General features: G+C 44.7%; 46 protein-coding genes, 3 tRNA genes, 3 rRNA genes and 1 other annotated feature (2 of these 53 cut by a window edge). Of the genes, 35 read left to right on the top strand and 17 right to left on the bottom strand.

Annotated elements, in window-relative coordinates; genetic code table 11:
- A protein-coding gene (locus tag CCZ37_RS03065; protein WP_047690207.1) for a 3-deoxy-7-phosphoheptulonate synthase crosses the window boundary here: on the top strand, window positions 1-248 show its 3' portion. Its footprint begins 832 nt before the window's first position; the window shows 248 of its 1080 coding nt (coding positions 833-1080); its start codon lies beyond the left edge, outside the window; it ends in the stop codon at window positions 246-248.
- Window positions 249-259: 11 nt separating this feature from the next.
- Window positions 260-1387, top strand: coding sequence for a bifunctional chorismate mutase/prephenate dehydrogenase (gene tyrA, locus CCZ37_RS03070; protein WP_094499723.1), 1128 nt, complete (start codon window positions 260-262; stop codon window positions 1385-1387).
- 45 nt (window positions 1388-1432) lie between these two features.
- Here the strand turns inward: tyrA and CCZ37_RS03075 are convergent, their stop codons facing one another.
- Window positions 1433-1810 carry a PilZ domain-containing protein gene (locus tag CCZ37_RS03075; RefSeq protein ID WP_094499724.1) on the bottom strand — a complete coding sequence of 126 codons (378 nt, stop codon included), beginning with the start codon at window positions 1808-1810 and terminating at the stop codon, window positions 1433-1435.
- 190 nt (window positions 1811-2000) lie between these two features.
- Entirely contained in the window at window positions 2001-3668 is a 1668-nt protein-coding gene (gene ettA / locus CCZ37_RS03080) for an energy-dependent translational throttle protein EttA (RefSeq protein WP_010319161.1), read from the bottom strand.
- Window positions 3669-3929: 261 nt separating this feature from the next.
- On the opposite strand from ettA, the gene CCZ37_RS03085 reads away from it, so the two are divergent.
- Window positions 3930-5879 (top strand): transglycosylase SLT domain-containing protein, encoded by a 1950-nt coding sequence (locus CCZ37_RS03085; RefSeq protein WP_094499725.1) that lies wholly within the window; start codon window positions 3930-3932, stop codon window positions 5877-5879.
- Between the two features lie 58 nt (window positions 5880-5937).
- A complete protein-coding gene (gene trpR / locus CCZ37_RS03090; protein ID WP_010319163.1) occupies window positions 5938-6237 on the top strand; it encodes a trp operon repressor in 300 nt (99 codons plus the stop codon).
- Between the two features lie 24 nt (window positions 6238-6261).
- On the opposite strand, the gene yjjX is transcribed toward trpR, so the two are convergent.
- From yjjX to bamD, 6 genes are all read right to left on the bottom strand, one after another.
- Window positions 6262-6789, bottom strand: a complete 528-nt coding sequence (yjjX, locus tag CCZ37_RS03095) for an inosine/xanthosine triphosphatase (RefSeq protein ID WP_094499726.1) — start codon at window positions 6787-6789, stop codon at window positions 6262-6264.
- Window positions 6761-9115 carry a putative bifunctional diguanylate cyclase/phosphodiesterase gene (locus CCZ37_RS03100; protein WP_094499727.1) on the bottom strand — a complete coding sequence of 785 codons (2355 nt, stop codon included), beginning with the start codon at window positions 9113-9115 and terminating at the stop codon, window positions 6761-6763. The genes yjjX and CCZ37_RS03100 overlap by 29 nt, the downstream gene beginning before the upstream one ends.
- Window positions 9099-10145 carry a polyamine ABC transporter substrate-binding protein gene (locus CCZ37_RS03105; RefSeq protein WP_094499728.1) on the bottom strand — a complete coding sequence of 349 codons (1047 nt, stop codon included), beginning with the start codon at window positions 10143-10145 and terminating at the stop codon, window positions 9099-9101. The genes CCZ37_RS03100 and CCZ37_RS03105 overlap by 17 nt, the downstream gene beginning before the upstream one ends.
- A 215-nt stretch (window positions 10146-10360) precedes the next feature.
- On the bottom strand, window positions 10361-11539 hold the full coding sequence (gene pheA / locus CCZ37_RS03110; protein ID WP_010319331.1) for a prephenate dehydratase: 1179 nt from the start codon (window positions 11537-11539) through the stop codon (window positions 10361-10363).
- An 11-nt stretch (window positions 11540-11550) separates the two neighbouring features.
- Window positions 11551-11675, bottom strand: a sequence feature (Phe leader region).
- Between the two features lie 109 nt (window positions 11676-11784).
- Window positions 11785-12111: a ribosome hibernation-promoting factor, HPF/YfiA family gene (hpf, locus tag CCZ37_RS03115; RefSeq protein WP_010319330.1), complete on the bottom strand. Its 327-nt coding sequence runs from the start codon at window positions 12109-12111 to the stop codon at window positions 11785-11787.
- 447 nt (window positions 12112-12558) lie between these two features.
- Window positions 12559-13284, bottom strand: a complete 726-nt coding sequence (gene bamD, locus CCZ37_RS03120; protein WP_010319329.1) for an outer membrane protein assembly factor BamD — start codon at window positions 13282-13284, stop codon at window positions 12559-12561.
- A 155-nt stretch (window positions 13285-13439) separates the two neighbouring features.
- Between bamD and rluD the strand changes: the two genes are divergently transcribed.
- The 9 genes from rluD (at window position 13440) to CCZ37_RS03170 (ending at window position 23744) form a co-directional block, all read left to right on the top strand.
- Window positions 13440-14414: a 23S rRNA pseudouridine(1911/1915/1917) synthase RluD gene (gene rluD / locus CCZ37_RS03125; RefSeq protein WP_010319328.1), complete on the top strand. Its 975-nt coding sequence runs from the start codon at window positions 13440-13442 to the stop codon at window positions 14412-14414.
- Window positions 14414-15139: a peptidoglycan editing factor PgeF gene (gene pgeF / locus CCZ37_RS03130; protein ID WP_094499729.1), complete on the top strand. Its 726-nt coding sequence runs from the start codon at window positions 14414-14416 to the stop codon at window positions 15137-15139. Before rluD ends, pgeF begins: the two co-directional genes overlap by 1 nt.
- 107 nt (window positions 15140-15246) lie before the next feature.
- Window positions 15247-17823 (top strand): ATP-dependent chaperone ClpB, encoded by a 2577-nt coding sequence (clpB, locus tag CCZ37_RS03135; RefSeq protein ID WP_094499730.1) that lies wholly within the window; start codon window positions 15247-15249, stop codon window positions 17821-17823.
- Between the two features lie 551 nt (window positions 17824-18374).
- Window positions 18375-19933, top strand: a 16S ribosomal RNA gene (locus CCZ37_RS03145).
- Between the two features lie 65 nt (window positions 19934-19998).
- Window positions 19999-20075: transfer RNA gene (locus tag CCZ37_RS03150), tRNA-Ile, on the top strand.
- Between the two features lie 44 nt (window positions 20076-20119).
- Window positions 20120-20195: transfer RNA gene (locus CCZ37_RS03155), tRNA-Ala, on the top strand.
- A gap of 298 nt (window positions 20196-20493) precedes the next feature.
- Window positions 20494-23385 (top strand): 23S ribosomal RNA (locus CCZ37_RS03160).
- An 87-nt stretch (window positions 23386-23472) separates the two neighbouring features.
- A 5S ribosomal RNA gene (rrf, locus tag CCZ37_RS03165) occupies window positions 23473-23588 on the top strand.
- Together the 16S, 23S and 5S rRNA genes with 3 tRNA genes alongside form the textbook arrangement of a ribosomal RNA operon.
- Window positions 23589-23667: 79 nt before the next feature.
- A tRNA-Asp gene (locus CCZ37_RS03170) sits at window positions 23668-23744 on the top strand.
- 307 nt (window positions 23745-24051) lie between these two features.
- Here CCZ37_RS03170 and CCZ37_RS03175 read toward each other — a convergent pair.
- The 3 genes from CCZ37_RS03175 to rdgC form a co-directional block, all read right to left on the bottom strand.
- Window positions 24052-24306: a YfhL family 4Fe-4S dicluster ferredoxin gene (locus tag CCZ37_RS03175; protein ID WP_010320439.1), complete on the bottom strand. Its 255-nt coding sequence runs from the start codon at window positions 24304-24306 to the stop codon at window positions 24052-24054.
- A gap of 2 nt (window positions 24307-24308) precedes the next feature.
- The gene (gene trhP, locus CCZ37_RS03180) at window positions 24309-25709 is read right to left on the bottom strand and encodes a prephenate-dependent tRNA uridine(34) hydroxylase TrhP (RefSeq protein ID WP_010320438.1); all 1401 of its coding nucleotides are present in this window, start codon (window positions 25707-25709) and stop codon (window positions 24309-24311) included.
- 162 nt (window positions 25710-25871) lie between these two features.
- Complete coding sequence (gene rdgC / locus CCZ37_RS03185) at window positions 25872-26786, bottom strand: recombination-associated protein RdgC (protein ID WP_010320437.1); 915 nt, start codon at window positions 26784-26786, stop codon at window positions 25872-25874.
- A gap of 190 nt (window positions 26787-26976) precedes the next feature.
- Here rdgC and phoB point away from each other — a divergent pair, with 190 nt between their 5' ends.
- The 3 genes from phoB to CCZ37_RS03200 are packed head-to-tail and all read left to right on the top strand — an operon-like array spanning window position 26977 to window position 29944.
- Complete coding sequence (gene phoB, locus CCZ37_RS03190; protein ID WP_010320435.1) at window positions 26977-27666, top strand: phosphate regulon transcriptional regulator PhoB; 690 nt, start codon at window positions 26977-26979, stop codon at window positions 27664-27666.
- Window positions 27667-27686: 20 nt separating this feature from the next.
- The gene (gene phoR, locus CCZ37_RS03195; RefSeq protein ID WP_094499731.1) at window positions 27687-28988 is read left to right on the top strand and encodes a phosphate regulon sensor histidine kinase PhoR; all 1302 of its coding nucleotides are present in this window, start codon (window positions 27687-27689) and stop codon (window positions 28986-28988) included.
- Complete coding sequence (locus CCZ37_RS03200) at window positions 28985-29944, top strand: PstS family phosphate ABC transporter substrate-binding protein (RefSeq protein WP_010320433.1); 960 nt, start codon at window positions 28985-28987, stop codon at window positions 29942-29944. Before phoR ends, CCZ37_RS03200 begins: the two co-directional genes overlap by 4 nt.
- A 45-nt stretch (window positions 29945-29989) precedes the next feature.
- Here CCZ37_RS03200 and ppx read toward each other — a convergent pair whose 3' ends face one another.
- Both ppx and ppk1 read right to left on the bottom strand, forming a co-directional pair.
- On the bottom strand, window positions 29990-31495 hold the full coding sequence (gene ppx, locus CCZ37_RS03205; RefSeq protein WP_010320432.1) for an exopolyphosphatase: 1506 nt from the start codon (window positions 31493-31495) through the stop codon (window positions 29990-29992).
- Window positions 31476-33575, bottom strand: a complete 2100-nt coding sequence (ppk1, locus tag CCZ37_RS03210; protein WP_094499732.1) for a polyphosphate kinase 1 — start codon at window positions 33573-33575, stop codon at window positions 31476-31478. Before ppk1 ends, ppx begins: the two co-directional genes overlap by 20 nt.
- A 246-nt stretch (window positions 33576-33821) precedes the next feature.
- Here ppk1 and CCZ37_RS03215 point away from each other — a divergent pair, with 246 nt between their 5' ends.
- Genes CCZ37_RS03215 through phoU form a run of 4 tightly spaced genes read left to right on the top strand, consistent with a single transcriptional unit; the run spans window position 33822 to window position 39265 of the window.
- Window positions 33822-36023, top strand: a complete 2202-nt coding sequence (locus tag CCZ37_RS03215) for an ABC transporter permease subunit (protein WP_010320430.1) — start codon at window positions 33822-33824, stop codon at window positions 36021-36023.
- A 39-nt stretch (window positions 36024-36062) separates the two neighbouring features.
- Window positions 36063-37709 carry a phosphate ABC transporter permease PstA gene (gene pstA / locus CCZ37_RS03220; RefSeq protein WP_094499733.1) on the top strand — a complete coding sequence of 549 codons (1647 nt, stop codon included), beginning with the start codon at window positions 36063-36065 and terminating at the stop codon, window positions 37707-37709.
- A gap of 2 nt (window positions 37710-37711) precedes the next feature.
- Entirely contained in the window at window positions 37712-38530 is an 819-nt protein-coding gene (gene pstB, locus CCZ37_RS03225; RefSeq protein ID WP_010320428.1) for a phosphate ABC transporter ATP-binding protein PstB, read from the top strand.
- Window positions 38531-38566: 36 nt separating this feature from the next.
- Window positions 38567-39265 (top strand): phosphate signaling complex protein PhoU, encoded by a 699-nt coding sequence (gene phoU / locus CCZ37_RS03230; protein WP_010320427.1) that lies wholly within the window; start codon window positions 38567-38569, stop codon window positions 39263-39265.
- A gap of 66 nt (window positions 39266-39331) precedes the next feature.
- On the opposite strand, the gene CCZ37_RS03235 is transcribed toward phoU, so the two are convergent.
- A complete protein-coding gene (locus tag CCZ37_RS03235) occupies window positions 39332-40168 on the bottom strand; it encodes a copper homeostasis protein CutC (RefSeq protein WP_013857514.1) in 837 nt (278 codons plus the stop codon).
- A 157-nt stretch (window positions 40169-40325) separates the two neighbouring features.
- Complete coding sequence (locus CCZ37_RS03240) at window positions 40326-40937, bottom strand: peroxiredoxin C (RefSeq protein WP_010320425.1); 612 nt, start codon at window positions 40935-40937, stop codon at window positions 40326-40328.
- Between the two features lie 197 nt (window positions 40938-41134).
- Here CCZ37_RS03240 and CCZ37_RS03245 point away from each other — a divergent pair, with 197 nt between their 5' ends.
- The 3 genes from CCZ37_RS03245 (at window position 41135) to aceA (ending at window position 45737) form a co-directional block, all read left to right on the top strand.
- Complete coding sequence (locus tag CCZ37_RS03245; protein WP_010320424.1) at window positions 41135-42037, top strand: hydrogen peroxide-inducible genes activator; 903 nt, start codon at window positions 41135-41137, stop codon at window positions 42035-42037.
- Window positions 42038-42628: 591 nt separating this feature from the next.
- Entirely contained in the window at window positions 42629-44263 is a 1635-nt protein-coding gene (aceB, locus tag CCZ37_RS03250; RefSeq protein ID WP_094499734.1) for a malate synthase A, read from the top strand.
- Window positions 44264-44426: 163 nt separating this feature from the next.
- A complete protein-coding gene (aceA, locus tag CCZ37_RS03255) occupies window positions 44427-45737 on the top strand; it encodes an isocitrate lyase (protein ID WP_010320421.1) in 1311 nt (436 codons plus the stop codon).
- Window positions 45738-45829: 92 nt separating this feature from the next.
- Here the strand turns inward: aceA and CCZ37_RS03260 are convergent, their stop codons facing one another.
- A complete protein-coding gene (locus CCZ37_RS03260) occupies window positions 45830-46276 on the bottom strand; it encodes a CBS domain-containing protein (protein ID WP_010320420.1) in 447 nt (148 codons plus the stop codon).
- A 228-nt stretch (window positions 46277-46504) separates the two neighbouring features.
- On the opposite strand from CCZ37_RS03260, the gene queA reads away from it, so the two are divergent.
- The 5 genes from queA (at window position 46505) to secF (ending at window position 52094) form a co-directional block, all read left to right on the top strand.
- On the top strand, window positions 46505-47557 hold the full coding sequence (gene queA, locus CCZ37_RS03265) for a tRNA preQ1(34) S-adenosylmethionine ribosyltransferase-isomerase QueA (protein WP_094499735.1): 1053 nt from the start codon (window positions 46505-46507) through the stop codon (window positions 47555-47557).
- A gap of 128 nt (window positions 47558-47685) precedes the next feature.
- Window positions 47686-48816, top strand: coding sequence for a tRNA guanosine(34) transglycosylase Tgt (tgt, locus tag CCZ37_RS03270; protein WP_094499736.1), 1131 nt, complete (start codon window positions 47686-47688; stop codon window positions 48814-48816).
- Between the two features lie 107 nt (window positions 48817-48923).
- A complete protein-coding gene (gene yajC, locus CCZ37_RS03275) occupies window positions 48924-49256 on the top strand; it encodes a preprotein translocase subunit YajC (protein ID WP_013857505.1) in 333 nt (110 codons plus the stop codon).
- Between the two features lie 19 nt (window positions 49257-49275).
- Entirely contained in the window at window positions 49276-51132 is a 1857-nt protein-coding gene (secD, locus tag CCZ37_RS03280) for a protein translocase subunit SecD (protein WP_010320416.1), read from the top strand.
- 14 nt (window positions 51133-51146) lie between these two features.
- The gene (gene secF / locus CCZ37_RS03285; protein WP_094124962.1) at window positions 51147-52094 is read left to right on the top strand and encodes a protein translocase subunit SecF; all 948 of its coding nucleotides are present in this window, start codon (window positions 51147-51149) and stop codon (window positions 52092-52094) included.
- Between the two features lie 174 nt (window positions 52095-52268).
- Here secF and suhB read toward each other — a convergent pair whose 3' ends face one another.
- Entirely contained in the window at window positions 52269-53072 is an 804-nt protein-coding gene (suhB, locus tag CCZ37_RS03290; RefSeq protein ID WP_013857502.1) for an inositol-1-monophosphatase, read from the bottom strand.
- A gap of 177 nt (window positions 53073-53249) precedes the next feature.
- Between suhB and trmJ the strand changes: the two genes are divergently transcribed.
- From trmJ to hscA, 7 genes are all read left to right on the top strand, one after another.
- Entirely contained in the window at window positions 53250-53978 is a 729-nt protein-coding gene (gene trmJ / locus CCZ37_RS03295) for a tRNA (cytosine(32)/uridine(32)-2'-O)-methyltransferase TrmJ (protein WP_094499737.1), read from the top strand.
- Window positions 53979-54093: 115 nt separating this feature from the next.
- Window positions 54094-54615: a Fe-S cluster assembly transcriptional regulator IscR gene (iscR, locus tag CCZ37_RS03300; protein ID WP_026027698.1), complete on the top strand. Its 522-nt coding sequence runs from the start codon at window positions 54094-54096 to the stop codon at window positions 54613-54615.
- Between the two features lie 26 nt (window positions 54616-54641).
- Window positions 54642-55856 carry an IscS subfamily cysteine desulfurase gene (locus tag CCZ37_RS03305; protein ID WP_094499738.1) on the top strand — a complete coding sequence of 405 codons (1215 nt, stop codon included), beginning with the start codon at window positions 54642-54644 and terminating at the stop codon, window positions 55854-55856.
- 56 nt (window positions 55857-55912) lie between these two features.
- A complete protein-coding gene (iscU, locus tag CCZ37_RS03310) occupies window positions 55913-56296 on the top strand; it encodes a Fe-S cluster assembly scaffold IscU (RefSeq protein WP_010320409.1) in 384 nt (127 codons plus the stop codon).
- Between the two features lie 62 nt (window positions 56297-56358).
- Window positions 56359-56682, top strand: coding sequence for an iron-sulfur cluster assembly protein IscA (gene iscA / locus CCZ37_RS03315; protein WP_010320408.1), 324 nt, complete (start codon window positions 56359-56361; stop codon window positions 56680-56682).
- Window positions 56683-56748: 66 nt separating this feature from the next.
- Window positions 56749-57264 carry a co-chaperone HscB gene (gene hscB / locus CCZ37_RS03320; protein ID WP_094499739.1) on the top strand — a complete coding sequence of 172 codons (516 nt, stop codon included), beginning with the start codon at window positions 56749-56751 and terminating at the stop codon, window positions 57262-57264.
- 21 nt (window positions 57265-57285) lie between these two features.
- Window positions 57286-57671 carry the 5' portion of a Fe-S protein assembly chaperone HscA gene (gene hscA, locus CCZ37_RS03325; RefSeq protein ID WP_094499740.1) on the top strand. Its footprint extends 1468 nt past the window's final position, so only the first 386 of its 1854 coding nucleotides appear in the window; it begins with the start codon at window positions 57286-57288; the stop codon falls past the right edge of the window.

Consider the following 57671-nt stretch of genomic DNA (forward strand, 5'->3'; position numbering starts at 1 on the left):
GTCAGCCGTTAGTCGCTGAAGATGTGATTCATCAAATTCGTGAAGGAAATCAGTCTATTATTGGTTTGATGATTGAAAGTCACCTCAATGAAGGTAATCAATCTTCTGACCTTCCTCGCAACGAAATGGAATACGGTGTATCGATTACGGATGCCTGTATTAATTGGCCATCAACTGAGGCACTATTACGACATGCTCATCAAGAGCTCGTTCCGTTCTTAGAAAATCGCCTAAAAAAAGGTGAATAAAGGGAAGTGCCATGGCTGTTGAACTTAACGAATTACGTGATCAAATTGATGCTGTCGATAAACAAATGGTCGAGCTGCTTGCACGCCGATTAGCTTTGGTTGAAAAGGTGGGGGAAGTCAAGAGCCGACATGGTCTACCGATTTATGCTCCTGATCGAGAAGCGGCGATGCTGGCTTCTCGCCGCGCTGAAGCGGAAAGAAAAGGCGTACCCCCGCAACTGATTGAAGATATTTTGCGCCGTACTATGCGTGAATCTTATGCCAGTGAAAAGGATTCTGGCTTTAAGTGCTTAAACCCAGAGCTGCGCTCTGTGGTGATTATTGGCGGTCATGGTCAACTTGGCGGCTTATTTGGCCGTATGTTCAAACTGTCGGGCTATCAGGTGAAAGTATTAGGCAGTAAAGATTGGCACCAAGCCGATGAGATACTGCATGATGCTGGTTTGGTTGTGGTGACGGTTCCTATTCATTTAACGGTCGGTGTGATTGAAAAACTCGCTCATTTGCCTGCCGATTGTATTTTGTGCGACCTCACATCGATTAAATCTAAGCCGCTACAGGCGATGCTTAAAACACACTCTGGCCCAGTGGTTGGGTTACACCCAATGTTTGGCCCAGATGTCCCTAGCATGGCCAAGCAAGTGATCGTCTATTGCGATGGGCGAGGAGAAGAGAGTTATCAGTGGTTGCTAAAACAGTTTTCGATATGGGGAGCGAGTTTGTGCCAGATTGATGCCGCAGAACACGATCACGGCATGACCTTGATCCAAGCATTGCGTCACTTCACTTCGTTTGTATACGGTTTACATCTTTCTAAAGAAAATCCGAATATCCAAAAATTACTGCAGCTGAGTTCACCGATTTATCGTTTAGAACTGGCGATGGTTGGACGGCTTTTTGGTCAAGACCCTCACTTGTATGGCGATATCATTTTCTCATCGGAAGAGAACGTTGAGATGATAAAACGTTTTCATGCCTGTTTTGGCGAAGCGTTAACCTTACTTGACGGGCGTGAGAAGCAAGCTTTTGTGGAAAACTTTAGCAAAGTGAGCGAATGGTTTGGCAGTTATTCACAACAATTTATGCTTGAAAGTCAAAACTTGTTAAAACAAGCGAACGATGCCATTCATCGTGCTTAAGGCTGTCTGAACGGCGAGTGCGGTGGTTGTGAATATGGCCGCCGCTCATTCTTCCGGTTCATCCCCTAAATCAGACAAGTATTCCAGCTCGCGATGGAGCAAGCTTTCATCTCCCATATTCAATTCAACTAAACGTTTCAAATGACCAATACTTTCAATATCAATGTGATCGATGCTGATACGAATAATGTTGTTTTGAATGTGGATCAGCTTGGCGACCAGATTAATAGTGATATCGCTGTCTGGAAGTGTGAAATGAACTTGTGCCATTTCATTGAGCACCAATTTGTCCGCGTCAGGGCATGAGAGCAATAACCCATGCAGCGATAAATCTTGAATCGTCGTGGTGACGGTATGTTTACCTTGCAATAAGGTGGCAGGCATCTGATAGATGATGCGTGAAAAGCGACGTCTTTCAATCATGGTACTCTCTCTTGTTGAGCGTTGACCTGTGCCAGCTTCGGCTCTGTATCGATCATTGAAAAATTATACCCATTAAGTTTAGACCTAATTGAAGGCAGTGTCGCGGATCCAGCATTTTGTTGTGTGATGGGTGATGTACAAGTAACAAAAAGGCCGCAATAGATTGCGGCCAGAGACTTCAAATACAGAGTTATTTGGTCATACGCTTGTATTTAATGCGGTGTGGTTCTGCTGCTTGAGCGCCCAACGTCTGTTTTAACCACTCAGTGTATTCGCTGTAGTTGCCTTCATAGAATTTCACTTCACCTTCATCACGGTAGTCCAGAATGTGGGTCGCGATACGGTCTAGGAACCAGCGGTCGTGCGAGATAACCATGGCGCAACCAGGGAACTCCAGCAGCGCCTCTTCCAATGCGCGTAGCGTTTCAACATCCAGATCGTTGGTTGGTTCGTCGAGTAATAGGACGTTACCGCCAGCTTTAAGCAATTTGGCTAAATGAACACGGTTGCGCTCACCGCCCGATAGCTGACCGAGCACTTTTTGTTGATCGACGCCTTTGAAGTTAAAGCGAGAGCAGTAAGCACGCGCAGGAATTTCAAAATTGTTGATCTTGATAATATCCGCCCCTTCAGAGATCTCTTGGAAGACGGTATTTTTGTCGTTCATGCTGTCACGGAACTGATCAACCGAAGCTAGTTTCACGGTTGCACCCAATTCAATTTCACCAGAATCTGGTTGCTCTACGCCACTTAGCATTTTAAACAGCGTTGATTTACCCGCACCGTTAGCACCGATGATGCCGACAATCGCTCCTTTCGGCATGCTAAATGATAAATTATCAATCAGTACACGATCACCAAACGATTTGGTTAAGTTGCGAACTTCCAATACTTTGTCACCTAAACGTTCGCCCGGCGGGATGAAGAGTTCGTTGGTTTCATTACGTTTTTGATGTTCAGTATTATTAAGTTCTTCAAAGCGTGCCATACGTGCTTTGGATTTTGCTTGGCGGCCTTTCGGGTTTTTACGAACCCATTCCAGCTCTTTTTCAATCGTTTTTTGGCGAGCACTCTCTTGAGATGATTCTTGCTTTAAGCGTTCATCTTTCTGTTCGAGCCACGAGGTGTAGTTACCTTGCCAAGGAATGCCTTCGCCGCGGTCAAGTTCTAAAATCCAACCCGCAGCATTATCAAGGAAGTAACGGTCGTGGGTGATGGCGACGACTGTGCCTGAATAGTCGACAAGGAAGTGCTCTAGCCAAGCAACAGATTCCGCGTCTAAGTGGTTGGTTGGTTCGTCAAGCAGTAGCATGTCTGGCTTTTCAAGTAGCAAACGGCAGATCGCCACACGGCGGCGCTCACCACCAGACAAAACGGCGATTTTAGCATCCCATTCTGGTAGACGAAGTGCATTGGCCGCACGCTCTAAAGCGTTCTCTAAATTATGGCCATCTTTAGCTTGAATCAGAGCCTCGAGCTCACCTTGCTCTTTGGCTAACGCATCAAAATCGGCGTCGGGTTCTGCATATGCCGCATAAACAGCATCGAGGCGAGTTAGTGCGCCAGCCACATCAGAAACGGCTTCTTCAACCACTTCACGCACGGTTTTTGATTCATCGAGTACTGGTTCTTGAGGCAAGTAGCCGACTTTCAATCCTGCTTGCGGGCGTGCTTCTCCATCAATATCAGTATCGATGCCAGCCATGATACGTAACAGGGTGGATTTACCTGAACCATTGAGACCTAAAACACCGATTTTAGCTCCAGGGAAAAAGCTCAGAGAGATGTCTTTGAGAATTTGACGCTTAGGCGGGACAATTTTACTCACCCGCGACATGGTATATACGTATTCAGCCATTGCCGATTGTTCCTAATCTTAGTAACAGAAGAAAGTGGTCATTTTATACCAAAGCGATCGCATTTGTTACTAGGTACCTAATTTTTAGAGCTTAGATGGTGTTTTTCATCGATAAAAAAGTAACGAAACATTAAGTTACTAAGTTCATATGTCGCACTTTTATGAATTTAATATTATTTACATCTATGGCCTTTACTTTTTTATCTAGAATCAGCGTAATGAAACGGAAATCACCTTGCTTTGGATAGGACGAGAGCACACATGACGCTCATGCATTTTATAAGACCGCAGCGATTGTTATCATCAATATTAGCCTTGAGCTCCTTGGTGTGCGGCACCGCGTTTTCAGGCGCAATAGAGGATTTGGATAGTCAACGAGAGCTGTACGATCAAGCGCAGAGGTGGCTTGATGAAGATAAAGTTGATGAAGCTAAAAAAATCAGAAATAAGATCAAAAACTATCCATTGACGCCTTATCTGGATTATCGATCTCTGCTGGTCGATATTGGTAATAAACCGCCATTAGCGGTTCAGGTTTTTATCGATACACATCAAGATTTCCCCTTTTCAAACCGCATTCGAGCACCGTATTTAGATGCGTTGGCGGCGAAAGGGAAATGGGCCACCTTGCTTGATTTTCAAAAAACGGAGCCGAATGATGAGTCTTATCGTTGCCACTATTACAACGCGCACTACCAAACAGGCCATAGAGAGATTGCGTTCAAAGGCGCGCAAAAACTATGGCTCAGTGGCAGTAGCATTTCCGATGCTTGCGATCCACTTTTTACTGCATTGAGTGAACATGGTGGGTTAAGTGATGATTTGCTACTCAAGCGAATGTTACTGGCGTTTGAGGGGCGTAATTTGACGCTAATGAAATTCTTACAGAAAAAGTTAACCAAGCCAAAATCGCAAGTAATGGCGCAAGCGATGATTGCGCTCTATAACTCGCCAGATAATGTACTGGCTTTTGCCCAGCAACACTCCAATGGTGATTTTAATCAGCAGTCAATTCAATTTGCTCTAGAAAAACTAGCACGCCAAGATGCGAAGTTTGCACAAAGCGTGTATCAAACTCTTTTCGATCAGAAAATACTGGCGGATGCTTATCAGCGTCCTATTGCAGAATATATAGCCAGAATATTACTTGATACCGAGGAGCAAGCACTCGCAAACTGGCGAGATAATGTGATAGCACAAAGCTCAAACAGTCTCTTACTTGAGCTGAGGATCCGCAAGGCACTGACCGCAGGTCATTGGGATGAAGTGAAATTCTGGACAGAACAGCTCCCCGCCGATGAAAAAGCCAGCTTACGCTGGCAGTATTGGCTTGGGCGGGCGGATATTGCGTTGGGGGATGACGCCAAAGGATTACAACGTTTAAGTGCGATGGTAGGACAACGTAATTTTTACAGTGTAGCGGCCGCCAATATGGTGAAACAGTCTGTTAATTATCCGAGTTCATCAATTACTTTAAACCCCAAGCTACTGACAGCGCATAAAAAAACGTTATTACGAATCCAAGAGCTGATTGAACGAGATAAAATCGCGGCTGCAAAAAGTGAATGGAAATGGCTACTAGAGCGCGTCGGTACAAAAGAAAAAGAGATGCTAGCGGCCTACGCGGATTCTCAGCACTGGTATAGTTTGACCGTAACGGCCTCGATCGCGGCTCAGATGTGGGACAATATACAATTGCGTTTTCCGTTAGCCCATCAATGGTGGTTTAATTTTTATGGCGAAAAACATGGTATTGATCCGATTATGTTGATGTCACTTGCTCGCCAAGAAAGCGGAATGGATGTCGAGGCTCAATCACCCGTAGGTGCTCGTGGCATCATGCAAGTTATGCCGAGTACGGCTAAGTACACAGCTAAAAAATATCAGTTGGCCTATAACGATGAGCAAGAGTTATATGAGGTGGGCAAAAATATCGAAATAGGCAGCCATTACTTAAATGGCTTATTAAAACAATACGGAGACAACCGTATTTTGGCATTGGCTGCTTATAATGCGGGGCCAAATCGTGTCAATCAGTGGCGAGAGAAGACACAAGGCAAGTTAGATGCCTACGCTTTTATTGAAGCGATCCCTTTTCGAGAAACACGTGGGTATGTGCAAAATATTTTGATGTTTGAGACTTACTACCGAGATTTGATGGGCATTGAAGGTGAATTTCTCAACCAAGATGAGCTCAATACAAAATATTAATTCCAATACAAAGTGAAAGTTCTACAATAGCGGAACGTATCACTTAGCGAGTACATTCATGCCACACCAACCTGAGTACACTGATTGGCAGCAGTTAATGGAATTGGTTAAATCTGCCACAGAGCAAGAGCAGCACACCATGCTACTCACCATGATGATGACCCCAGATGAGCGAGATGCGCTCGTGGCGCGTGCGAACATCTTATGTGAGCTACTTAAAGGGGAGTTATCACAGCGGCAGATTAGCCAATTGCTCGGAGTGGGAATTGCGACCATTACGCGCGGCTCAAATGAGCTCAAAAGTAAATCAGAACAAGAAAAGTCGCAATTAGCTGCTTTGCTACTCAAGGTGTCTTAGTGACCCCTTGAGTTTGCCAGCTTTTTACAAATTAGCAGGAAAATGCTCTGGGTTGATAAAAGGGATTAGTGCGAGAATCAACGCTTGATGGTAGACCGAGCTGCGAGTGAGCTGGTTATGAGTAAGCACGCTTATTGCCCCACCTTTCTGTTTGATATTTTGGCAGTCAAACAGTTTATCCATTACATCGCCTAGCTCATTTTCATGGCTTAACAGCTTCAATACTTGAGGTGGTAGCATTAAGCTGGCTGAGCGAGATTCTCCTCTATGAGTGGTAGATTCAATCACCATCCATGCAAAAGTCACGGTATTCTCAATGCCAGCTTCTAATCCAACGTAGTAATCTGCCGTAGGATCTTGCTCTTTCGCATTTCGTACGCGATTAAGTGCACCTAGGTGAGTTTCTTCATCTGTCATCGGTTGAGCCGCGACACCACTGGGCACACTCACGCCTTTAAATGAGAAAATACCCTGTGGAAAGGTATTTTCAAATGCACTTTTGACGGCATTGATTTTGGCCGGGTTAAGAGAGGCAATGATCACGTTTTTCATAAACAGCGTTTAACTCTTTTTGTTGTTGATGCCATGAAACCAACGCATTTAATGGCATCGGTTTGGCGAAATAGTAGCCTTGCATAAAATCACATTGGTAATCAGCAAGCCAATGATGCATCTCTTTACTTTCAATACCTTCGGCGGTGACTTGCATTGATTGAGAATGACAAAGTTCGATCAAAGGTTTAATGACTTTGTGATTATTCGTGGTGATGAGTGTATCTAAAAAAAGACGATCAAACTTAATTTTTTGTACGGGATACTGAACCAATTGAGTAATAGAGGTGTAACCAGAACCAAAATCATCAATTGCTAAGCCGTAGCCCAGGTGCGATAGTTCGTGAAGTAGCGGAAAACCTTTTGAATTGGTTGAAAAAGTTTCTGTAATTTCAAAATCAATCAAATGAGGAGGAACCGCATTCTCCTGTGCGTGTTTATGAATATAATGAGCCAATTGCAAAGAGTTTAATTCTGCTGATGAAAGGTTAATTGATAACTGAACAGGGTGTTCAAATATCGCTTGCAGTGCGTGGAAATCCTCGAAAGCTGAACGGACGACCCAGCGATCAATGTTGCCAAATAACCCGGTTTGTTCGGCTATCGGAATAAATTCTTTTGGTGAAATCGTACCGAGCAGCTTGGATTCCCAACGAAGTAAAACTTCAAATCCTGAGACTATATTACCTGCACGATTTAAATAAGGTTGATAGACCAAGCTAAATTCCTGATCAAAATCACCTCGGCGTAATGCTTGCTCAATATTGGCTCTGCGCAGAACACCCTTATTGAGCTCTGGCGAGTAGTAAGCTATTTGGTTCTTCCCAGCATTTTTTGCTTGATACATGGCCGTATCAGCATTAGATAATAATTTTTCTAAGGCATAGCCATCGGTTGGGTAGGTAGCGATACCAATACTTGCTGTGATCGGGAAATTTCCGAGCGGTGAATTATGCTGGTTTTGTAATGGGATCAATAGCTGAGTGGCAAATTCGCTTGCCGCTTGTATAAAATTACTATCAGGTGTAGAAATAAAAATTGAAAACTCATCCCCTGATAGTCGCGCTGCTAGGCTTTTTACTTGATACTTTTCAAAGAAAAAATTGCGCAATGAGCCAATATGCTGTGCAAAGTTGGCTAATAATGCATCACCGACCTGATGGCCGTATTTGTCATTAACGTATTTGAAATTATCTAAATCAATATATAGAACCCAGATGTTATCTGTGTGCTTTGCTTTGGATAGCACTCTTTCTACTGATTGCTGAAAGTGGTGACGATTAGCCAGTTTGGTCAGATGATCGTATTCAGCAAGCGCTTTCGTTTTCTTATATGTGGTATCAAGCTCCTGATACATATCGTAAAAACGAGAGGATAATCGACCAATTTCATCGTTGCTATTGAGTGTTTCGATATTGTCACGTTGCTTATTTTCGACCTCTTTTAGCTGTTGATCTAATTGAGATATGGGTTTAATGACATATCGATACAGTAAATACAAAAGTAGCAATACAGTGACTAATGTCGATATTCCAAATGATAATGCCAATCGTTTTTTAATTGCATAAAGTTTGTCGTTAATTAGATACTGTGCAGGATCAAGCGTGGCATACAGATCAGATTTTAATTCAACCGTTTGCGTCAAGCCTACTTTTTTAATATCGGGCCTATCAGTAAAAAATATGGAGCTTTGGTTATCAAATTCTATTTTTGTTTTCAGTCGATTAAAGGGCTCTAAGGCGACAAAAACAACCACAAAGAAAATTTTATCGCGGTTATAACTCAGCGGAGTGGTGAGTGTCTGTGTATCTAAGACATCATAGCGAACGAGAACGTCTTCACCACTCGAATTTGTCGTATAGTCAATATAAGAGGTCTTTTGCGTGTTATAAAAAGTATCTTGAATATGACTAAGTATTTTAGTGTCAATTTTTGCAAAAGGATCACCGCTATTTTCAGCGTAATAAAGCACATTTTTACTGCCATCTAAAATCGACAATGCAATAAAACGATTCTCTTGAGCTTGAAGGATATCTAAGGTCTGTTGGAAGTTATCAACCAACTCTAATTCCCGATAAGGATTGCGCTCATGTGTGATGTAATGACGAATGATATCGCTTTTCGTTAGAGTGTAAGCGTAGCTATTCACAAGGTATTGAGTTTGACGAAAGTGCCCTGCGAGTTTTTCCATACTCAGTTGAAGATAGCTTTCCTCTCTTTTTAGTAAAGCATCTTTCTGATTTGAGTAGATAATGTAACTTGATGCCACTGCACTGAGAAGAATAACCGGTGTTACCAGCAACAGAATTCTATTGTTGAGCTTCATGTTGTTCCAAAATACTGTTAATGATTTTTGCTCTCAAACTAAGGTCTTCTGGGAGCAATTCGCTATCAATAATGCTTTGTTCTAACAAAGCAGGATCTGGAAATAATGATGCATCATTTAGGTAACTATCTGGCATTAAATTTAGGGCACTTAAGTTCGGTGTCGCAGCTTTAATATCTTTTGCATTGATTGCAGCAATTTCTGGACTCAATAAGTGATTTATAAATGCTTTTGCTTGCTCTTTATTTTTTGAATTACTGTTGATGGCTAAACAATCAACCCAAATATAGGGTTGGCCTTGTGGGGTGATAAAATCCCAATCATCACCGCCAAAATACTTATTTAAAGAAAATTGGTCACCACTGTATGCCAGTGCCATGTCTAGATTATCACTGTCAGGGTGGCTTCGGATGTAACTCAGTACATATTCATAGGTTAAGATATTTGAGTTCACAGACTGCATCTTTTGGTAAGCCAGTTTAAGTGCATTATCATCATTGGTGATGGGTGATTGTTGTTGGACATACAATGCTGGTAATAGGGTTTCAACTGTATCGTGAATCATCCCCACATGACCTTGGAGTGCTGGTGGCATGTCGATGAGATCAGCCCAGTTTCTGGGCTTGGTTGGGAGTTTACTTTTTCTGTAGACGATACCTACGGTTCCCCAAAAGTAGGGGACGGCGTGGCTACCACATGCCTGATTCCATTTCGCATCATTATGTTTTCTATTCGGTAGTGCGCTCAGGTCTTCAAAGGTGTTGAGCCGAGAATAGATAAGCGCCGATACGTTATCGAGTACGACAATATCAAAAGGTAGTTGGACACTTTTGACCATCAATAGACTTCGCTCATCATCATTATCAAAGTGATATAAATTGATGACGATGCCGCTACTTTGCCGCCATTGATCAACGATTTGCGGTGACATGGTGTCTTCCCACAAATAAATATTGAGCTCTGAGCTTCGAACGTGCGCTGAAATGCCTAGCAGAAATAGCATTAAAGCCAAAGGATGGATTTTCATCATGATATAAGTAGATGAACCTTATTTATTGGAAAAGGGCATCGTTCACAATGAAAGTGTCACAGATATCTTATGACGTGCGGAATATATTCCGTGGATTCAAAGTAGGCTGACAGCCCAAAACATAGTGATTAATTATGTGTGAAATGATTGGGCATTATATGAACTATGTTGATGGCTGTCAGCTGACTTCTGTCAAATATTTGACTTAAATGTGATTATTGAAGTTTTACTTGGGTCGGTTTAACATTTTCACTTGGGTAGCAACCTAATACTTTTAAATGCTTCGTGATTTTTGTTAGCTCATTCAATGCTTGCTGCATTTCAATGGAATCAAGATGTGATTCAAGATCAACATAAAACATCTCTTCCCAAGGATTTCCCATAATGGGCCTTGATTCTAATTTGGTCATGTTAATGCCATAGCGTTGCAATACTAATAAGGTTTCAACAAGTGAGCCTGCTTGCTGTGATGTTGACATAATTAATGTTGTCTTCGCTGGGATTTGAGTAGAGACTTCCACTGGCTTTCTCGCAACAACAATAAAGCGAGTCTGGTTTTCTGTTTGATTGGCGATATTAGACTTGATTGATTGTAGGCCGTACAGTTTACCGCTAGAAGCATTGCCAATCGCGGCAACATCGTTGCGATTAAGCTGCTGTACTTTTAGCATCGCATCTGCTGTGCTTGCGCAGGTTTCAAGCGAAACACCTTTTAGACGGCTTAAAAATTCGCTGCACTGTTGGTGGGGTTGTGGGTGTGAATAAAGGATTTTGAGCTCTTCTAAACGTAATTCTGAGGTTGCAACTAAACAGTGCTCAATTGGTAAAGTGAGCTCACCGACAATGTACAAAGTAGTATGTTGCAGCAAATCATACACTTCATTAATTGAACCTGAGCTGGTATTTTCAATCGGCAAGACCCCATAGTCGGCATGACCCGATTCAACCGTTTTGGTGACCTCTTTAAACTGATCGCAATTAAGTTCGATCAGTTCTGTATTTTTACGACTGAAGTACTCACGTGTTGCGAGATGGGAGTAAGATCCTTTGGCTCCTAAAAAAGCCACTCTTGCTAGTGGTTTACGGCTCAGTTGCGGATTGGCTAGGTTCTGTAAGTATGCTTGTTGTAGCAAGACGGAGTCTTCAATGATGGTGTGAAACAGCCTGGTAATGTATTGAGCATCTAAACTGTATTTTTCTTTACCATTATTAATCAATTTGACCAAAAGTTGTTGTTCTCGGACGGCATCTCTCACAGGCTTTGCGGTTTCCACTTTGCTTTTAGCGACTTCAATGCTGAATTTTCTACGCTCCGCCAGTAGGTTTAGCAGTTGATCATCGAGCTCGTTCAGTCGCAAGCGGATCTCTTCAAGTGAATAGTGCTTTTCAGTCATAAAAATGTCCTTGTAAAAAAGCCTCCCAGTGGGAGGCTTTCTGTTCGTCTTTGACTTATCTTCTCTTCTGCCAACGACCATGCCTCCAACGCTATGGGAGAAAAAAGAAGTCAAAAAAGAACAGTGAGGTTAAGTGCATAAGAAGGTGATTTCTCTTTGAATGTAAAGACACAATAAGCAAGCAACCGTAGAGCGTCAAGCAAAAAAATAGCGCTTGAAAGCGCTATTTTTTATCATATAAAACTTTATTCAATTTCTTCTTCTACTTCCGGTTTGTCGGTACGACGAGCTTCCGGTTTATGGCGCAGTTTGTTGAGTTGGCGTTCTAATTTTTGTTCTACCTCATTAATAGCTGCGTAAAGATCTTCATGGGTTGCAGAAGCGACTAGCTGTCCTTTGGGTACCGTGATAATCGCTTCAAATTTTTTCTGTTTATTGGGCTCTTCACTAAAGCTAGCTTGGCATCCTATGATATCCACTTGCCACTTCTCTAGTTTTTTAAATTTGCTCTCAATGTGAGTGCGGATTGCAGAGGTAATGTCGATATTTTTACCAGTGATCGTTACTTTCATAGATGTTTTCCTCTGTTGCATCCCTCATGGGTTAACTTCAGATTACTGATTTAACACCAAAGTAATGTGATTCAGATCACTTTATTGGATGTGATTTTAAAGGGTGAGTTTAAACGTGATCTTACGCAAAAAGTGCTGACAAAGAGTAAAGAAAAAGCTTGTGATTCCTATCAATCTGGATAGATTAGTTGAGAGGTCAAGCTAAGAATTTTCCATTTTTAGGGTCTCTTTACGGCCTAAAAAGAGCACTGCTCATTTCTTATTCAAGTGCTTTTTGTGATCTTTATTCTCATGATGCTTTGAAGCCCTTTGTTGTAGGTTGACTTACCTGCACGGCTCATTTTCCAATCGTATTTTGCTTGCGTGTTATTATTCCGAACGACCCCAAATAAAAAAACCACTCAAAGAGCGAGTGGTTTTCATGGTGTACCTAAGCTTATTTGCAAACTATTGTGGATTGAGTGCAATTAACTTTTGAGTTCGGGCAATGGCATCGTCCAGTTTGAGCTGTTTATATGCTTCCAACTGAATGTGTAATGATTTGCGAGCAGCTTCTGTGTCTGGATACGTTTTTTGTAGCTCCTGAGCACGGTTGATGGCTGCAATCCAAGCTTCACGACGTAAGTAAAAATCAGCGGTGGCGAGGTCGTATTCAGCCAGTCTATTTTTTAACGCAAATAAACGTTTATGAGCATCTTCTGCATAAGGGCTTGTTGGGTAGCGTTGCAGCAGTTTCTTAAAATCAGCAAACGCAGCTTTTACCGGTTCAGGGTCACGATCAGCGCGATCGACATTAAATAGGTCATGCATGAAGTTGCGATCTTGCGCCATATGCGTCAAACCACGCATGTAGAGTACCCAATCCATTTTTTCATGGGTTGGGTTCAAACGACTAAAGCGCTCAATGGTCGCTAAACCTAACGCAAGATCATCGTTTTTGTAGTAAGCGTAAATAAGATCAAGTTGAACTTGTTCTGAATATGCACCGAAGGGATAACGTGAATCTAACGCCTCAAGTTTTTGAATGGCCGTTAACCAGTTACCATTTTGCAGTGAGGTTTGTGCTTCTGAGTATAATTCAGAAGGCGGCACATCAGGGACAATCTCTTCGCTGCTTGAACAGCCAAATAACAGTGATAATGCGAGTAAGCCTGATAAAGTGTGGTGTTTCATGACAGGAGTCGTTTCCTTGAATTAATGCTTCTTAATTGAGTGCGTAATCGCTTTACAAATCGTTTCGTTACTTTCTTAGCAGTAACAGATACAATGACGCCATATTTTATCCATACTAGACGCTATTAGTCTCACGGTTTTTAAAAAAGTTCGATATGGCTCAGCAGATTGAATTAACAAATACAGTAAAAGATAGCCAGTTAGGTCAACGTTTAGACCAAGCTGTCGCTGAATTATTCGCAGATTTCTCTCGTTCACGCCTAAAAGAGTGGCTTTTAGAAGGCAAAGTTCAGGTCAATGGTGATGTGATCACTAAGCCAAGAATGAAAGTCATGGGAGGAGAAATCATTACAGTCCAAGCCGAGCTTGAAGATGAAGAGCGTTGGGAAGCGCAAGATATACCTTTAAATATTGTGTATGAAGATGACGATATTATGGTCATCAATAAACCACGAGATTTTGTCGTGCATCCGGGGGCAGGTACTCCAGATGGCACAGTGTTAAATGCACTCTTGTTCCATTACCCAGCTATCGCTGAAGTACCACGTGCAGGTATTGTGCATCGTTTGGATAAAGATACGACTGGTTTAATGGTGGTCGCTAAAACAGTCCCAGCACAAACTCACTTAGTTCGAGCGTTGCAAAAGCGTAAGATTACGCGTGAATATGAAGCGATTGTGATCGGTACCATGACGGCTGGTGGGATGATCGATAAGCCGATTGGCCGCCACTCAACAAAACGTACATTGATGGCGGTAAGCCCGATGGGTAAACCAGCGGTAACTCACTATCGTGTGGCCGAGCATTTTCGTGAACATACGCGACTTCGTTTGCGTTTAGAAACGGGTCGTACTCACCAAATCCGTGTGCATATGTCATATTTACAGCATCCTTTGCTTGGGGATACCGCTTATGGCGGCCGCGCTCGCATTCCGAAAGGGGCGACGCAAGAGCTGACCGATATGATCCGTGGTTTTGATCGTCAGGCTTTGCATGCCGTTATGCTTCGACTTGAGCATCCTGTCACTGGTGAAATGCTAGAATTTCATGCGCCAGTACCTGACGATATGATCATTATGGCGGAAGCTTTACGTGTGGATACTAAGTTGAATAAAAAAGACGAGTTCTAATGCAGAAGATCATCCCTAACTGGAATGCACCTAAACATGTAAAAGCTTTCTCCTCGACTAGAGTCGGTGGCTTTTCGTTAGCTCCTTATCAGGGGCTGAATTTAGGCATGCATGTTGGGGATGATCCTTTATTCGTTGAACAAAATCGCCAATGGCTAACGCAGCAAGCGGCGATGCCCTCTGAACCTATTTGGCTTGAACAAACGCATTCAACACAAGTGCTAGGGGTTACTCAACCTACTCAGCAGATTCTGAGTGCCGATGGCGTTTTTACCCATCAGCATAATGTGGTTTGTTCTGTAATGACCGCTGATTGCTTACCTGTTCTACTCACCAACCATAAAGGCAGCGAAGTGGCTGCAGTTCATGCTGGTTGGCGCGGGTTAGCTAATGGGATACTCGAAAATGCGCTCGCCAAATTTTCTAGTGATATCTTAGCTTGGCTCGGTCCTGCTATCGGTCCTACGGCATTTGAAGTCGGTGATGATGTATACTACGCCTTTGTTGATCAAAATACCAAAGCGAAGGCCGCATTTTGTCTTCAAAAGAATGGAAAATGGCTAGCAAATATTGCACAGTTAGCCACGTTAAGGTTGCATCAATGCGGTGTTTCAGAAATATCAACTAGCGGTCTTTGTACCTTCCATAATCCTCACCAGTTTTATTCCTATCGACGCGACGGAATCACAGGTCGCCAAGCTTCATTTATTTGGATCGAAGAGTAACTTACGCAAGATCAATCTTCCTTAACTTGCTCCTTGAAAAAGCACTAGTGCGTAGCCATCTTTAGCTACATAAGATTAGTTTCTCAATTAAGGTGAGGAAAGTTGGTATGCGTCTTGATCGATTTACAAGCAAATTTCAAATTGCCATTTCTGATGCTCAATCATTGGCATTAGGCCGTGATCATCAATATATCGAGCCTGTTCATTTGATGGTGGCATTGCTCGATCAAAATGGCAGTCCAATTCGTCCACTTCTTACTATGTTAAGTGTGGACGTTATGCAATTGAGATCGAAGCTCAGTGAGATATTAGACCGTTTGCCAAAAGTTAGCGGTATCGGTGGTGATGTTCAGCTTTCTAGCGCAATGGGTACTATGTTCAATTTGTGCGATAAACTTGCGCAAAAACGGCAAGATTCCTACATTTCTTCGGAAGTATTTTTACTAGCCGCACTAGAAGATAAGGATGCGCTTGGTCAATTACTCAAAGAAATAGGACTTACCGAGCCCAAAGTTTCTGCAGCAATAGAAAAAGTGCGTGGAGGTCAGAAAGTGAATGATCCAAATGCAGAAGAGCTAAGACAAGCGCTTGAGAAATTCACAATCGATCTGACTGAGCGAGCTGAGCAGGGAAAACTTGATCCTGTCATCGGGCGTGATGATGAAATTCGTCGCACCATCCAAGTATTGCAACGCCGGACCAAAAACAACCCAGTGATCATTGGTGAGCCCGGTGTTGGTAAAACAGCGATTGTGGAAGGGTTAGCGCAGCGCATTATTAATAATGAAGTGCCAGAAGGTCTACGTGGTCGTCGAGTATTGTCATTAGACATGGGGTCTTTGGTCGCAGGGGCTAAGTATCGTGGTGAATTTGAAGAACGCTTAAAATCGGTGCTTAACGAGCTAGCGAAAGAAGAGGGTAATGTCATCCTCTTTATTGATGAGTTGCACACTATGGTCGGTGCAGGTCGAGGCGAAGGCGCAATGGATGCGGGGAATATGCTTAAGCCTGCTCTGGCTCGAGGAGATCTACACTGCGTCGGTGCGACGACTTTGGACGAATATCGTCAATATATAGAGAAAGATCCGGCACTTGAGCGACGTTTCCAAAAGGTACTGGTTGATGAACCTAGCGTAGAAGACACAGTAGCTATTTTGCGTGGTTTGAAAGAGCGTTATGAGCTCCATCACCATGTGGAGATCACTGATCCGGCTATTGTTGCTGCTGCGAGCTTATCGCACCGTTATATTTCTGATCGCCAGTTGCCCGATAAAGCGATTGACTTGATCGATGAAGCCGCTTCAAGTATTCGAATGCAAATAGATTCAAAGCCAGAATCTTTAGATAAGCTTGAGCGCAAAATTATTCAGCTGAAAATTGAGCAACAAGCGCTAACGAATGAACACGATGAGGCGAGTGAAAAACGCTTACAGGTGCTAAACGAAGAGTTAAAAGTGAAAGAGCGTGAGTTTGCCGAGCTGGAAGAAGTTTGGAATGCGGAAAAAGCAGCTCTTTCGGGTACTCAGCATATTAAGTCCGAATTAGAGCAAGCGCGTATGGATATGGATTTCGCACGTAGAGCGGGTGACTTGAACCGTATGTCAGAACTTCAATACGGTCGAATTCCTGAGCTTGAAAAGCAGCTCGACCTTGCAACTCAAGCTGAAATGCAAGAGATGACTTTGCTGCGCAACAAAGTAACTGATGTAGAAATTGCGGAAGTGCTTTCAAAGCAAACTGGCATTCCAGTTTCTAAAATGCTGGAAGCGGAGAAAGAAAAACTGTTGCAAATGGAGGATGCGCTGCATCAACGAGTTATCGGACAAGTTGAAGCCGTCGAAGTGGTATCAAATGCGATTCGCCGTAGCCGGGCTGGGTTATCTGATCCAAATAGACCGATTGGCTCTTTCTTATTCTTAGGGCCAACTGGTGTGGGTAAAACTGAATTGTGCAAAACACTCGCAAACTTTATGTTTGATAGTGAAGATGCCATGGTGCGAATCGACATGTCTGAGTTTATGGAAAAACACTCAGTAGCGCGATTAGTCGGCGCGCCTCCAGGTTATGTGGGCTACGAAGAGGGTGGCTACTTGACCGAGGCTATTCGCCGTAAACCGTACTCGGTTATCTTGTTGGATGAAGTTGAGAAAGCACACCCTGATGTCTTTAATATTCTGCTACAGGTATTAGATGATGGGCGCTTAACGGATGGGCAAGGACGCACAGTTGATTTTCGTAATACAGTGGTAATCATGACCTCAAACTTAGGGTCTTCGCAAATTCAAGAAAAATTCGCAAGCTTGGATTATGAAGGCATTAAAAAAGAGGTAATGGAGATTGTAGGTAAACATTTTAGACCGGAGTTCTTAAACCGAGTGGATGAAAGTGTCGTATTCCATCCATTGGCGCAAGAACAAATTAAATCGATCGCTTCTATTCAATTAGCCCGTCTTGGTAAACGAATGGAAGAGAAAGGTTATCTGCTTGAGGTGTCTGAAAAAGCGTTAGAGCTGATTTCTCAAGTTGGGTTTGATCCTGTTTACGGAGCAAGACCATTGAAACGCGCTATTCAACAAAGCGTTGAAAATCCATTAGCGAAAGAAATATTGGCAGGAAGAATCCTACCGGATAAAAAAGTTAAGCTAGTTGTTAACAATGACCAAATTATTGCTCATCAAGACTAAACATCTACATTCAAAAGGGCCAGAAATGGCCCTTTTTGCTTGAAGATTACTCTCATTGGTTCTTTTGTGAGCTGTCAGTTCGTTTTTATGAGAAAGTTTCATTTTAAGACTTGTGTCCTTCTCTAAACTACCTATAATTCGCCTCGTTGTCAGGGCAGTGCGCTGGTAATGGATGGGCATTTCTTTAAAAGAAATAATTGATAAAGTGTTTGACACTTAACGTTATCTCGCTAGAATGGCCGCCTCTTCAAAGGAAGCCTCGGCAACCCAACGAAGAACGCTCTTTAACAATATAAACCTATCAATCTGTGTGGGCACTCGTTGATGATAATCAAAAAAGATTTATCAATGAACTGAGTGACCTGAACTAGCAATAGTTCGAATGCTTTTTGATTTCACTTTTTCTTAAAAAGTGAAGACCAAGAAGCGGCACAGTCAATTCATTGTTGTTCTGTTGGAACAACAATAGCTTTAAAATTACGTCTTACTTTCGAGTAAGAGCAGTTTTGAAGTCAGTATTCATTGAGCCGGTCTTAGGACCAACAAAACTTTAATTGAAGAGTTTGATCATGGCTCAGATTGAACGCTGGCGGCAGGCCTAACACATGCAAGTCGAGCGGCAGCACAGAGGAACTTGTTCCTTGGGTGGCGAGCGGCGGACGGGTGAGTAATGCCTAGGAAATTGCCCTGATGTGGGGGATAACCATTGGAAACGATGGCTAATACCGCATAATGCCTACGGGCCAAAGAGGGGGACCTTCGGGCCTCTCGCGTCAGGATATGCCTAGGTGGGATTAGCTAGTTGGTGAGGTAATGGCTCACCAAGGCGACGATCCCTAGCTGGTCTGAGAGGATGATCAGCCACACTGGAACTGAGACACGGTCCAGACTCCTACGGGAGGCAGCAGTGGGGAATATTGCACAATGGGCGCAAGCCTGATGCAGCCATGCCGCGTGTATGAAGAAGGCCTTCGGGTTGTAAAGTACTTTCAGTCGTGAGGAAGGTGGTGTTGTTAATAGCAGCATCATTTGACGTTAGCGACAGAAGAAGCACCGGCTAACTCCGTGCCAGCAGCCGCGGTAATACGGAGGGTGCGAGCGTTAATCGGAATTACTGGGCGTAAAGCGCATGCAGGTGGTGGATTAAGTCAGATGTGAAAGCCCGGGGCTCAACCTCGGAACCGCATTTGAAACTGGTTCACTAGAGTACTGTAGAGGGGGGTAGAATTTCAGGTGTAGCGGTGAAATGCGTAGAGATCTGAAGGAATACCGGTGGCGAAGGCGGCCCCCTGGACAGATACTGACACTCAGATGCGAAAGCGTGGGGAGCAAACAGGATTAGATACCCTGGTAGTCCACGCCGTAAACGATGTCTACTTGGAGGTTGTGGCCTTGAGCCGTGGCTTTCGGAGCTAACGCGTTAAGTAGACCGCCTGGGGAGTACGGTCGCAAGATTAAAACTCAAATGAATTGACGGGGGCCCGCACAAGCGGTGGAGCATGTGGTTTAATTCGATGCAACGCGAAGAACCTTACCTACTCTTGACATCCAGAGAATCTGGCGGAGACGCTGGAGTGCCTTCGGGAGCTCTGAGACAGGTGCTGCATGGCTGTCGTCAGCTCGTGTTGTGAAATGTTGGGTTAAGTCCCGCAACGAGCGCAACCCTTATCCTTGTTTGCCAGCACGTAATGGTGGGAACTCCAGGGAGACTGCCGGTGATAAACCGGAGGAAGGTGGGGACGACGTCAAGTCATCATGGCCCTTACGAGTAGGGCTACACACGTGCTACAATGGCGCATACAGAGGGCAGCAAGCTAGCGATAGTGAGCGAATCCCAAAAAGTGCGTCGTAGTCCGGATTGGAGTCTGCAACTCGACTCCATGAAGTCGGAATCGCTAGTAATCGTAGATCAGAATGCTACGGTGAATACGTTCCCGGGCCTTGTACACACCGCCCGTCACACCATGGGAGTGGGCTGCACCAGAAGTGGTTAGTTTAACCGCACTTTCTTCGGAGAGAGTGGAGGACGATCACCACGGTGTGGTTCATGACTGGGGTGAAGTCGTAACAAGGTAGCGCTAGGGGAACCTGGCGCTGGATCACCTCCTTATACGAAGATTACACTGATGAGTGTCCACACAGATTGATGGTTTATACAGTTTAAGAGACGATGCTGGGTCTGTAGCTCAGGTGGTTAGAGCGTTCGCCTGATAAGCGAGAGGTCGGTGGTTCAAGTCCACTCAGACCCACCAATTCTTCCTCCCAGAAGATTGGCACACAGTATCACGCACCTGATGGGGTTATAGCTCAGCTGGGAGAGCGCCTGCCTTGCACGCAGGAGGTCTGCGGTTCGATCCCGCATAGCTCCACCATCTTTAAGCGCACTAGCAATAGTGTTTTTAAAAATGGTTTTCATTAGAAAATCGTGCTCTTTAACAATTTGGAAAGCTGACTGATAACAACGAACGTGTTTGTTGTTATCAAATAAAAGTTCTCAACATCAATGCGTTTAACGTATTGATACCAAACACATTCAAGTGTTCTTGGGAAAGCTTACTTCGGTAAGTTTTCAAAATTGAGTCCGGCAAAATCAAACGTCTCTCGCTCATTCAAATAATGAGAGACAACCTTGGTGACTTGTCTGCAACACGAAACTTCTTCGGGTTGTATGGTTAAGTGACTAAGCGTACACGGTGGATGCCTTGGCAGTCAGAGGCGATGAAGGACGTAGTAACTTGCGATAAGCGTAGATTAGGCAGTAACAGCCACTTGAGTCTACGATTTCCGAATGGGGAAACCCACGTGCATAAGCACGTATCCTTACCTGAATACATAGGGTAAGGAGGCAAACCGGGGGAACTGAAACATCTAAGTACCCCGAGGAGAAGAAATCAACAGAGATTCCGAAAGTAGCGGCGAGCGAAATTGGACTAGCCCTTAAGCTTTTAATGATGCAGGTGAAGCCTCTGGAAAGTGGCGCAATAAAGGGTGATAGCCCCGTAACTGTTCCATCATTATAAGTGAAATCGAGTAAGGCGGGACACGTGTTATCCTGTCTGAACATGGGGGGACCATCCTCCAAGGCTAAATACTACTGACTGACCGATAGTGAACCAGTACCGTGAGGGAAAGGCGAAAAGAACCCCTGTGAGGGGAGTGAAATAGAACCTGAAACCGTGTACGTACAAGCAGTAGGAGCAGGCATTGTCCTGTGACTGCGTACCTTTTGTATAATGGGTCAGCGACTTATATTCAGTGGCAAGGTTAACCGAATAGGGGAGCCGTAGGGAAACCGAGTCTTAACTGGGCGCTTCAGTCTCTGGATATAGACCCGAAACCGGGTGATCTAGCCATGGGCAGGTTGAAGGTTGAGTAACATCAACTGGAGGACCGAACCGACTAATGTTGAAAAATTAGCGGATGACTTGTGGCTAGGGGTGAAAGGCCAATCAAACTCGGAGATAGCTGGTTCTCCCCGAAAGCTATTTAGGTAGCGCCTCGGACGAATACTACTGGGGGTAGAGCACTGTTAAGGCTAGGGGGTCATCCCGACTTACCAACCCTTTGCAAACTCCGAATACCAGTAAGTACTATCCGGGAGACACACGGCGGGTGCTAACGTCCGTCGTGGAGAGGGAAACAACCCAGACCGCCAGCTAAGGTCCCAAATTACTACTAAGTGGGAAACGATGTGGGAAGGCTCAGACAGCCAGGATGTTGGCTTAGAAGCAGCCATCATTTAAAGAAAGCGTAATAGCTCACTGGTCGAGTCGGCCTGCGCGGAAGATGTAACGGGGCTAAGTAGTAAACCGAAGCTGCGGCAATACAGTTTACTGTATTGGGTAGGGGAGCGTTCTGTAAGCCGTTGAAGGTGTGTTGTAAAGCATGCTGGAGGTATCAGAAGTGCGAATGCTGACATGAGTAACGATAAGGGGGGTGAAAAACCTCCCCGCCGGAAGACCAAGGGTTCCTGTCCAACGTTAATCGGGGCAGGGTAAGTCGACCCCTAAGGCGAGGCTGAAAAGCGTAGTCGATGGGAAACGGGTTAATATTCCCGTACTGCTTATAATTGCGATGGGGGGACGGAGAAGGCTAGGTGGGCCAGGCGACGGTTGTCCTGGTTCAAGTGCGTAGGCTAAGAGACTAGGTAAATCCGGTTTCTTGTTAGGCTGAGACACGACGTCGAGCTGCTACGGCAGTGAAGTCATTGATGCCCTGCTTCCAGGAAAAGCCTCTAAGCTTCAGATTATAAGCAATCGTACCCCAAACCGACACAGGTGGTCGGGTAGAGAATACCAAGGCGCTTGAGAGAACTCGGGTGAAGGAACTAGGCAAAATGGTACCGTAACTTCGGGAGAAGGTACGCTCTTATTGGTGAAGTCCCTTGCGGATGGAGCTGACGAGAGTCGCAGATACCAGGTGGCTGCAACTGTTTATTAAAAACACAGCACTGTGCAAAATCGCAAGATGACGTATACGGTGTGACGCCTGCCCGGTGCCGGAAGGTTAATTGATGGGGTTAGACTTAGGTCGAAGCTCTTGATCGAAGCCCCGGTAAACGGCGGCCGTAACTATAACGGTCCTAAGGTAGCGAAATTCCTTGTCGGGTAAGTTCCGACCTGCACGAATGGCGTAATGATGGCCACGCTGTCTCCACCCGAGACTCAGTGAAATTGAAATCGCTGTGAAGATGCAGTGTACCCGCGGCTAGACGGAAAGACCCCGTGAACCTTTACTACAGCTTGGCACTGAACATTGAACCTACATGTGTAGGATAGGTGGGAGACTTAGAAGCGCAGTCGCTAGATTGCGTGGAGTCGACCTTGAAATACCACCCTTGTCGTTTTGATGTTCTAACGTAGGCCCCTCATCGGGGTTGCGGACAGTGCCTGGTGGGTAGTTTGACTGGGGCGGTCTCCTCCCAAAGAGTAACGGAGGAGCACGAAGGTGGGCTAATCACGGTTGGACATCGTGAGGTTAGTGCAATGGCATAAGCCCGCTTAACTGCGAGAATGACGGTTCGAGCAGGTACGAAAGTAGGTCATAGTGATCCGGTGGTTCTGAATGGAAGGGCCATCGCTCAACGGATAAAAGGTACTCCGGGGATAACAGGCTGATACCGCCCAAGAGTTCATATCGACGGCGGTGTTTGGCACCTCGATGTCGGCTCATCACATCCTGGGGCTGAAGTCGGTCCCAAGGGTATGGCTGTTCGCCATTTAAAGTGGTACGCGAGCTGGGTTTAGAACGTCGTGAGACAGTTCGGTCCCTATCTGCCGTGGGCGTTGGAAGATTGAAGGGGGCTGCTCCTAGTACGAGAGGACCGGAGTGGACGAACCGCTGGTGTTCGGGTTGTCATGCCAATGGCATTGCCCGGTAGCTAAGTTCGGAATTGATAAGCGCTGAAAGCATCTAAGCGCGAAGCGAGCCCTGAGATGAGTCTTCCCTGGCACTTTAAGTGTCCTAAAGGGTTGTTCGAGACTAGAACGTTGATAGGTTGGGTGTGTAAGCGCTGCGAGGCGTTGAGCTAACCAATACTAATTGCCCGTGAGGCTTAACCATACAACACCGAAGGGGTTTTGTGGGCTCAATTTAAGAACATTGAATGTGTGAATGAGAATGAAACAGCTTTCCGAATTAAGAAATTTGCTTGGCGACCATAGCGTTGTGGACCCACCTGACTCCATGCCGAACTCAGAAGTGAAACACAACAGCGCCGATGGTAGTGTGGGGTCTCCCCATGTGAGAGTAGGACATCGCCAGGCTTTGACTTGTTGTTTTTAGATTTTTTTTAAAAATCTAAAGGCAAAAAAAGTAGACGAAAAGTCTAACCAGACACGCTGCGGAGCGGTAGTTCAGTTGGTTAGAATACCGGCCTGTCACGCCGGGGGTCGCGGGTTCGAGTCCCGTCCGCTCCGCCACTTATTAAGAAGCCCTGCTAGTAATAGCAGGGCTTTTTCCGCTTGAGTAAAACAGTATTTCCTTAAGTTCCTCTAGGCCTTCTTCAAGGAAGGTTTGCACCCACTTATTGAACTGGTACGACTCACTTTAAGAAAGTGGGCAATTTGGGTGCGAGAGTGGGCGTCTTTAAAGTGAGCGAGAGCGAGTAATCTCGTTTTCATTTGATAAATTTTTGTTGGTTCGCCAGTTTTTTGAAGTCGATATTGTGTAAGCTGTCCATGGTCAAAAAAAGAGCCCAATCGTTAAGATTGGGCTCTTTTACAATGATTAGGTTAAACCTTGAATAACGACGAATTTTTCAAGAAGTTGATGTTCAGTTTCTATGTGTTCAGGATCGGTAATGATGCAGTTAGTTATCGGGCATACGGATTGACAGGTGGGCTTGTCGTAATGTCCTTTGCATTCAGTACATAGATTAGGATCAATTTCATAGATCCGGTTACCCATAGAGATTGCGCCATTTGGGCATTCCGGATCACACATGTCACAGTTAATGCATTTACTGGTGATCAATAATGCCATGACTATTTACCTACGGGGTTACGAGTATCTTGTCCAGCATTCAAGTTACGCATTAGCAGAGCAAAGTTTAAATCCAACTCTTCAGGAACCGGGATATAAACAAAGTGACCGTTTCCTTTTGCGTCATCAACAGTTTCACCTTTGCGGTTTTCCATTGCCTCAAGTCTGAAGACAACATTCCCTTTTGGGGTCATCAGCTCTAAACTATCACCTAAGATAAATTTGTTTTTAACTTCAACTTCAGCCATTGCACCACGACGTTTGCCCGTAAATTCGCCAACAAATTGCTGTGAATCTGAGACTGAATAGCCATAGTCGTAGTTTTGATAAGTATCGTGTGTATGGCGTCGCAAGAAACCTTCGGTATAGCCACGGTGTGCAAGGCTTTCTAAAGTGCCCATCAGGCTTTCATCAAATGGTTTACCTGAAACTGCGTCATCAATTGCTTTGCGGTATACTTGAGCTGTGCGAGCGCAATAATAGAAAGATTTAGTACGACCTTCTATTTTCAATGAATGCACGCCCATTTTAGTCAATCGTTCTACATGCTGTACGGCTCGTAGATCTTTTGAGTTCATAATGTAGGTGCCATGTTCGTCTTCAAAAGCGGCCATCTTCTCTTCTGGGCGATGGCTTTCTGAAAGCAAAACCACATCATCAATTGGTTTGCCTAAACCAAGTGTATTATCAGGGCGCTCTTCTTGTATCTCGATAGTTTGAACTGATGCTGGATCAAATTTCTCGACAATTTGACCGGTTTCGTCTTCTTTGGCTGATTCAACTTTGTATTCCCAACGACATGCATTAGTGCATGTTCCTTGGTTTGGATCACGTTTATTAATGTAGCCAGACAATAGACAGCGACCTGAATAAGCCATGCATAATGCGCCATGAACAAAAATTTCGAGTTCGGTCGTTGGACATTGCTCACGGATTTCTTCAATTTCTTCCAACGAAAGTTCGCGTGATAGGATCACTCGTTCAACGCCTTGGGATGCCCAGAACTTAACCGTTGCCCAGTTAACAGCATTGGCTTGAACTGAAAGGTGAATAGGCATTTCAGGAAATGCTTCACGAACCATCATGATAAGCCCTGGGTCAGACATAATGAGCGCATCAGGTCCCATTTCAACCACAGGCTTTAGATCTCGGATGAATGTCTTAAGTTTTGAGTTGTGGGGTTGAATATTACAAACCACGTACAATTTTTTACCCAAAGCATGTGCTTCATCGATGCCGATTTGTAGGTTTTCATGGTTAAATTCGTTGTTGCGTACACGAAGGCTATAACGAGGTTGGCCGGCATAAACGGCATCTGCGCCATAGGCAAACGCATAACGCATGTTTTTTAGGCTGCCTGCCGGTGATAGTAACTCGGGGATAAAAGGGGTATGTGTGCTCATTGTTTTTCTCTAATCTGATCTCAAGTCAGGCCAATACCACCTGATGGTATTGGAGGGGCGCAAATTTTACGTTAAAAATAACCTTATGCCTAGTAGGGATCGTAAGCGATACAAAAAAGCCCAATACTTTTAAGGGTATTGGGCTTTTGCATGATGCTTTTGTTAAGCGTTCGGGTGAGGAAGGCCGCCGAGAACGTCAAATAAGTTAGGCAAAAATGCCGACATTTCACCACACATTAATGAGAAATCGGCATCAAAGCGAGCCGCTTGCTCTTCTCGTGGAATATCTTCATTTTGTTCTTTGAGCTCATCGCTAAATGCCAAACGCTTAATGCTACAATCTTCAGCCAGAATAAAGCTCAGGCGATCTTGCCAGTTCAATGCCAGTTTAGTGACAACTTTATTGGCTTCAATATGGCTTAAGATCTCATCGCTTGTTAGTTCTTGTTTCTTACAACGGATCACTGCGCCATCTTCTAATAACGACTTTAATTCAGCTTCATCCAACAAGCTAAACCCTGGTGGTAGTTCGCCACTTTTAACCCACTGAGTAAGTGTTGTTTCTACCGCTTGTTCTGGGATCGCAGGTACTACGGGTAGGCTACCCATGGTTTTGCGTAGCAGCGCCAAAACGTCTTCAGCTTTTTTGTAGCTTGCGGCATCGACTAAAATGAAGCCTTGCTTGGGTAGGATAAGCACAAAGGTGAGATTGCTGCGGCTAAATGCTCTAGGTAGGAGATCGATGACAATATCTTCCTTGAGGCTTTCCTTCTCCTTTTTCTTGAGAGGTCGCCCTTCTTCCACTTCCATCGCTTCAACTTTGGCATTCAAAGAATCTTTAATGACCGAAGCAGGTAACATCTTTTCTTCTTTTTTCGCGCAGATCAGAATACGGTCTTCAGAAACGTGGGTCATCATGTCGCCGTGTTTACCCATTGCGTTAACCCAACCAAATTTTTGCTTATCTTGGCTGCCGCATGGCGTAAAACGAAATTCGGCCAGTTGTTTTTCGAGCTGATCGGCGTTGAATTCTACATCGCGATTAACACGATAAACCATACAGTTTTTAAACCACATATTCTTTCTCTTACTTAATTAGAAGACGCAACATGATAGGGGATTTGAAAGCTAAAGTCTTAAATCAATTTCAAAATATAATCATGAACTTGATAAGAAACTTATATGAAAAATTGTTTGCAAAGGTCACAAAAGTGTCATAATTGTTTCCCATAATGCATAGCGTTGATTACATAGAAAGGTTATTCAAATGTCTAGAAGGATTCTGGTTGTTGAAGACGAAGCACCCATTCGCGAAATGTTGTGTTTCGTGCTTGAGCAAAAAGGTTATCAAGCTGTTGAAGCGGAAGATTACGACACGGCGGTGAGTAAACTGGCTGAACCCTTTCCCGATCTTGTGTTATTAGATTGGATGTTGCCCGGCGGGAGTGGTATCAACTTTATTAAGCATATGAAGCGTGAAGAATTAACACGCAACATTCCGGTTGTGATGTTAACCGCCCGTGGTGAAGAAGAAGATAAAGTTCGCGGCCTTGAAGTGGGTGCGGATGATTACATAACCAAACCTTTTTCGCCTAAAGAGTTGGTCGCTCGTTTGAAAGCAGTTATCCGGCGCGTCACACCGACAGCACTGGAAGATGCGATCGACGTGCAAGGATTGAAGTTAGATCCTGTCTCTCATCGAGTAACGGCTAATGATAATGCCTTAGAGATGGGGCCGACGGAATTCAAAATGCTACACTTCTTTATGACGCATCAAGAACGCGTCTATAGCCGTGAACAGTTATTGAACAATGTGTGGGGTACCAACGTTTATGTTGAAGACCGCACTGTCGATGTTCATATACGCCGTCTGAGAAAAGCGTTAGAAGAGGCTGGCCATGATAAATTAATTCAAACAGTGCGTGGTGCCGGCTATCGCTTTTCATCCAGAACATAAAGGATTAATTAAGGTACGAAATGGTTGAACGTTTAACGTGGAAAAGGCTGGCTTGGGAGCTGGCTTTTTTTTACTCTCCTTGGATTGTCGTTGGCTGGATCTTTGGCCATATGGCTTGGCTGCTGCTAGCGGCTACGGCGTTGCAATTAATTTGGCATTTGCATAACCAAATGCGCTTGTCGGCTTGGTTGTGGGATGAAAAACGTTTAACGCCGCCTTCTGGGACTGGAAATTGGGAATACCTGTTTAATGGGATTTATCGTTTACAGCAACGCCAACGTAAAAAACGCAAAGAACTGACCAATTTGATCCGCCGCTTTCGTAACGGGGCTGAGTCGCTACCCGATGCGGTGGTGGTGTTTCGTGATGAAGGGAACATTGTTTGGTGTAACCGACTTGCACAGCACCTACTCGGTTTTCGCTGGCCAGACGATGCAGGTCAACCTATCTCAAATTTATTGCGCACCCCTGATTTTATCAAATATCTGCAAAAAGATGATTTCACAGAACCACTTGAAATGCGCTCTCCACTTAATGTTGAGCGTATGTTAGAGCTGCGTATTGTGCCTTACACAGAAGGTGAGCATTTGATGGTTGTGCGTGATGTCACTCAGTTGAAACAGTTAGAAGGCATGCGCCGAAATTTCTTTGCTAACGTTTCTCATGAACTGAGAACCCCAATGACGGTGCTGCAAGGGTATCTTGAGATGACAGAAGACCCTGACATGCTGGTAGGGCCGATGTGGCCCAAGGCACATGGAGTGATGACTGAACAGTTAAACCGCATGAACAGTTTAGTCAATCAACTGCTGACGTTGTCAAAAATTGAAGCGGCGCCGATGCATGAGCTGGATGAAGTGGTTGATGTTCCGGCTATGTTGGAAGTACTTGAAAAAGAAGCGATCAGTTTAAGTGGTGATCATCATCACCGACTGCATTTTGATGTCGATAAGCGACTTAAAGTATTAGCCGATGAAGATCAACTACGCAGTGCTATATCAAACCTTGTTTATAACGCTGTCAAATATACGCCTCCAGGAGCGGAAATTAATGTGCGTTGGTATCAAAACGCGCAAGGTGCTTGTTTAGACGTGGTGGATAAAGGGGAAGGGATCGAGCCACAGCATTTACATCGTTTAACGGAACGTTTTTATCGTGTCGATAAAGCTCGTTCGCGAGATACCGGAGGAAGTGGGCTTGGGCTCGCGATTGTTAAGCATGCATTGTCACATCATGACACGCATTTGCAGATTCACAGTGAAGTGGGCGTTGGCAGCAAATTCTCTTTTATTTTGCCTAAACGTTTGGTTGTGCCGTCATGAGACATCGCATATTTACAGCCTTTCTCTGTTTTTATTTGCTGGTTACCACGAACGCCGTGAGCGCTCAGCCACTCGTGGATTACTCAAAAACTAACGGTGTTGTAGGTAGCCTGCTATCGGTGGGGTCAGACACACTGGCAGGAATGACGACGCTGTGGGTTGAAGAGTTTAAGACGATTTACCCAAATATCAATGCTCAAGTACAAGCCTCAGGTTCTTCCACTGCGCCTCCTGCTTTAACTGAAGGAACGGCGCAATTTGGCCCAATGAGTCGCCCGATGCGTGGTCGTGAGATTGAAGCATTTGAACGCGCTCACGGTTATAAGCCGACGGCATTGCGGGTTGCGATAGATGCCATTGGTATTTTTGTACATCGAGATAATTCAATCAAAGGGCTTAATTTTACTCAATTAGACAGTATTTTCTCATCCACGTTACGCTGCGGTGCAACACAACCGACTAATACTTGGGCGCAATTGGGCATTGATGAGGATTGGGCCAAGCGGGGAATTCAACTGTTTGGCCGAAATTCGGTGTCGGGAACTTATGGCTATTTCAAACAAAACGCACTGTGTGGTGGCGATTTCAAAAAGGGAGTAAACGAGCAGCCGGGATCGGCATCGGTTGTACAATCGGTTGCTTCATCGATCAATACTATCGGTTATTCTGGTGTTGGTTATCAGGTTTCTGGTGTGAAATTGATTCCGATAGCCAAACAAGGCGATCAGTTTATTGCCGCAAGTTATGAAAATATTCTATCAGGTGCTTATCCGTTATCTCGCTATTTGTATGTGTATGTGAATAAACACCCTAATCAGGATCTGCCACCCATGCAGCGAGAATTTATCCGTTTCATTTTTTCTAAGCAAGGACAAGCGATTGTTGGGAAAGATGGTTATGTGCCTGTCAGTGCCGAGTTTGCTCTGCAAGAACTCGCTAAAGTGGGCATAAAATAGCGAGCTGAACGCTCGCTATTTTTTTATCAAATCCAACTGCTCAAATCAAAAATTGAGTTGCCAACCGACACTTCGCCAATGCTGTTGTTCACAAATAAGATCCGCATGTAATAATTTGTTGTTTTCCAACCAGTGGGCATCTTCACATTCCAGCTTCCATTCATCATCCTTTGCGCTAAGTGTTAGCTCAGGAAGAGGATCATCATTACGCTGGCTATTGACAACAATCGCTAAACGCAGCACGCGAATGAGGCCAATAATGTGCTTTTTCTTAAACAAGGTGAAATCATTCATTTCTTGCAGCTTGAGGGATTTGCGTTGAAAGCGCGCTAAGGTCGACAGTACCTGTTGCTGTTCGCTGTTAAAACCGGGCATGTTGGTGTGACGCAAGATATAAGCAGAGTGCCGATGAAAGCCTTGTAAGCTGATGCTCAAACCCACTTCATGCAATAACGCTCCCCATTCCAAAAGATCAAACAGTTCGCTGCCTTTTTTTAATCCCAGCTCTGAGGCTACATTTTGTAGGAACTCTTTCGCGTGACCTTTTACTTTAGCGGCATGCTCCAAGTCTACCAGATGCTTCATCGCGAGGTTTTCAGTAGTGCGTAAACGGATATCGGAATATTTGAACCGATCTTCCATCTCATAAAGTAAGCCTTCTCGTAATGCACCATCAGAAAAATGCATCTCTTTCACACGCAGCGATTTTAAAACCGCGCTTAAAATGGCAACTCCCGCAGCAAAAACGGGTTTTCTATCGTCAGTCAACGCGCTGAGTTCGATCTCATCAATACTTTGCCATTCACAGAGTTTTTCAATGAGTTTATTGACTCGCTCAAGCGTGATGATGCCATCATCAAAGCCCAAACCAATCAGTACTTCGTGAATGGCTTTGATGGTTCCTGACGAGCCGAAGGCGACTTCCCACCCTTTTTTGCGATATTTCGCCGCAATAGATTCGATTTTTTGCTCGGCGGCTAATATCGCATGAGCGAAGTTTCTGCTTGAAAGCCTACCATCCGCGAAATAACGGTTGGTATAGCTGACACATCCCATTTGTTTACTGTTGATTAGATCTGGTTCAAACCCTTGACCAATCACCATTTCGGTACTGCCGCCACCGATATCCACCACCAACATAGACGCTGCTTGAGGTTGAGTATGCGCCACGCCTAAATAAATTAAGCGTGCCTCTTCGACTCCGGGAATGATTTCAATAGGGAAAGGCAGTACCTGTTTGGCTAGTTGCAAGAATGTATGAGCATTATTGGCTTGACGCAGCGTATGCGTGGCCGCGATGCGAACGTTTTCAGGTTCAAAACCTTGTAGCCGCTCGGCAAACATTGCTAAGCATTCAAGTCCTCGCTCTATGGCATCGGCATCCAAATTTTTTTGTTCATCTAACCCAGCCGCCAAGCGTACACGTTGCTTATGACGGCTCACCAGTTGCAGATTTTGATCGACGACTTTGGCCACCACCATATGAAAGCTGTTAGAGCCTAAATCGATGGCCGCAATATCGCGAATAGTATTAGTTGGGTTGATTGTCATGTAAGGGTTCTTTGCTCTTTCTGGTCTGTCTTTCTACATTCTTAAGATAGTCGTAGATGGCAAATTGCGAACGCACTTTTTTACGGTTACCACGTTCTACATAATTATTGCTCATCTCTTTGTCTATCCAGCGCGCTTTCACTGTATCGGTAAATTGTAAATTCATTATGTCAATCATACGCTGTTTCAAACGTGGGTCACGAATTGGTGTGGTTACTTCGATACGATGATCGATATTGCGCGTCATCCAATCGGCAGAGGAGATATACACCAGCGGGTTGCCATCATTGTGCGTAATAATGACACGAGGGTGCTCCAAAAAGCGATCAACGATGCTGATGATTTTGATATTGTCACTCACGCCCTCAATTCCCGGAACCAGTGAACACATGCCCCGGACGATCATCTTAATTTGTACGCCCGCGCTACTCGCACCATACAGTTTATTGATCAACCCTTTATCCACTAAGTTATTTAACTTTAAAGTGATTGCGGCTTTTTTACCAAGTTTCACATTGGCGATTTCACTGTCGATTAATCGATAAAGCTGAATACGAGAGTTTCTTGGCGACACAATGAGATGGCTAAATTTAACTGGGCGGTAAGGGTTTTCAATATAGCCAAACACGTTTCGTACTTCGGTAGCAATTTCATTGTCGGCGGTTAGTAGTGAAAAGTCCGTATAGATACGGGCGGTTTTTTCATGGAAGTTGCCCGTGCCGATGTGTGCGTAGCGAACGATGCTATCCTGTTCTTTACGGCTAATCAGCAGTAACTTAGAGTGAATTTTTAGTCCGGGGGCACCAAAAATTACTTGGACCCCCGCTTCGGTTAAAATACGGGACCATTCAATGTTGGCTTCTTCATCAAACCGTGCTTGTAACTCAACCACTACCACCACTCGTTTGCCATTGTGTACTGCATCGACGAGCGAATTCATTAAGCGAGAATCTTTGGCAACACGATAAATATTGATTTTGATGCTGATCACTTTGGGATCAAACGAGGCTTGCCTTACCAACTCGGTAATGTGTTCAAATGAGTGGTAAGGATAGTGAAGTAGAATATCCTGAGCGCGAATCGCATCAAATGCATTGGCAAAACCTTCAAAGTCAGCACATTGCATGGGTGGTAGCGGCTTGTTTTCTAAATAGTCACGCCCCACGTTTGGGAACCCAATAAAATCTTTAAAGTTATGGTAACGACCACCAGGAAGCAGGCTATCATAGTGCGATATTTTGAGTTTTTCGCACAAGAATTTAAGCATTTTTGTCGGCATTTCACGTTCATAAACAAAGCGTACGGGCATAGCACTTAAGCGTTGATTCAACCCTTCTGACATCTGTTCTAACAAACTGTATTCGACTTCCCGTCGCAAGTCATATTCCGCATCACGTGTCATTTTCATCGCGTAACCCGTGAGCTCTTCATAGTCAAAAAATCCGCGGAAAATCTCATCGAGACAGTGGCGAATGATGTTGTCCAATAAGATGATGGTTTTGCGGCGTTTGCCCTTTTGCTCCGGCACCATGACAAAGCGCGGTAGGTGGTCTGTCGGGATTTCAATCAGCGCATATTGGCTGCGGTCATTGTGTTTGAGCTCAACGGCAATGTAGGCGTATTCATCTTTCAAAAATTGCATGACATCAATGTCGTCAGTCATGAGCAGCGGTGTAATATGCGGGCGCACTTCTTTATGGAAATACTTAGTGATCCATTTTTTTTGAGTCTCATCCAACTGCGTTTCATTAACCAAGAAGATACGGCGACGTGCCATTTCTAAAATCAGCTCATTATAGAGATTGTCGAAATCTTGGTTGAGTTTGAACGCCTTACTTTGCATTCGTGTCAGCAAATGCTTGGTAGTATCGTTACCACCACGTTCGCGGTTGATCAAAATTTGCCGTTTTACATCAGAAAAGCGAACTTTATAGAACTCATCCAAATTGTTAGAAAAAATACCTAAAAATCGTATTCTTTCGATTAAAGGCACGGTCTTATCTGCGGCTTCTTGCAATACGCGTTCATTAAATGAAAGCCAGCTCAATTCCTTGTCGACATACAACTTGTCCGTACTCATTCATGTTACCTTTTTACTCATTGACGTTTTAAATGATTCACCCTCTGCATGTTGATGTGCGATCCTGCACAGCAATCAATTCGGGTATTGATGTTCATGCAAATTATGCCTTTTATGTGACATTTTTATTTCAAGCGCAGAACTTGAGTATAGTTGTTTTATTTTCAGTCGTTTATTGCGAGTTGTAATATACTTGTCACGAAAATTACATATTATACGCAGACAAAAAAAAGAGTAGAGAGATTGATGGCACCAAGTGAATTTTCATTGAAGGAACGTGACAGAAAACGGCTTATAAAAGATCGTTTGGTTCGCCTTGCAGTGAGTTTTGGTGGCGTGAGTGTGCTTGGCGCTTTAGTGCTGATTTTTGTCTATCTTGCGATGGTTGTTTTCCCTCTTTTTGGTAGTGCAAAAATTGAAAGTAACGTGGCGCAAGTGAGTGTAAGTACATCCAATCCTCAATTTTTGGCCATAGATGAATACGGTGAGAATGCTTTTGTTGTTGACCTTGACGGCAGCATGAACTTTTGGCCCTTGGACGGCAAAACGGAACACGCATTGTGGTCGGATCATCTCCCGATTCGCGTTGATCTTTTTAGCCAAGCTCCCCCGCTGGATGGGTGGTTTGCCGCTAGCAATGTGGCGGGAGAGGTCTTTATTGCTCGCCCTAAATTCAGTTATCTGCATAGCGTGGAAGGTCGTCAGTTTTCTCCTTATCTTGAGCGCGTCAGTTTACCCTCTACCTTTCGGCTGACTCATAAAGCGCAAACATTGCGCCAGTTTGCCTTTTCCGTTACCGATGAGCTTATTTTCTTTGCTTCTTATCTCGATAATGATGAAGTGATAGTACAAACCTTGGCGAGTGATAACGTCGAGTCAATTCAGCGCTTTGTGTTTCAAGGCTCATTTCCTTCTTTGGACCAATTGCTTTTTACGCCAGATGGTAAAACGCTTTATCTTCGCTCAGGGTCCGAATTGGTTGTTGCAGTTAAGAGTCGTCAAGGTTATTTCGTGCGAGAAGTGGTTGATTTAAGCCAAGGTAATTCTGATCGAGCCGTGACACAAATCAACTTATTGTCCGGTGCTTATTCGCTACTGGTGACTCACCGTAACGGCTTAGTGTCACAATGGTTTGATGTGCTGCAAAATGAAGAACGTCAACTGACTCAGATTCGTAAGTTTAAATTAGCGCCGCAGGTGACGCTGTTACTGCCGGATACTTATCGCAAAGGTTTCTACAGTTTCTACCCTAATGGCACAATCCAAAGTCACTATACGACCAGTGAAAAACTGGTGTTGTTTGAGAGGATGTACAACAAAGCCCCTCAATTAGCCGCCATGTCCAATAATGAGCTTTATCTCGCTACGTTGAGCGAGCAGAAGATCAGCGTGGCAAAAGTGGATAATGATTATCCTGAAATATCACTCTCATCATTGTGGCAAAAAGTGTGGTACGAAAGTTATCCAGAGCCTCAATATGTGTGGCAATCGACGTCAGCGAACGATGAATTTGAGCCTAAGTTTAGCCTAGTACCGATAGCCTTTGGCACTCTTAAGGCCGCAGCATACGCAATGTTATTTGCGATACCGATTGCGGTGTTTGGCGCGATTTACACGGCTTATTTTATGTCACCGAGAATGCGCCGAGTGGTGAAGCCGTCGATTGAATTGATGGAAGCGTTACCAACCGTCATTATTGGTTTTTTAGCGGGGTTGTGGTTTGCGCCATTAATTGAAAGCCATCTCGCGGCGGTCGGAGCGTTGCTGCTATTTTTACCCATTGTGATGTTACTCGTTGGACTAGGTTGGCACCTATTACCGAGAGCGTGGGTGCGAAATTTTTCAAATGGGTGGCACGCATTGATACTAATCCCCGTATTAGTCGTTAGTGCAGTCGTTATCTTTTCGCATAGCAGCCAAATTGAAGCTTGGCTATTTGATGGCGATATTCAGATTTATCTCGCGCAAAACGGCATCGATTTTGATCAGCGTAATGCGCTGGTGGTTGGTTTTGCTATGGGCTTTGCCGTCATTCCAACCATTTTCACTATTGCGGAAGATGCGATCTTTTCCGTACCTAAACATCTTTCTGATGGGTCATTAGCATTAGGCGCAACACCTTGGCAGACATTAACCAAAGTGGTGTTGTTAACGGCAAGTCCTGGCATATTCTCGGCGATCATGATGGGTTTGGGGCGAGCCGTCGGAGAAACAATGATCGTTCTTATGGCGACGGGTAATACACCTATTTTAGATTGGAATATTTTAGAAGGGATGCGCACCCTATCGGCAACGATTGCGGTTGAGTTACCAGAGTCGGAAGTGGGGAGCTCCCATTATCGGTTGCTTTTTTTAGCGGCACTATTGCTACTGATGTTCACCTTTTGTGTCAACTCGATTGCTGAATGGGTCAGACAAAGGTTGCGTGCCAAATATCGCGCTTTGTAATCAAGGTGCTTTGTAATCAATTGGGAAAAATCATCATAAATGTTTAAGTGGTTTCAATCAGGTTCACCTTGGATATGGTTAACAGGCGGTGCTGTCAGCATCAGCCTGATTTCGGTATTGGGCTTGCTCCTGTTTATTGGTTGGAAAGGATTAACCTATTTTTGGCCGACGCCACTTTATCAATGGCAAACTCAAGAGGGACAAGCACTGGTTGGTCAGCTCTACTCTGAGGAAAATGTGCCATTAACACACTTAAGAGCGTTAGATATTACGTGGCCCAAAGCCATACTGGATGCTGGGCAAGTGAAGCGGCTCAGTATCAAAGTCGCTAACCGAGAGCGAAATCATGCGGACTTTGTCTCGATACTGGATGTTAAACTGTCGGATAAACAAATGCCTAGCGGGTGGGCGGTAATAGAACGTAAGAGTAACGGACAGTTTTATGGCAAGCCGATTGCTTATTTGCAAACCGATGGAAGCGAGAGTTCGGATGTTCAAACCATGCTCGCTGCAGGAATGCAGGATGTCACGTTATTGAGAGAGCAAATGGACGATGTGATTGACCAAGAGATCCGAGTCATTGGCTTTGCCGCCGAAAAATTACGTTTAGAGAAGCGTCGTAAAGAACTCAATGGAAAGCTAGAACGAACCTATTTAGAGCACTATTTTCATAAAAAGCAGGATTGGGATAGCCAATTAGCTATTGCCGAACAAAAGTTAGATGCGCTGCGCCAGCAAATGAATGGGCCGTCGTTGATTGTTGAAGAGATGAGTGGGCAACGAGTGGCGATTCCACTTAGCCAAATTCTCGATATTTGGTATCCCAATGATATGACTTTGGCGCAAAAATTGGTCCAGTGGGGAAAGCAGGTGTGGCTCTTCCTATCAGAAGATCCCCGCGAATCGAACTCTGAAGGCGGCGTATTTCCAGCCATCTTTGGTACCGTGCTGTTGGTGTTGTTGATGTCGATTATCGTCATGCCACTTGGTGTTGTGGCGGCTATTTATCTGCATGAATACGCAAAAGAGAATCTGTTTACTCGTATCATTCGTGTTGCGGTTATCAACCTTGCTGGTGTGCCATCGATTGTTTATGGGGTGTTTGGTCTTGGTTTTTTTGTTTACACCATCGGCTCATCGATTGATACGCTACTCTATAGTGAAAGGTTACCGGCCCCCACTTTTGGTACGCCTGGCTTACTGTGGTCGGCGCTCACATTAGCGGTGTTAACTCTACCCGTAGTGATTGTGACGACGGAAGAAGGGTTAACACGGATTCCCAGCGCAGTACGCCATGGCTCGTTAGCATTGGGCGCTACCCATTTTGAGACGATTTGGCGCATAGTCTTGCCGATGGCAAGCCCTGCGATTATTACTGGGCTTATCCTCGCCATTGCGCGAGCCGCGGGTGAGGTTGCCCCTTTGATGCTGGTGGGTGTGGTCAAACTGGCGTCAAGTTTACCAGTGGATGGCGAGTTTCCCTTTGTACATCTTGAGCGAAAATTCATGCACTTAGGTTTTCATATTTACGATGTTGGTTTCCAAACGACCAACATCGAAGCGGCTAGGCCACTGGTGTACGCCACTTCATTTTTATTGGTGACAGTGATTGTGGCACTGAATTTAACGGCCATCAGTATCCGCAATAACTTGCGTGAGAAGTATCGAACGTTAGGGCAAGATTAATTATGTTTTCCATCAATCAAACTTTGGGTTATCACGCCCCGTTAGATGTCAATAATCTGAGCGATCAACAAACGGCGATTGCAATTGAAGATCTGAATCTGTTCTATAAACAGACTTGTGCGCTGAGCCATATTTCAATGCGCATTCCCAAAGGACAAGTGACGGCGTTTATCGGCCCTTCCGGTTGTGGTAAGTCAACCTTACTGCGCTGTATTAACCGAATGAACGATCTGGTCGAAGGGTGTCGAGTTGAAGGTGAAGTCAAACTGCATGGTAGAAACGTCTATCATCCAGATGTGGATGTTGCCACGTTGCGCCGTCGAGTGGGGATGGTATTCCAACGACCCAACCCATTTCCGAAATCCATTTATGAAAACGTAGTGTATGGGCTTCGTCTACAAGGAATTAAAAATAGCCGTACTTTAGATGACTCCGTTGAGCGAGCTTTAAGAGCCGCTGCGTTATGGGATGAAGTGAAGCATCGCCTACATGAAAATGCATTTGGCCTTTCGGGTGGGCAGCAGCAACGCTTAGTGATCGCCAGAGCGATTGCTATTGAGCCAGAGGTGCTGTTGCTTGATGAGCCAACCTCTGCGTTAGACCCAATTTCTACGTTGACCATCGAAGAGTTGATTAACGATCTCAAAACCAAATACACAGTGGTGATTGTGACGCATAACATGCAACAAGCGGCAAGAGTAAGCGACCATACGGCTTTTATCCATATGGGAAAATTGATTGAGTATGCGGATACTGATTCTATTTTCACCTCCCCATTGAAAAAACAAACGGAAGACTATATTACTGGTCGATATGGTTAATACTTTCGTCAATAGCGATATTCAAAAGGAACGATGATGCATCTAGGTCGCCACATTTCAGGACAGTTCAATGTTGAACTTGAATCGATTCGCACTCATGTATTGACGATGGGCGGGCTGGTGGAGCAACAACTCTCTTTTGCGATGCAAGCATTGCATAAAGATGATGCCGATCTGGCCAGAAAAGTCGTTCGGGATGATCACAAAGTGAATGCGATGGAAGTCTCTATTGATGAGGCTTGCACGCGTATTATCGCTAAGCGACAACCGACAGCCAAGGATCTGCGCTTGATCATGGCGATCATCAAAACCATTACCGACCTTGAACGAATTGGTGATGTTGCCACCAAAATTGCCTACGTCACTATCGAAAGCCCTTCACCTAAAGAGAGCAAATTTCGAGTTTCTCTTGAACCCTTATGCCGGCAAGCCATTGCAATGTTGCACCAAGTGTTGGATGCGTTTGCGCGGATGGATCTTGAATCGGCTGCTGAAGTGTACCGCTTGGATGACAAGCTGGATGCCGAATATGAAGCAGTGATCCGCCAACTGATGACCTATATGATGGAAGACCCTAAAAATATCCCACATATATTACAAGTCATGTGGTCTGCACGAGCCATCGAACGCGTGGGCGATCGCTGCCAGAACATCTGTGAATACATCATCTATTTTGTTAAAGGTAAGGATGTGCGCCACTTAGGTAAACAATCGATTGATGACATCCTCAAATAGCCTTTTGGGTAAAGTAAGGTGAAGGAAAGTGATTCACCTTACATCAAGACATAACGGTCGCCGAAGTTAAGAAAGCTGGCGTAATACCTCTTGGATTTTAGCCGGATCGGTAATTGGGATGAGGGTGTCATCGACAGACTCTTGGCCCATTTTCACCGCATTGGCGATCATATCCATGCTACTTGCACGCGTGGTTTTGCCGGACAAATGCACTTCAGTGATGCCCGTTTCACGGATAATGTCAGTCACGTTTGATGCGTTTAAGCCAGCCCCAGCCATAATAGAGAATCGACCATTCGCCAGTTTCACCATGTGTGCAATTACGGCTCGTCCTGCATAGGCATCTGGCGCTAAACCTGAAGTAAGTACACGCTCACATCCTAATTTTGCAATGTCTTCAATCGCTTGTTCATAGCTGTGGCATTGATCAATCGCACGGTGGAAAGTGGTACCCAGCCCTTGCGCGGCTTGCATCATCAGTAAGCTTGCTTCAAGGTTGATGGTGCGATTTGGATTCAAAATACCAAAGACGATGCCGTCTAGTCCCGCCTGTTTTGCCATCTCGATATCGATCAACATCGAATCGAGATCATCCTGATCATAAAGAAAGTCGCCTTGACGCGGACGAATCATCGCGTAAACAGGAACGCTCGATATTTGTGCGGCCTTTTTCATTAAACCAAAGCTGGGCGTCAGTCCACCCAATGCGAGCGACGAACACAATTCAATGCGAGTAGCCCCGCCTTTAATGGCGTTGTGTAGCGATTCAATATTATCAATACACACTTCAACTTGAATATTCATAGCAAAATCCTGCTGGAAAAATTTGGTTAATGTTAGCAAGTTAGAGTAGTGACGTCTGTGTGATTGAGGTAAGAAATAGGGGTAAAGTTTACCAACCAATGCTGCCTCATTTTCACTAAATGAACGGCAACGAAAAAGCCCAAAGCGTTAGCTTTGGGCTTGGATAAGGACTTTACTTCTTAACTGATTGGCGATGCGTTTTACGCTTTATTATATGTCCAACCATTGACCCGAGTTGAGCGCGGGCTAAGGAGAATTATTTCTTGCCTAGGTCGTCTGAGTGCTCAGCTAGGAATGCTGCAACACCTTTTGGAGATGCATCCATACCGGCTTTGCCTTCTTCCCACTGTGCTGGGCACACTTCACCATTCTTTTGGTGGAAGTTAAGCGCATCAACCATACGTAGCATTTCGTCGATGTTACGGCCTAGTGGTAGGTCGTTCACAACTTGGTGACGTACAAGACCATCTTCGTCGATGAGGAAAGAACCACGGAAAGCAACGCCTGCTTCTGGGTGCTCAACATCGTACGCTTTACAGATTTCGTGCTTCACGTCAGCGATTAGCGGGTATTTTACTTGGCCAATGCCACCGTTTTCGATAGCGGTATTACGCCATGCGTTGTGAGAGAATTGAGAATCGATAGATACACCGATTACTTCAACGCCTTTCGCTTGGAAATCTTCGAAGCGTTTGTCAAAAGCGATAAGCTCTGATGGGCAAACGAAAGTGAAGTCTAGTGGGTAGAAGAAAACAACCGCTTTCTTACCTTTAGTAAATTCTGCGAAGTTGAAGCTATCAACGATTTCACCGTTACCAAGAACAGCTGCTGCAGTAAAATCAGGGGCTTTACGACCAACTAGTACCATTTTTTTGCTCCTAAGAATGAGATTTAGTTCCAAACCAGTGATGAGTACTGGCCTAGTCCGTTTTTGAACGAGACAAACTATAGTACAGATTGTAGGATAGTAAAAAGCGAAATAAATAGATTAGTCTCATCGAAAAAAACGATGAGTTCTAATGGCGAAATCAGAAACGGCACACAAAATAAGATAATAGTAGAACGATGAATAAATGGCCTAGTTTGAAGCAGTTGCATTATTTAGTAACACTCCACGAAACACGACATTTTAGTGATGCCGCTGAACGTTGTTTTGTTAGTCAATCTACCCTAAGTAAAGGGATCCAAAATTTAGAGGAATTAATAGGCTGCCCGCTTTATGAAAAGGACAAGAAAGCTCCGTTAGTGTTTACTCAAGCAGGAGAGCTGGTTGTTAGCCAAGGAAGAGAATTGCTTGCCAAAGGGCAAGATTTAGTGGAACTCGGCAAGGTTTGTCAAGGCGATGAGATGCAGGGGCAACTTAAGTTAGGTTGCATTCCAACCATTGCTCCATTTTTACTGTGTGATTTAGTGCAAGAAGTGAATGTCCGCTTTCCTAAGTTAAACTTATTATTGCGAGAAGATACGACGACGAACCTTTTGGCTGCACTGCGCCATGGTGAGCTTGATGTGTTGATTTTGGCTTTGCCTGTCGATATCGGCAAAATGGAGAGCCGAGTCGTGGGGATTGATCCATTCAAAATGGTGATCAGCCGCCATCAAATGGATAGCATCCGTATGCCAATCAAGTATGCTGACCTGCCTGATGAATCGGTGTTTTTGCTCGAAAATGTGCACTGTTTAACGGATCATGCTGTGTCGGCTTGCAAGTTAACCGCCAAAGAGAAAATTAATCCATTTACCGCAACCAGTTTACACACCTTAGTGCAGATGGTTGCCAATGGTTTAGGGACGACTTTCATTCCACAAATGGCAATCAATCATGGCTTAGTTGAAAACCAAAATTTAGTGGTCATCGAGCCTCCTGGCCAGCAAGCGTATCGAGAGATTGGTTTAGTCTGGCGGCCAAGTTCATCGCGAACTCACACTTTTAAGCAGTTAGCGGATGTGGTTTCTGGTTTACTTTAGCGATTAGTCTTACTCTTTCTTTGGCCTAAAAAATCAAAAAGTCACTTTAAACGTGGCTTTTTTTAGTTTTTTATTCTGTTAGTGTTTTTAAACTTGTAAAATTTTACAAACAATTCTTGATGAAGTTTTCATAAAATAAAAAATATTTACAGCCACAATTTTACACATCCTATTTTCTCTTGCGTTTAAAAATAAGGCATCTGTCTCGCTCGGTTAGTCGTAAATTCAAGCCTTACTGCGTCTGACATCATTTCGAACGTCTGTTTAAAACTAAAATCTGCCTTTTTGAGTTGTGTAATTAAATAACGTAATAACTTTCACATTTGGCAGGAAAATCAAACATGGGTTTGAAACGGGATAAAACTTTGTTTTTAACCTTTTATTAACTTTGGCTCTTTTGCTGAATGATGAGTTGATGTAAGGTTTAATAAGGTTTTGTAAGACTTATGTCTAGCTTGGTTAGGCTTGAAATATTGGATTGGCTGAGAGAAAGTATCGGTAGAGATAAGTCAGTGGATAGCAAAAAATGAGCATTTGAATTTGTGGTTTTTAAATTACAAATGTAGTTGGAATGGTTTAAGGAAGAACGTTATGTTTGCACAGACCCCAGAAACAGAGTTAGTACTCAGTAAAGAACACCACGAAGCCAAGCTTGAGGTTGTTGGTGCCGTTGGCTCACATCACCACGCTATTTTCCCTTCAGAAGCCCAAATCTTCTTGTCCACTCTGTGTGCTAAATTTGCAAGCCGTGTTGATTCGCTGCTGGATGCTCGAGAAGAGCGACAAACACGTATTGATAACGGAGAACTGCCGGATTTTCTCAAGGATACGCAAGATATTCGCGAAGGAAGCTGGAAAATTCTCGGTATCCCACACGATTTACAAGATCGTCGAGTGGAGATTACGGGGCCAACCGACCGAAAAATGGTGATCAATGCATTGAATGCTAACGTCAAAGTGTTCATGGCGGATTTTGAGGATTCGATGTCACCAGCATGGGATAAAGTGCTGGATGGGCAAGTCAATTTGCGTGATGCCATTGAAGGAACCATTAGCTATACCAACCCTGACAATGGTAAGTGCTACCAGCTTAAAGATAACCCAGCGGTGCTCATTTGTCGGGTGCGCGGTCTGCACCTTAAAGAAAAGCATGTTAAATATGCAGGGCAAAGTATTCCGGGTTCGCTGTTTGATTTTGCACTCTACTTTTACAACAACTATAAATCATTGCTTAAAAAAGGCAGCGGCCCTTATTTTTATCTTCCAAAACTTCAGGCCTATCAAGAAGCAAAGTGGTGGAGTGACGTTTTCCATTTTACCGAAGAGTATTTTGGGTTAGAAACTGGCACCATTAAAGCCACCGTATTGATTGAAACCTTACCTGCTGTGTTCGAGATGGACGAAATATTGTTCTCGCTTAAAGAACACATTGTCGGCTTAAATTGTGGCCGCTGGGATTACATTTTCAGTTATATCAAGACATTGAAAAATTATCCGGATCGGGTGCTACCCGATCGCCAAGTTGTCACAATGGAAAAGCCGTTTCTTAACGCCTATTCACGCTTACTGATCTACACCTGTCATAAGCGTGGCGCATTTGCGATGGGCGGTATGGCCGCGTTCATTCCAGCTAAAGATCCCCAAGAAAATCAGTTGGTTCTCGATAAAATTCATCACGATAAATTACTCGAAGCCAATAATGGTCATGACGGTACTTGGGTTGCCCATCCCGGTTTAGCGGATACGGCAAAAGCGGTCTTTGACCAAGTACTTGGCGAACGTTGTAACCAATTAGATGTTACGCGTCTGTCTGATGCGCCGATTCATGCCAATGAGCTGTTGACCCCGTGTGAAGGGGAACGTACCGAACATGGCATGCGTCATAATATTCGAGTTGCACTTCAGTACATCGAAGCATGGATCTCCGGTAATGGCTGTGTCCCCATTTATGGTTTGATGGAAGATGCGGCGACCGCAGAGATTTCTCGAGCGTCAATATGGCAATGGATCAAGCATGGAAAAGCCTTGGATAACGGTCTGATTGTTACCAAAGCGCTTTTTGAGCAGTATCTTGCGCAAGAAATTGAAGTCGTGAAACAGGAAATCGGCACGCAGCGATTTACACAAGGACGATTTAGCGAAGCGGCACAATTGATGGCTCGCTTAACTACCAGCGATGAGCTGACACATTTTCTCACCGTTCCGGGTTATGACTACCTAGATTGATGAGATTTAAAACCAATATCTAATAACCAATATCTAATAACCAATAACCAATAACCAATTACTGACAACCAATAACGTGAAGCTGTTTTCGAAAGCAGAATAGGTCGTACTGCTGAGAAAAGGATGACAGTGCGCTTGCGCATCAAAATAAGAGGGATAGACCATGACATTAACTCGCCGCCAACAAATCGAAGCTCTAGAAAAAGATTGGGCAACCAACCCACGCTGGAAAAATGTAAAGCGTACTTATACTGCTGCTGAAGTGGTTGACCTGCGCGGTTCAATCACTCCAGCCAACACCTTGGCCCAATGTGGCGCTGATAAATTGTGGTCACTGGTTAACGGCAGTGCCAAAAAAGGTTATGTGAACTGTTTGGGTGCATTGACAGGTGGCCAAGCGGTACAACAAGCCAAAGCGGGAATTGAGGCGATTTATCTCTCCGGCTGGCAAGTAGCGGCAGACAACAACACCGCTTCCACCATGTACCCAGACCAATCACTCTATCCAGTCGATTCTGTTCCATCGGTGGTCAAGCGCATCAACAACTCGTTTCGTCGTGCCGATCAAATTCAGTGGGCGGCCGGAAAATCACCGGAAGATGAAGGTGGTATTGATTACTTCTTACCGATTGTGGCCGATGCTGAAGCCGGTTTTGGTGGCGTACTCAATGCTTACGAGTTGATGAAGTCGATGATTGAAGCTGGAGCGGCCGGTGTGCACTTTGAAGATCAGTTGGCGTCAGTAAAAAAATGCGGACACATGGGCGGCAAGGTTTTAGTTCCGACTCAAGAGGCGGTTCAAAAATTGATTGCCGCTCGTTTAGCTGCTGATGTAGCGGGGACAACGACACTGGTTATTGCTCGTACTGATGCAAATGCGGCCGATTTACTGACTTCTGATTGTGATGAATACGATCGTGATTTCATTCAGGGTGAGCGTACTCAAGAAGGTTTCTACCGTGTGAATGCTGGGATTGAGCAAGCGATTTCACGCGGCCTCGCTTATGCGCCGTATGCTGATCTCGTGTGGTGTGAAACCGCTAAGCCTGATTTGGATGAAGCGCGCCAATTTGCCGAAGCAATTTTAGCGCAATACCCAGATCAACTGCTGGCTTATAACTGTTCTCCCTCTTTCAACTGGGAGAAAAACTTGGACGCAGACACCATTGCTCGTTTCCAGCAAGAGTTGTCGGACATGGGGTACAAATATCAATTCATCACCTTAGCGGGCATTCATAACATGTGGTACAACATGTTTGAGTTAGCACACGCTTACGCGCAAGGCGAAGGTATGCGTCATTACGTTGAGAAAGTTCAGCGTCCAGAGTTTGAAGCAGCATCAAGAGGTTATACCTTTGTTGCACACCAACAAGAGGTGGGAACGGGTTACTTTGACCGGATGACCAATACCATCCAAGGTGGCAGCTCTTCCGTGACCGCGTTAACGGGCTCTACCGAAGAAGACCAATTTTAATTAGCTATACTTCCCAATCATTATCTGTGTAACACCTTTGAGCGGCGTAAGCCGCTCTTTTTTATGTGAGGTACTTATATAGGGAGTGAGCGTTAATCAATATCGACTTCGTCCGGTTCACTCTCTTCTTGTAGCTCAAGTAAGGTAACAGCTACTCCAATAAAGTCCGTGTCAGTAATAATGCCCACTAGTTGGCCTTTATCTACAACGGGTAAGCAGCCTACTTTATGTTTTTGCATGTAGATGGCACTCTCTTTTAAGCCCGCTCGTGGGTCAACCGTCATAATTTCAGTATGCATCACCTCATATAACGGCGTTGTCAGTGTATATGATTGATCTTCAGGGATGTTTTTTAAGCTCGACTCTTGCGCGGCAAGAATATCTCGATGAGTAATGATACCGAGCAGTTTTTTGTGTGGATCGACGATAGGGATATGGCGAATATCCAACGCTTCCATAGTGTGCTTAGCATCGGCTAACGTGTGTGTACGCAACAGGGTATGGGGGTTGCGAGTCATCATGTCTTCAATTTTGATCATAACGAGCTCCTTTTTATTATTGACCTGATTCAACTATAGTTTTTTCTGCGCAAAAGATCTGAGAGCTCCCGCTATTTTTACTTTGATTGATGCGTAAAGATTGGGTGCCATTTTCATGTTTAATTACATTAAATTTAGATCTGGGTCTGACGAGCGAAGCAGTTTGCGTATATACTACGGCGCTTAAAAAAATTACGTCATCCACTCAAAACGAACAAGATAAGAACTATGCAAGTTTCAGACTTTCACTTTGAACTTCCCGATGAGCTGATTGCTCGTTACCCAATGGCTGAACGTACGGCGAGTCGCTTACTGCAATTAGACGGTAACAGCGGTGAACTGGCGGATGGCTCATTTAAAGATGTTCTTGACCGAGTTCAGCCCGGCGATTTATTGGTTTTTAACAATACACGTGTCATCCCGGCTCGCATGTTTGGGCGCAAAGCTTCAGGCGGCAAACTGGAAGTATTGGTCGAACGAATGTTGGATGAACAGACGATTTTAGCTCATGTTCGCTCATCTAAGCCGCCAAAACCGGGCAGTGAGTTGTATTTGGGAGAGCGTGACGAATATCATGCACAGATGGTGGCTCGCCATGACGCGTTGTTCGAGATTCGTTTTACAGCGTCAAAGACGGTACTGGAGATCTTAAATGAGATTGGTCATATGCCGTTGCCGCCTTACATTGACCGTCCTGATGAAGATGCTGATAAAGAGCGTTATCAAACCGTATACAACCAAAAACCGGGAGCTGTCGCTGCACCGACCGCCGGTTTGCATTTCGATGAGGCTCTGCTTGAACAAATCAAAGCGAAAGGCGTCGAATTTGCTTATGTAACCTTGCATGTTGGTGCTGGAACCTTCCAGCCAGTACGAGTCGACAATATTCACGATCACCATATGCATGCAGAATATGTTGAAGTGCCACAAGAGGTAGTCGATGCCGTCAACGCGACGAAAGCGCGTGGTGGCCGAGTGATCGCTGTTGGAACTACGTCGGTGCGCTCACTGGAAAGTGCCGCGCAAGATGCGCTTAAAAAGGGCACTGAGCTGGTTCCTTTTTTCGGTGACACTGAAATTTTCATCTTCCCTGGTTATGAATATCAGTTGGTGGATTGCTTAATCACCAACTTCCACTTGCCAGAGTCGACACTGATTATGCTCGTCAGCGCTTTTGCAGGTTATGAGCATACTATGGCCGCGTACGCGCATGCCGTGAAACATCAATATCGTTTCTTTAGTTATGGTGATGCGATGTTTATCACCAAGAACACCAATTAACGAGTGCTAGCATTACGCTAGGAGAAGAAGCTCCGCTTCGTTTTTCGCTAGGAATTGGCGACCGCTCTAGAGGGGTGCTTGCACCTAATCATGATACGTCAGACTGTTTCTCTGACATTGGAGGCTTCGTGAAGTTAACATTCGAACTTAAAAAGAAAAACGGAAATGCTCGCCGTGGGCAATTAACCTTTGAACGTGGCACAGTGCAAACACCGGCATTCATGCCTGTAGGTACTTACGGCACAGTAAAAGGTATGACACCGGAAGAAGTAAAAGAGACGGGCGCAGAAATTTTGCTCGGTAATACTTTTCACCTGTGGCTGCGCCCTGGCCAAGAAGTGATGAAAATGCACGGCGACTTGCATGATTTTATGAACTGGCAAGGCCCGATCCTCACCGATTCAGGTGGTTTCCAAGTGTTTAGCTTGGGTGATATTCGCAAAATCACGGAAGAAGGAGTGCATTTTCGTAACCCAGTAAATGGTGACAAGATTTTCATGGACGCAGAAAAGTCGATGGAAATTCAAAAAGATCTGGGCTCTGACATTGTAATGATTTTCGATGAGTGTACGCCGTACCCTGCGACGCACGACGAAGCGAAAAAATCAATGGAGATGTCTTTACGTTGGGCGCAGCGTTCACGTGACCATTTCGACAAATTAGAGAACACCAACTCGCTATTTGGTATCGTGCAAGGCAGTGTTTACGAAGATTTGCGTGATGTTTCCGTGAAAGGTTTAACTGAGATCGGATTTGATGGCTACGCGGTTGGTGGCTTAGCGGTGGGTGAACCTAAAGAAGACATGCACCGTGTACTTGAGCACACTTGTCCACAATTGCCAGAAGACAAACCACGCTACCTGATGGGTGTCGGTAAACCTGAAGACTTAGTAGAAGGGGTACGTCGCGGTATCGATATGTTTGACTGTGTGATGCCAACGCGAAATGCACGTAATGGCCATCTATTTGTGACGGGTGGTGTGATCAAGATCCGTAATGCAGTACATAAAACCGATACAACTGCGCTGGATCCGCATTGTGACTGTTACACTTGCAAAAATTATTCGAAGTCGTATTTACACCATCTGGATCGTTGTAACGAAATTCTGGGTGCGCGTTTAAATACTATTCATAACTTACGTTATTACCAACGCCTGATGGCAAGCATTCGTTTAGCGATTGAAGAAGATCGCTTCGACGCGTTTGTTGAGGAGTTTTATGCTCGTCGCAATCGTGAAGTTCCACCAATGGGCCAATAACGGTTTTGCTGCGTTTTGCTTAATTTGTGAAGTGATAAACTTGAAATTAAGCCAACGCAGCCCAATTAGAATCACATTACACAACAATATTTTAGAGGACGTTTTCAATGAGTTTAATTTCTGTAGCACACGCAGCAGGTGAAGGTGCATCACAAGGTGGCGGTTATGAAATGCTGATCATGCTTGGTATGTTTGCGGTTATTTTCTACTTCATGATTTACCGCCCACAAGCCAAACGTGTTAAAGAGCATAAAAGTTTGATGGCCGCCATGACTAAAGGTGATGAAGTGTTAACCAGTGGCGGTTTAGTGGGTAAAATCACTAAAATCGCAGAAGACAGCGATTACATCTCTATCGAACTGAATGTGAACAATGAAATTGTGATCAAAAAAGATTTCATTACAGCGGTGCTACCAAAAGGTACGCTTAAGTCTTTATAACAGCTAAAGGATCCTTGCTGTGCTAAACCGTTATCCGTTATGGAAGTATTTGTTAGTGGTGTTCGCCATCACTCTCTCTGCTTTATATGCACTTCCAAATATTTACGGTGAAGATCCGGCAATTCAAATTACAGGGGCGCGTGGCGCCTCTGTTGATATGTCAACGCTGGATGCTGTCACCAAAGCTCTTGATAAAGAGAGCCTTTCTCATAAATCCATTGCTCTAGAGAATGGATCAATTCTTGTTCGATTTAACGATACCGATACTCAAATCAGTGCGCGTGATGTGGTGAGTGAAGCGTTAGGCAAAGATACAATTGTTGCACTTAACCTTGCTCCTTCAACGCCTTCTTGGTTGGAATCGATTGGCGCGGCACCGATGAAGCTTGGCCTTGATCTGCGTGGTGGTGTTCACTTCTTAATGGAAGTGGATATGGACGCTGCGATGGAAAAATTGATTGGCCAGCAAGAAGAAGCGTTTCGCAGCGAACTGCGTGATGACAAAATTCGCTACCGAGCCATTCGCTCAGTGGGCAACGACCGAGTGGAAGTCACTTTGCGTGACGATGAGCAATTAGCGCAAGCACAGCAAGCATTAACGTCGAAACATCCTGATATGATTTTTACTACGTCTAAGGCTGACGGTCGCTTTGCGCTGATTGCTCTATTTACCGAGCAGCGTTTGCAGGAAGTTCGAAATTACGCCGTTGAGCAGAACATCACGATTTTGCGTAACCGTGTTAACGAATTAGGGGTCGCTGAACCCTTAGTGCAACGTCAAGGTGCCAGCCGCATTGTGGTTGAGTTACCGGGGGTTCAAGATACCGCTCGTGCTAAAGAGATTCTTGGCGCAACCGCGACTCTTGAGTTTCGTGAAGTTGATGACAAGGCTGATTTAGCCGCCGCGGCTTCTGGTCGTGCTCCTGCTGGGAGTGAAATCAAATCCGATCGTAATGGTCGCCCGGTTGTCTTGAAAAAACGCGTGATTCTAGGTGGTCAAAGTATCACGGATGCCAGCTCTAGCATGGATGAATATGGTCGCCCGCAAGTGAACATTTCGTTAGATAGCGAAGGCGGAAATAAGATGTCGGCGTTCTCTAAAAAGAACATTGGCAAGCTTATGGCAACGGTATTTGCAGAGTACAAAGACAGCGGCCGTCGGACAGCTGATGGCAAAGTGATTCTCGATAAGCATGAAGAAGTGATCAACCAAGCAACGATTCAGTCGGCTCTTGGGCGTAACTTCCGTATCACGGGAATTGACTCTGCTGCAGAAGCTCAAAACCTTGCACTTTTACTGCGTGCAGGTGCGTTAATTGCGCCAATCTCTATTGTTGAAGAGCGTACCATTGGCCCATCAATGGGACAGCAAAATATTGATATGGGCATTCAAGCCTGCATCTGGGGTATGGTTGCGGTGATGCTCTTTACGCTGCTTTACTACCGTGGTTTTGGCTTGATTGCCAATATTGCATTGATGGCGAACCTTGTGCTCATTATTGGTGTAATGTCGATGATCCCCGGTGCGACAATGACCTTGCCGGGTATTGCGGGCATCGTATTGACGGTCGGTATGGCCGTGGATGCTAACGTTCTGATCTTCGAGCGTATTCGTGAAGAGCTCCGTGATGGCCGAAATCCACAACAAGCTATCCACCAAGGCTATGCTAACGCGTTCAGTACCATTGCTGATGCCAACATCACTACGTTGATCACGGCAATTATTCTATTTGCTGTGGGTACTGGAGCCATCAAAGGGTTTGCCGTCACACTTTCCATCGGTATTTTAACCTCAATGTTTACCGCTATTATCGGGACTCGCTGTATCGTGAACTTGATATACGGTGGTAAACGCATTAAAAAATTGTCGATCTAAGGCTAGGAATTACTATGTTTCAGATTCTAAAAGCAGATAAAACGATCGACTTTATGCGTTGGTCTAAATTTGCGTTTTTATTCTCTCTTTTAATGATTGGTGCGTCTATTTTCACTTTATCAACCAAGTGGTTGAACTGGGGACTGGACTTCACCGGCGGTACTTTGATTGAAGTTGGGTTTGAACACCCAGCTAATCTTGAAGATATCCGTGGTGCACTTGAAGCAAAAGGGTTTGGTGATGCAACCGTGCAGAACTTTGGTTCTGCGCGTGAAGTGATGGTTCGCCTTCGTCCACGTGCGGACATGGTTGGCGAGACGTTAGGCAATCAAATTCTTTCTGCTATTAAAGAGGGGACAGGAAAAAGTGTCGAGATGCGTCGCATTGAGTTCGTTGGTCCGAATGTGGGCGATGAATTAGCTGAAGCAGGAGGCTTAGCGATTTTAGCTTCGCTCATCTGTATTTTGCTTTATGTCTCTGTTCGTTTTGAATGGCGGCTCGCAGCGGGTGCGGTAATGTCATTGGCACACGATGTGATCATCACGCTTGGTATCTTCTCTATCATGCAAATTGAGGTTGATTTAACGATTGTTGCCGCTTTGCTGACCGTTGTCGGTTACTCGCTCAACGATACGATTGTGGTATTTGACCGCATCCGTGAAAACTTCCGTAAATTGCGTAAAGGTGATTCAGCCGAGATCATGAACAGCTCAATTACCCAAACCTTGAGCCGGACTTTGATTACATCGGGAACCACCTTGCTGGTGGTGATCGCACTCTTTGTGCAAGGTGGGGCGAACATACATGGTTTTGCCACCGCTTTACTGCTCGGTATCACCGTGGGTACTTATTCATCTATCTATGTCGCATCAGCGTTGGCATTGAAATTGGGAATTACCCGTGAGCACCTACTTCCACCTCAAGTGGAAAAAGAGGGTGCGGAGTTCGACGAACTTCCTTAGCAGCCTGAAAGTTTCTTAAATAGCCAAAGCCGCAGAATATTCTGCGGCTTTTTTCTAACCATCCCACCGCGGTCACTCTAAGTAGCAAAGTATAAAACGAAACTAAAAAAGCCTCGTATATTGCTATACGAGGCTTGAATCAATTTTGACGGTGTTGATGGTATTTAGTGCAACCTATTTAAGAATAGCGCTGTTACCGTTATCACGAATGTGTTTCAAAATCGCTTTAACACCACGGGCACTTGAACCTACAATGTTGCCCGATTTCATGTATTCAGTACCGCCAGAGAAATCGGTAAGAATAACGCCTGCTTCACGAGCGATCAGCTCGCCAGCGGCTAAATTCCAAGGTCTTAAACCCAGTTCAAAGTAACCATCGACACGGTTTGAAGCTAGGTAACATAAATCAAGCGCAGGAGAACCAGTACGACGGAAATCGGCACATTCAACAAACAGTGCAGACATAATCTTCATGAAAGATTCGGCATGTTGCTTTTGTTTGTATGGGAAACCTGTGGCGAGAATCGTGCCTTGAAGATCTTTTAACTGTTTTACACGAAGGCGTGAGTTGTTTAATTGCGCACCAGCGCCACGTTGAGCGGTAAACAGCTCATTGCGCATTGGGTCATAAACACAAGCAACTTCCGTTTTGCCTTTAATGCGAACTGCGATAGAAACGGCGAAGTGGGGTAAACCTTTGACGAAGTTTGTTGTGCCATCCAGTGGGTCGATGATCCATTGAACGTCCTTATCTTTACCGTCGATAAGCCCGTTTTCTTCAGCAACGATACTGTGTTCTGGGTAAGAACTTTTGATTGTATCGATGATCATAGTTTCTGCTTCTTTGTCTACGTTAGTAACAAAGTCATTAGTCCCTTTCTGAGTTGTTTCGATTTTCTCAGTATTTTCTAGTGATTTAGCAATATGGTTACCAGCTTTTCGCGCAGCGCGAATAGCAATGTTTAGCATTGGATGCATACAGTTTTCCCAACGGATGTTAAAGAACGAAAAAGCGGGCAGCAGTATAACAAAGTTTTATTAAAAAGGAAGTGGCTATTTTTTGCTCGGTTGTTCATATGTAGCTAAAGGACCTGACCATTTTAGTCAGCTTTATGTTAGTATTCTGTCGTTTAAAATAGAGTGGCGCACAACGTAATGCTAGACAATGTAAAAATCATTTTAGTAGGGACATCTCATTCAGGAAATATTGGTTCTGCTGCCCGAGCGATGAAGGTCATGGGCCTAAGTAAAATGATTTTGGTTTCACCTCAATGTGAGGTAGACGCTCAAGCGATCGCTCTAGCTGCTGGGGCAAGCGACATTGCTTTAAATGCGGAGATCGTGGATACGCTAGAGCAGGCTGTCGCAGATTGTGGCCTGGTGGTTGGGTCAAGTGCGCGCTCACGAACTTTGGAGTGGCCAATGCTTGAACCACGTGAATGTGGCGAAAAATTTGCGCAAGAGGGGCTACATTATCCTGTTGCTTTGGTGTTTGGCCGAGAAAAAACCGGGCTGACCAATGATGAACTGCAAAAGTGCCATTTTCATGTGTGCATTCCGGCTAATCCTCAATACAGTTCGTTAAACCTGGCTATGGCCGTACAAACATTGAGTTATGAGGTGCGTGTTGCTTACCTAAATAATGAAAAAAAAGCTTATCAAGCCCAGCCAGAAGAAGCGTATCCTCTGCATCACGAATTAGAAATGTTCTATCAGCATCTTGAAAAAGTGGTTATAGAGACGCAGTTTATTTCAAAGGATCAGCCTGGTCAGGTGATGAACAAACTCCGCCGGCTATTTACTCGTTCGCGTCCTGAGTCTCAAGAAATCAATATGTTGCGTGGCGTTCTGACCTCAATTGAGAAGCATCGCAGCAATCAATAATTATCCAGATTAATAATAGGGTTAAATACCTGACTAAATTAGTCAAATAAATACTTGACCTATTTAGTCGGGTATGGGAAAATTCCAACCACATAATCAATGTGGATACGGTGATATGAGACTTACATCTAAAGGAAGATATGCGGTTACAGCCATGTTAGATGTGGCTCTGCATTCGCAGCAAACCCCAGTGCCACTGGCGGATATTTCCGAACGGCAAGGCATTTCGCTCTCTTACCTTGAGCAGCTGTTTTCTAAACTGCGTAAAGCGGGGCTAGTTGCTAGTGTGCGTGGTCCAGGTGGTGGATACCGCTTAGGGGCTGATGCCTGCTCAATTTCGATTGGTACTGTGATTGCCGCTGTTGATGAATCAGTTGATGCAACAAAATGTAATGGAAGAGCCGACTGCCAAGGTGGTACTCGCTGCTTAACTCATACATTATGGCGAGATCTTAGCTCTCGCATTAGTGACTTTCTGAACAACATTACTCTTGGCGAGTTAATGATTGATAATGAAGTACTAGAAATTTCTGACCGCCAAGGCTTGGGCCTGACGGTGAACCACGGGTTAACCAATAAAAATACCAATACCGTGATTATCGGCTCGGTGCCCGTAGGTCTTAATGCCCGCTCATAGCGGCAATGTTTACATTGGAGTAGAAAATGAAACTGCCTATTTATTTTGACTATTCAGCTACCTGTCCAGTTGACCCTCGCGTGGCTGAAAAGATGGTTCAGTACATGACGATGGATGGTGTTTTTGGTAATCCAGCATCGCGATCGCATCGTTATGGCTGGCAGGCAGAAGAAGCCGTAGACACTGCGCGTGAGCAAATTGCTGAGCTGCTTAATGCTGATCCTCGCGAAATCGTATTCACATCCGGTGCGACAGAGTCAGATAACCTTGCGATTAAAGGTGTGGCGCATTTCTATGCCAAGCAAGGTAAGCATATCATTACCTGTAAAACCGAGCATAAAGCGGTGCTTGATCCATGTCGTCAGCTTGAGCGTGAAGGTTATGAAGTGACCTATCTTGAGCCAGGAACGAATGGCTTGATTGATCTAAAAAAATTAGAAGCGGCAATGCGTGATGACACAATTTTGGTGTCGATCATGCACGTGAATAACGAAATTGGCGTAATTCAGGACATCATGGCGATCGGTGAGCTTTGCCGTGAACGCAAGATAATTTTCCACGTAGATGCAGCGCAATCTGCCGGTAAAGTTCCCCTTGATGTACAAGAAATGAAAGTGGATCTTATCTCCCTTTCAGCGCATAAAGCGTATGGACCTAAAGGGATTGGCGCATTATATGTTCGCCGTAAACCTCGTATTCGTCTTGAAGCGCAAATGCACGGTGGCGGCCATGAACGTGGTTTCCGCTCAGGCACATTACCAACGCACCAAATCGTAGGTATGGGTGAGGCATTCCGCATTGCTAAGCAAGACATGCAAAAAGATTTTGACCACGCAAAAGCATTGCGTGATCGTCTACTCGCAGGTGTACAAGACATGGACGCCGTGAGTGTGAATGGCGATTTAGATCAGCGTGTTCCGCACAACCTGAATATTAGTTTTGCCTTTGTTGAAGGCGAATCGCTGCTGATGTCTTTGAAAGACTTAGCAGTATCATCAGGTAGTGCTTGTACGTCGGCCAGCTTAGAGCCGTCATATGTACTACGTGCGCTTGGCTTGAACGATGAAATGGCGCACAGTTCAATTCGTTTCTCATTTGGCCGTTTTACGACCGAAGAGGAAGTGGACTACGCCGTTGAACAAATCCGCGTAGCCGTAAGCAAATTACGTGACATGTCTCCTCTATGGGATATGTATCAAGAGGGTGTGGATTTAAACACCGTTGAATGGGCACATCACTAGTCCTTTAAAAGGCACTGGTTTATTCCCAAGGAAATAGAGGATTAGAGGTAACTATCATGGCATACAGCGAAAAAGTAATTGATCACTATGAAAACCCACGTAATGTTGGCTCTTTTGATAAAGAAGATCCAACCATTGGTAGTGGTATGGTTGGCGCTCCAGCTTGTGGCGACGTAATGAAGCTACAAATTAAAGTGACGCCAGAAGGCATCATTGAAGATGCAAAATTTAAAACCTACGGTTGTGGTAGCGCGATTGCTTCGAGCTCACTGGTTACTGAATGGGTCAAAGGCAAGAGCATTGACGAAGCGGCAGCCATCAAGAACTCTGAAATCGCGGAAGAGCTAGAGCTTCCACCAGTGAAAGTTCACTGTTCGATTTTGGCAGAAGATGCGATCAAAGCTGCCGTTGCCGATTATAAAAAGAAACACCAACAATAATATTAAGGGAGTGAATGATGGTTCACTCCCATAAGTTCAAACTAAGAATCTAAGGTTGTAGTATGGCCATTACCTTAACTGAAACAGCAGCACATCGCGTTCGAGCATTCCTAGATAACCGAGGCAAAGGCGTAGGTTTACGTCTTGGAGTGAAAACAACAGGCTGCTCGGGTATGGCTTACGTGCTTGAATTCGTTGATGACGTTAACGAAGAAGACGAAGTGTTTGAAGATCATGGTGTCAAAGTGATTATCGATTCGAAAAGCCTCGTCTACCTTGATGGCACACAGCTTGACTATGTCAAAGAAGGGCTAAACGAAGGTTTTGAGTTCAACAACCCGAATGCAAAAAGCGAATGTGGTTGTGGTGAAAGCTTCAACGTGTAACGGATTGGCTTTCGGCGTGACTAGGCTCACTTGAGCCTAGTGCCGAGCACTAGGAGCAATGTGTTAATGAACTATTTTGAATTATTTGGGCTACCAAGTCAGTTTGCACTGGATGGTAGCCTTCTTTCTTCTCAGTTTCGTGCGCTGCAAAAACGGTTTCATCCCGACAATTTTGCCACTGCGTCTGAGCGAGATCGCCTGCTTGCTGTGCAAAACGCCTCGCAAATCAATGATGCTTATCAAACATTAAAATCGCCGATCAGTCGTGCAGAATACTTGTTGCTCGAACAAGGCATAGAGTTACGCGTAGAACCCCAAACCATGCAAGATCCGCTGTTTTTAATGGAGCAAATGGAGCTGCGAGAAGAGCTTGAAGCCATCGCCTCACAGCCTGATGTTGAAAGTGCGTTATTCGATTTTGAAAACAGAGTCAGCAAGATGTATAAACAGCATCTTACTTTGGTTGAGCAACAACTTAATCATGCTCAATGGAGCCTTGCGGCTGATACCGTTCGCAAGCTTAAATTTATTGCCAAGCTCAAAAATGAAATAGAAAGAGTCGAAGAACAGTTACTCGGCTAGTTCGATAATAAGGACCAACCCATGGCATTACTTCAAATTGCAGAACCCGGTCAAAGCTCTGCGCCGCATCAGCATAAACTCGCAGCGGGTATCGACTTGGGGACAACCAACTCATTAGTCGCATCGGTTCGAAGCGGTAATGCGACGACGCTTGCTGATGAACAAGGACGCTCGATCCTCCCTTCGGTGGTCCACTATTCGGCTCAAGAGCGTTGCGTAGGCTTTGATGCCAGAGCACACGCGCAAGTTGATCCTGCTAATACCATCATTTCTGTGAAGCGTTTGATCGGCCGTTCACTGGCTGACATTCAGGCGCGTTATCCCACATTGCCTTATCGCTTCAAAGCCAGTGACAACGGTTTGCCTATTTTGCAAACGGCTCAAGGTGATAAGAATCCGATTCAAGT

Source organism: Vibrio qinghaiensis, from assembly GCF_002257545.1.
Taxonomy (GTDB): domain Bacteria; phylum Pseudomonadota; class Gammaproteobacteria; order Enterobacterales; family Vibrionaceae; genus Vibrio; species Vibrio ordalii.

What these genes read in the sequence shown, in the direction of transcription:
- tyrA (WP_094499723.1), top strand. Translation starts at nt 260, where the DNA reads ATGGCTGTTGAACTTAACGAATTACGTGATCAAATTGATGCTGTCGAT.
- CCZ37_RS03075 (WP_094499724.1), bottom strand. Translation starts at nt 1,810, where the DNA reads ATGATTGAAAGACGTCGCTTTTCACGCATCATCTATCAGATGCCTGCC.
- ettA (WP_010319161.1), bottom strand. Translation starts at nt 3,668, where the DNA reads ATGGCTGAATACGTATATACCATGTCGCGGGTGAGTAAAATTGTCCCG.
- CCZ37_RS03085 (WP_094499725.1), top strand. Translation starts at nt 3,930, where the DNA reads ATGACGCTCATGCATTTTATAAGACCGCAGCGATTGTTATCATCAATA.
- trpR (WP_010319163.1), top strand. Translation starts at nt 5,938, where the DNA reads ATGCCACACCAACCTGAGTACACTGATTGGCAGCAGTTAATGGAATTG.
- yjjX (WP_094499726.1), bottom strand. Translation starts at nt 6,789, where the DNA reads ATGAAAAACGTGATCATTGCCTCTCTTAACCCGGCCAAAATCAATGCC.
- CCZ37_RS03100 (WP_094499727.1), bottom strand. Translation starts at nt 9,115, where the DNA reads ATGAAGCTCAACAATAGAATTCTGTTGCTGGTAACACCGGTTATTCTT.
- CCZ37_RS03105 (WP_094499728.1), bottom strand. Translation starts at nt 10,145, where the DNA reads ATGATGAAAATCCATCCTTTGGCTTTAATGCTATTTCTGCTAGGCATT.
- pheA (WP_010319331.1), bottom strand. Translation starts at nt 11,539, where the DNA reads ATGACTGAAAAGCACTATTCACTTGAAGAGATCCGCTTGCGACTGAAC.
- hpf (WP_010319330.1), bottom strand. Translation starts at nt 12,111, where the DNA reads ATGAAAGTAACGATCACTGGTAAAAATATCGACATTACCTCTGCAATC.
- bamD (WP_010319329.1), bottom strand. Translation starts at nt 13,284, where the DNA reads ATGAAACACCACACTTTATCAGGCTTACTCGCATTATCACTGTTATTT.
- rluD (WP_010319328.1), top strand. Translation starts at nt 13,440, where the DNA reads ATGGCTCAGCAGATTGAATTAACAAATACAGTAAAAGATAGCCAGTTA.
- pgeF (WP_094499729.1), top strand. Translation starts at nt 14,414, where the DNA reads ATGCAGAAGATCATCCCTAACTGGAATGCACCTAAACATGTAAAAGCT.
- clpB (WP_094499730.1), top strand. Translation starts at nt 15,247, where the DNA reads ATGCGTCTTGATCGATTTACAAGCAAATTTCAAATTGCCATTTCTGAT.
- CCZ37_RS03175 (WP_010320439.1), bottom strand. Translation starts at nt 24,306, where the DNA reads ATGGCATTATTGATCACCAGTAAATGCATTAACTGTGACATGTGTGAT.
- trhP (WP_010320438.1), bottom strand. Translation starts at nt 25,709, where the DNA reads ATGAGCACACATACCCCTTTTATCCCCGAGTTACTATCACCGGCAGGC.
- rdgC (WP_010320437.1), bottom strand. Translation starts at nt 26,786, where the DNA reads ATGTGGTTTAAAAACTGTATGGTTTATCGTGTTAATCGCGATGTAGAA.
- phoB (WP_010320435.1), top strand. Translation starts at nt 26,977, where the DNA reads ATGTCTAGAAGGATTCTGGTTGTTGAAGACGAAGCACCCATTCGCGAA.
- phoR (WP_094499731.1), top strand. Translation starts at nt 27,687, where the DNA reads ATGGTTGAACGTTTAACGTGGAAAAGGCTGGCTTGGGAGCTGGCTTTT.
- CCZ37_RS03200 (WP_010320433.1), top strand. Translation starts at nt 28,985, where the DNA reads ATGAGACATCGCATATTTACAGCCTTTCTCTGTTTTTATTTGCTGGTT.
- ppx (WP_010320432.1), bottom strand. Translation starts at nt 31,495, where the DNA reads ATGACAATCAACCCAACTAATACTATTCGCGATATTGCGGCCATCGAT.
- ppk1 (WP_094499732.1), bottom strand. Translation starts at nt 33,575, where the DNA reads ATGAGTACGGACAAGTTGTATGTCGACAAGGAATTGAGCTGGCTTTCA.
- CCZ37_RS03215 (WP_010320430.1), top strand. Translation starts at nt 33,822, where the DNA reads ATGGCACCAAGTGAATTTTCATTGAAGGAACGTGACAGAAAACGGCTT.
- pstA (WP_094499733.1), top strand. Translation starts at nt 36,063, where the DNA reads ATGTTTAAGTGGTTTCAATCAGGTTCACCTTGGATATGGTTAACAGGC.
- pstB (WP_010320428.1), top strand. Translation starts at nt 37,712, where the DNA reads ATGTTTTCCATCAATCAAACTTTGGGTTATCACGCCCCGTTAGATGTC.
- phoU (WP_010320427.1), top strand. Translation starts at nt 38,567, where the DNA reads ATGCATCTAGGTCGCCACATTTCAGGACAGTTCAATGTTGAACTTGAA.
- CCZ37_RS03240 (WP_010320425.1), bottom strand. Translation starts at nt 40,937, where the DNA reads ATGGTACTAGTTGGTCGTAAAGCCCCTGATTTTACTGCAGCAGCTGTT.
- CCZ37_RS03245 (WP_010320424.1), top strand. Translation starts at nt 41,135, where the DNA reads ATGAATAAATGGCCTAGTTTGAAGCAGTTGCATTATTTAGTAACACTC.
- aceB (WP_094499734.1), top strand. Translation starts at nt 42,629, where the DNA reads ATGTTTGCACAGACCCCAGAAACAGAGTTAGTACTCAGTAAAGAACAC.
- aceA (WP_010320421.1), top strand. Translation starts at nt 44,427, where the DNA reads ATGACATTAACTCGCCGCCAACAAATCGAAGCTCTAGAAAAAGATTGG.
- CCZ37_RS03260 (WP_010320420.1), bottom strand. Translation starts at nt 46,276, where the DNA reads ATGATCAAAATTGAAGACATGATGACTCGCAACCCCCATACCCTGTTG.
- queA (WP_094499735.1), top strand. Translation starts at nt 46,505, where the DNA reads ATGCAAGTTTCAGACTTTCACTTTGAACTTCCCGATGAGCTGATTGCT.
- yajC (WP_013857505.1), top strand. Translation starts at nt 48,924, where the DNA reads ATGAGTTTAATTTCTGTAGCACACGCAGCAGGTGAAGGTGCATCACAA.
- secF (WP_094124962.1), top strand. Translation starts at nt 51,147, where the DNA reads ATGTTTCAGATTCTAAAAGCAGATAAAACGATCGACTTTATGCGTTGG.
- suhB (WP_013857502.1), bottom strand. Translation starts at nt 53,072, where the DNA reads ATGCATCCAATGCTAAACATTGCTATTCGCGCTGCGCGAAAAGCTGGT.
- trmJ (WP_094499737.1), top strand. Translation starts at nt 53,250, where the DNA reads ATGCTAGACAATGTAAAAATCATTTTAGTAGGGACATCTCATTCAGGA.
- iscR (WP_026027698.1), top strand. Translation starts at nt 54,094, where the DNA reads ATGAGACTTACATCTAAAGGAAGATATGCGGTTACAGCCATGTTAGAT.
- CCZ37_RS03305 (WP_094499738.1), top strand. Translation starts at nt 54,642, where the DNA reads ATGAAACTGCCTATTTATTTTGACTATTCAGCTACCTGTCCAGTTGAC.
- iscU (WP_010320409.1), top strand. Translation starts at nt 55,913, where the DNA reads ATGGCATACAGCGAAAAAGTAATTGATCACTATGAAAACCCACGTAAT.
- iscA (WP_010320408.1), top strand. Translation starts at nt 56,359, where the DNA reads ATGGCCATTACCTTAACTGAAACAGCAGCACATCGCGTTCGAGCATTC.
- hscB (WP_094499739.1), top strand. Translation starts at nt 56,749, where the DNA reads ATGAACTATTTTGAATTATTTGGGCTACCAAGTCAGTTTGCACTGGAT.